We start from the raw sequence: 56,770 nt of genomic DNA, 5'->3' as shown, positions 1-56,770 counted from the left end.
CGCGGGCCCACTCGATGTCCGTGGGGCCGCCCAGCACCCGTGCGGCCTGCTGCGCCAACCCGGCTACCTGGCAGGCCTGTTCGGGGTTCAGCGCACCGTGCCGGCCGGAGGTGTTCACCGGCTCGCCGCCGGCCGCGGGCACCGCCCACTCGTCGGGCGAGACCTCGCCGGACACCAGCCGTTCGCCGAGTCCCGGCACGGCGGAGACCAGGACCTCGTCGCGGTTCCCGGTGACCGGGTTCACGGTGAACGCCACCCCCGCGCTGTCGGCCGGCACCAGCGCCTGCACGAGCACCGCGAGCGGGGCGTCGCCCTCGGCGCCGCTGGCGGCGCGGTACTCGCGCACCACATCGGTGAACGCGGACCCCCAGCAGGACTTCAGGGCCTCGCCGAGCGCCGCCGCGCCGCGCACGTCGAGCACCGTCGTGTACTGGCCGGCGTGCGAGGCGCGGGCACCGTCCTCGTCGATGCCCGAGGAGCGCACGGCCAGCGCCCCGGGCAGCCGCCCCGCGACCGTCTCTACGGCGGCCGCCAACTCGCCCGCGAGCGGCCGGGCCCGGACGGCCTCGCCGGTGGCGGCGTCGAGGCCGGCCGTGTGCGCGGCCATGGCGCGGGCGGTGAAGACCCAGCCGTCGGGCACGCTGAAGCCGGCCTGCCGCATCCGGGCCAGTACGGCCGCCTTGGCGCCGACCTCCGCCGGGTCGAGGGCGGCGGGGTCGTCCAGCGACACCACCAGCGGCGATACCGCGTTCTCCTTGCTCATGGGGTGCTCCTCATCACGTACGTACAGGGACTTGGGGGTGGGCGGCGGCCTCGACGAGCGCTCGCGCGGTGGCGGCAGGCTGCTCGACGACGTACAGATGGCCGCCCTCGACCAGATGGCTGGAACGGGCGCGCAGCACCGTCGCGAGCCGGGCCACGGCGGCGGGCGGGAACAGGGCGTCCCGTGTGCCGCCGAGCACATGGACGGCGGCGTCGACGGGGTCGGCCCGCCAGCCGCCGTGCGCCAGCGCGGCGAGGTCGCGGCGCAGGTCGGGCAGGAGGAACCGGATCGCGAAGTCCGCGCCCCGGCCCAGGTCGGGCAGCATGCCGCGGGCCGTGGCCGCGGCCAGCAGCGCCGGGTCGTCGAGCGCCAGCAGATCGGCCGTCGGCGCGCCGGGCCGCGGCGGCGCGGACAGCACCAGCCGCACCCGGTCCGCCGTGCCCGCGGGCCACAGCCGGGCCATACGGTGCACCACCGCGGCGCCCAGGCTGTGCCCGAGCAGCAGCGTCGGACCTCCCGCGGCGCCCGCGAGGTCGTCGGCGAGCAGCCGCAGGTAGTGCCGGGCCAGCCCGTCCAGTCCGCGCAGTCCGTCCAGCGCGGCCAGCCCGGCACCGGCCGGGGAGCCGGCCGGCGGCTGGGCGGCCGTGATGCGCCAGTCGTCCGGCAGCTGCCGGGCGAGGCGGACGAAGGAGCGGGCCGAACCGCCCGCGTACGGCACACAGACGAGGTGCGCCGCCGCGCCGTCCTGGAGTACGACGCGCTCGGGGCCGCCCCTCATGACACCGGCTCCTGTTCTTGGCGGCGCACCGCATGCCGGGCCGTCTTCCCGGTCGTGGTGGTGGGCAGCGCGTCCACCAGGCGCAGGGTGCGGGGCCGTTTGAAGACGGGCAGGCTGTGCCGCAGCGCCGCCCGGATCCGCTCGGCCAGCCCCTCGGCGCACCCGGCCCTCGGCACGACCTGTGCGGCGATCCGGGTCAGCCCGTCGGCGTCCTGCACCCCGACGACGGCGCACGCCTCGACGCCGTCCACGGCCGCGATGGCGTCCTCCACCTCGGTGGGCGCGATCTTCATGCCGCCCACATTGAGGACGTCGTCGCTGCGGCCGAGGTGGACCCAGCCCGCGTCCGCGTCCCGGACCATGGTGTCGCCGGTGTGCACCCAGCCGTCGCGGAAGGTACGGGCGGTCAGCTCGGGCCGGCCCCAGTAGCGGTCGGCGACGCTCGGGCCGCGCACCCGCAGCCGCCCCGGGCTGCCGTCGGGCAGCGGCCGGCCGGCCTCGTCGCAGACCTCCGCCTCGAAGCCGGGCACGCTCTCGCCGACGCTGCCCGGACGGACCCGGCCGGGCAGCGTCGCCGTGACGATGTGCAGGCACTCGGTGGCGCCCAGGCCGTTGACGACGGCCAGGCCGAAGCGGTCGGCCAGCGCCGTGCACAGGCGTGCACCCAGCGGCTCCCCGGCGGCGACGGCGAGCCGCACCCCGGAGAAGTCCAGGCTCTGCTCGGCCCGCGGCAGCGCGAGCAGCGCCGCGTACAGGGTGGGCACGGCGAACAGCAGCGTGGGGCGGGCGCGTCGGAGCAGCGCGGCCACCGCGTGCGGCTCGGCGCGGCCGGGCAGGAGTACGGCGCTCGCGCCGACGCTCAGCGGCAGCAGCAGCGAGTTGCCGAAGCCGTACCCGAACGGCAGCTTGGCCGTCGACAGCACCCGGTCGTGCCGGGTGACGCCCAGGTGCCGGACGATGCCCTCGGGGAACGCCAGCAGCCCGCGGTGCAGATGGACCACGCCCTTGGGGCGGCCGGTGCTGCCGGAGGTGTACTGCAGCACGGCCACGTCCTCGTCCGCGCGCGGCACCACGCCGGTCAGCGGCGCCGCCCGCCGCGCCTCCTCGGGCAGACACCGCACGGCCCCGGGACCCGGGCGCCTGCACCACAGCGGCACGCCGTCCGGTCCGCCGGCGAGCTCGGCCGCGAGCGGGCCCGCGCCGTCCTCGACGACGACGGCGCTCGCGCCGCAGTCCGCGACGACATACCGCTGCTCGGCGACGGTCAGCAGCGGCGCGACGGGCACGGGCACGGCGCCGACGCGCAGCGCCGCCAGGACGTACGCGACGAAGTCGGGGGTGTCGTGCAGCGCTAGCGCGATCCGCTGACCGGGCGCGATCCCTGCCGCCGTGAACACGCGGGCCACCCGGCAGACCAGGGCGTGCAGCTGACGGTAGGTGAGCTGCTCGTCGCCGCAGAGCAGACACAGGGCGTCGGCGCCGGCGCCGCTCAGGTGCCGGTCCAGGTACCACCAGCCGGCGTTGCGCTCGACGCTTCCCACAGCGTCCGTGTCGTCCACAGCGTCGGCGGCGGAGCCCATCACGTCACCTCCCCGCCGAGCAGCACGGCGCTCGCGGTGCCGCCCGCGTCCACGGCCAGGCACAGGGCGAGCGGGGTGCCGGGTTCGGGCGCGCCGGGCGGCACCTCGCCCCGGCGCAGCGCCTCGACGGCGAGGGCGACGGCGAGGGTGCCGTCGGCGCCGCCGGTGACACCGGTCGACGCGGCCGCGTCGTACACCGGCACCGAGTCACCCAACAGGCAGGTGATCGCGGTGAGTTGGGCTCGCCGCACCGCCGGTGCGCCGCCGGACGCGGTGACCGCGAACCGCACCTCGGCGGGCGACCGGTCGGCTTCGGCGAGGGCGCCGCGGATCGCCCGGTCCGCGGCGCTCGTCAGCGCGGCTTGGTCGTCGCCGGGTCCGGCCGTGGTCCGCGCCGTGCCGAGCACCCGCGCCAAGGGGGCGCCGGTGGCGTGCCGCGCGTTCTGCAGGACGACGACCGCGGCGGCCTCCCCCTCCGGTACGGCGGTGCCGTCGTCGTCGCCGAGGACGGCCGGACACAGGGTGTCCACGCCCGCCGCGACGACGGTGTCACAGGTCGCGTCCGTCACCTGCCGGGCCCCGACGACGACGGAGTCCAGGCCCGCGGTGGTGCCCGACGACAGGGTGAGATTGGGGCCGCGCGCCCCGAGATGGATGGACAGCTGCGCGGCCGGCGCGTTGTAGCCGGTCTGCGGCCCCCACACCGGGTTGACGCCCCCGGTGCCGCCCGCCGCGTCATGGATCGCGAGGTACTCGCCGCGGCCCGCGTGCAGCGTGCCGAGGACGACGCCGGTGCGCTCCGTGTCCGCGACCGGGCCGGCGCCGCAGCCGTTCAGGGCGTGCAGCAGCAGCCGGCTCTCGCGGCTCAGGGCGCGGGCGGTGCGTGCGCCGACCGTGTCCGTCAGATCGAGGTCGCCGGTGACGTGCCCGGCGAACACCCGGGCCTGGGCGGGCTGTTCGCCCCGTGCGACGGGCAGTGGGGCGGCGACGAGCGGCACCTGGGCGGAGCGGAAGAACGCCGCGCCGCCCAGGACCGCGTCGAGCAGGTCGGCGGTCGAGGCGCCGCAGGCGGTCACCGCGCCGACGGCGGTGACGACCACGTCGGTCGAGGGCAGTGACTGGTTCGGCATGGGCGCCTCCATCCCCTGGGCGTGACGCCAGGTGTCATCAACTGGGCTGTGGATTACGGCAGTTCAGCCGCCGTACCGGGTCAGGACCACGGCCGACGTGTTGCCGCCGAACCCGAAGGCGTTGCTGAGCGCGGCCCGCACCGGCAGATCGCGGGACGGACCGCGCACCACGTCGAGCGGGGCGCAGGCGTCGTCGGGGTGCTCCAGCGTCGGGTTGCCCGGCACCCGGCCCCGCCCGACGGCCAGGACGCAGGCGATCGCCTCCAGCGCGCTCGCCCCGCCCTGCGCGTGGCCGAGCATCCCCTTCAGCGAGGACAGCGCGGGCCGGGCGCCGTACGGGGTGAAGAACTCGGCGACCGCCGCCGCCTCCAGCGCGTCGTTGGCGGGTGTGCCGGTGCCGTGCGCGCTGACGTGGTCGATCTCGTCCGGGCGCAGGCCCGCCCCGCGCAGGCTCTCGGCCATGCAGTGCAGCAGGCCCGCGCTCTTGGGGTGCGGGGCGGTCATGTGGTGGGCGTCGGCGGCGACCGCCCAGCCGGCCAGCTCCGCGAGCACCTGGGCGCCGCGCCTCCGGGCGTGCTCCAGGGACTCCAGGACGAGCACCCCGGCCCCCTCGGAGGGCAGCATGCCGCGCCGGTCCCGGTCGAAGGGGCGCACCCGGTCCGGGGTGAGGGCGCGCAGCGTCGTGAACAACTGGAAGACGGCCTCGGACAGTTCGTCGACACCGCCCGCGACCATGACGTCGGCCCGGCCCGCACGGATCTCGTCGGCGGCCAGCGCGAGGGCGGTGTTGCCGGCGGCGCAGCCCGCCGCGACCGCCTGGCGCGGACCGCGCAGCCCGAACGTGCGGGCCGGGTCGTCGGCCAGCAGCCCCGGGGTGTCCCACGGTCCGCCCCGGGTCAGCGGGCGGCCCTGGCGGCGCAACTCCTCCAGGTGCGGACGGGTGCCCATGACGGTGCCGACCACGATCCCGGCGCGCTCCCGGGCCACGGCGCCCTGCCCGAGACCGGCCTGGCGCAGCGCCGCCCGCGCCGAGTGGCGTACGTACCGCACACTGCGCGGCACGTCGGGGTCCGGGTCGCTCAGGCCCGGCGCGGCCACCTCGGCCGCCAGACGGGTGGGGTAGCCGTCGGTGGCGAAGCGGGTGACCAGGGCGGTGGCGACGGCGCCGGTGGTGACGTTCGTCCAGAACTCCTCCACGTCGCAGCCCAGCGGTGAGGCGAGCCCCAGGCCCGTCACCACCACCCGGCGGCTGTCCAGGACGGCACGGTCCTCACGCAGCACGCTCGCCCACCAGCCGTACGAAGGCGTCGACGGTGTCGTTCTCGGCGGCCTCCTCATTGCTCAGCCGGCAGTCGAAGGCGGCCTCCAGATGCGCGACGACCTCCAGCTTCTGCAGCGAGTCGCCGCCGAGGTCGTCGTAGAAATGGGCGGAGCCGGTCACCTGGTCGCCGGGCAGCGACAGGACGGTGGCGAAGATCTCGGTGATCGCGGTGCGGACGTCGGTGCTGTGCACAGTGCTCATGAGGTACGGCCTTCCTTCAGTGTTCGTCGGCGAGAGAAGCGGGCGTGGCGGCGGTCAACAGGTCCTTCCAGCGGCCCAGTTGGGCCAGGGACAGGCCGCCGGACCAGTGCAGCGCCTTCGACGCGGCGGCCCAGTAGCCGGCGGCGACGAGCGCCGCGGCCAGCGCGGCCGGGGTGGCGACGCAGGCGGCGAGGGCCAGGGCGAGGAAGGCGAAGGTGTACTGGTGCATGACCTCGCGGGCCGCCTCCCGGTCGGCCGGCGCCGCGGCCCGGGACGCGGCCGTGATCACCAGGCGCGACACGACGACCAGCGGCAGCACGGACAGCGCGACGAGCGGCAGCGCACCGCCGGCCACGCATCCGGCGACCAGCAGGAACGGGGCGCCGACCAGGGCGTACACGGCGGCCGGCCGCCACAGCCGCACCAGCGCCAGCCACAGGCTGGAGTAGCCGATCTCCTGGTCGCCCGCCACATCGGTGATGTCCTTGATGCCGGACAGGCCGAGGCTGAACGCCGCCTGTACGGCGACCGCCGGCAGCACCGGCGTGAGCAGCGTGTCCACGGTGCCGTGCACGGCCCAGCCGGTGACCAGCGGGGTGGTCACGGGCGCGGTCAGCGCGAGCAGCGCGAGCACCCGGCGGCGCTTGAACGCCGGGCCGATCGAGTAGCCGAGCGCCACCCCGATGTCGACCAGCAGGATCGCGGGCAGCGCGAAGCCCGGGTGGGTCCACGTCAGCGCGGCACCGATCGCGACGAACACCAGCCATGAGACGACGGCCGCCGAGGTCAGCCGGCCCCAGCCCAACTCCTCGCACAGCGCGGTGCGTTCGGGCCGGTTGACGGCGTCCTCCGTCCGGTCGGCGATCCGGTTGACCGCCTCGGTGCCCACGCAGTACGCGAGCCACAGCGGCACACCCAGCAGCGCCCACGCCACGTCGAGCCGGTCGTTCGCGGCGAGCCCCACGGCCCAGCCGACCCAGTAGTACGCGGTGAACCGGATGCTGCAACTGCGCGCGAGCAGCAGCAGGAAACGGCCGGCGGACGGCCGTGCGGGCGCCCCCATCACGCCGCCTTCCTCTCCACGACGACGTCGAGCCGGGCCGGGCCGCGCAGCCCCATCCCCGGCTTGTACGCGATGCTGTCGTCGGCCAGGGACAGGCTGTCGATCCGTGCGGTGAGCCCGTACAGCGCCTCCTTGGCCATCATCGTGGCCAGCGGAGCGCCCAGGCAGTAGTGGATGCCGCGGCCGAACGACAGATGCGCGGGTCCTGCGCGGTCGATGTCGAAGGCGTCCGGGTCGGTGAAGGCGCGCTCGTCGCGGTTGGCGGAGGCGACCAGCAGGATCACCGCGTCGCCCCGCTCGATGCGCTGCCCGTGCAGCTCGATGTCCTCCAGGGCGATCCGGCCGACCTGGTGGGCCGCGGGCTCCAGGCGCAGGATCTCGGTGAGCGTGGCATCCGCGGCCGACCGGTCGGCCGCGAGCCGGGTGAAGGCGTGCGGGTGGCGGGCGAAGACGATGCCGGCGTTGCCGATCAGGTTCGAGAAGGTCTCCTGCGCGGCGACCACCAGGAGCACGCAGGTCGCGGCGATCTCCTGCGTGGTCAGGGCGCTGCCCTCGTCGCGGGCCCGGACGAGCTGGGACACGAGGTCGTCGCCGCCGTCGCTCTCGGCCCGCCGCCGCGCCAGGTCCAGGAAGTAGTCCGTGCACTGGGCGACGGCCTCGCGGCGGGCGCGGGCCGCCTCCGGCGGCAGCTCGACGTCCAGGTCGAGCATCCCGGCGATCTCGGTCGACCACACGGTGAACCGGGCCTGGTCGGCCGCGGGGATGCCCAGCATGCGGCCGAGCACCCGGATCGGCAGCGGGGTGCCGAGCCGCTCCATCAGGTCGAAGCGCTCGGGAAGGTCACCGAGCAGCTCGTCCACGATCCCGGCGACCGCTGACCGCAGCCGCTCGATCGTGGCGGGCGTGAAGGCCTGCGCCACCAGGGAGCGCAGCCGGGTGTGCTCCGGCGGGTCGGTCAGCATGAACAGCTTGGCGTCGAAGTCGTCGAGCCCGAGCCCGAGGAACGGCGGCGGTTCGTCCCCGGCCTCGCCCATCACCTGCTGGAAGAACTTCGAGTTGGCGAAGTCCTTGCCCATGCGGCGGTCGCGCAGCAGCGCCTCGCAGTCCGCGTGACGGCTGACCAGAAAGGCGCCGAGCGGTCCGCGCAGCACGGGGTGCTCGTCCCGCAGGAAGCGATAGGCCGGATAGGGGTCCGCCTGCAGCGCCGGGTCGGACATGTCGAGCGGAAACTCCCCGACCGCACCGCCCCGCGGCGCCGTCGCCTGCTGGCTGTCGCTCATGACAAGTAGTCCTTCCCGAAAGACATTTCGTGTTTCCTCGCGTTTCCGTGGCCGCGCCGGAAGCCGGTTGACCGGACTGTACGGAGCGGGCCGGCCGTCGCACGATCCGCGACGGAGGAGTCGTCGATGCCACCTTCGGCCCGCGGCGATGTGTCCGTCGGAGCGGGCACATGTGCCCCGCGCGGCCGTTCCTCACAGCGCCAGATAGCCGCCGTCGACCGGGATCGCGGTGCCGGTGACGTACGAACCGGCGTCCGAGGCGAGCAGCAGCAGCGCACCGTTCAGCTCGTCGAGCTGCCCCGCGCGCCGCATCGGGGTGCGGCGTTCCACCCAGGCGCGGCCCTTGTCGGTGCCGAGCATCGACTCGGTCATCTCCGACCAGAACCACCCCGGGCACACGGCGTTCACCCGCACCCCCCGCGCACCCCACTCGGCGGCCAGCTCCCGCGTCAGATTGACCACGCCGCCCTTGCTCGCCGCGTACGCGGCCTGGGGAAGGCTGCCGCTGGCCACGATCCCGTAGATGGAGGCGATGTTGACGATGGAGCCGCGGCCGCGTTCCAGCATCCCGGTGCCCACCGCGGTGCTCAGCGCGAACACCGCGGTCAGGTTGACCGACAGGATCGACTGGAAGGACTCCACCGTCTGCTGCTCGGCCGGCACCGTCTCCGAGAGGCCGGCGTTGTTGATCAGTACGTCGACGGGCCCCAGCTCCTGTGTCACCGTGCGCACCAGCCGCTCCCGGTCCTCGGCGAGCGTCACATCGCAGGGCACGGCCAGCGAACCGGGCAGTTCGTCGGCGAGTTCCTTCAGCGGCGCCTCGCGCCGGGCGGCCAGGGCGACCCGCGCCCCCGCCGCCGTCAGCAACTGCGCCACATGCTTGCCGATGCCGCTGGAGGCGCCGGTGACCACGGCCACCTTGCCGTCCAGCCGGAACAGGTCGAGCGGGTCGGACATCGAGCGGGCGAGCGGAGCGGGCGTCGCCGCGGTGGTCGGGACAGCCATGTCAGAACACCTCCACGGTCGCGGCGGACCAGGTGACCCCGGCGCCGGCGCTGAGCAGGACGAGTGGGCCACCGGAACGCACGTCGTCCCGGTCGAGCAGATCGGCGAGACGGGCCGGCGAGCCCTCGCCGTACGCGACGCCGTGGTCGCCGGGGGCGTCACACCGCATCGTCGCCTCCCGAGGCGAGGGCGCTGCCGAGACGGACCCGCATCCGGGCCACGGCCGCGCCGTCCTGCTCGAAGGACACCTCGGTCCACTGACCCTCGCTGACCGGGTTCGGCATCAGGCGGGTGACCACGGCGATCGGCGAGTCCAGCTCGGCGAAGCGCAGATACTCGGCGCTGACGTAGTCCAGGTGGAACGAGGACGGGGACAGGCCCTGGTGGTCGGCGGCCAGCAGCAGCGACGCCTGACGGGCGGCCTCCATCATCACCGGGCCCGGCACATGGTCCTGGGCGTGGTCGAACATGCTCGGGTGGGCCGCCGGTACCCGCAGCTCCGTGACCAGGGCGCCGTCCTCGGTGCGGGCGTCCTGCACGACGACGTTCTCGGCGCGTTCGCGGCCCACCAGCCACACCGGCGGAAGAGCTCCGGCACCGGTGGCCGGCAGCGTGTCCGACATGGGCGGCGGGGTGGTGCGGTGGCTGTGGCGCAGCTTCTCGTACACATCGTTGGGGCGCTGCGCGGTGTCGACGGTGATCACGCCGGTCTCCCGGCCGTCGACCAGGACGCGCACCCGGTGCACCACGCGGGAGGTGGCGCCCTCGTACTTCTTCTCCAGGAGCACACCGCCGAGCAGGGTCAGGTCGAGTGCGCCGGAGCGGCGCAGCGGCTCCGGGTCGGTGATCTCCAGGGACGCGGTGGCGGTGATGGACTTGGTGTCCGGGCCCGCGTCGTGCTGCAGATGCATCGCGCACAGCAGCATCTGGCGTACGGCCTCGAACACGGCGAGCGGGTCGTGCATCGCGACGCGTGTCGTGTGGTCGCTGTAGTAGAAGTGCCGCGGCGGCAGCTGGGCGGCGGCGTGGAACGTGAGCTCGTCGACGGACCGGAAGTCGGTGAGGAACACCTCGGCGAGCGCGGAACGGTGCACCAGGCGCCGTGCGAGGGTGCGCTGGGTGGTCAGGTCGGTCTCGGGGGCGGCGGGGCGCAGCGGCAGAACGGTCATGGCGGGAACTCCAGTCGGGGTGGCGGGGCGGGTGGGGGAGGCGGGTCAGACCAGGGCGGGGGCCGGGGAGGTGGCGTCGAGCAGGTGGGAGACCTGGCGGGCGGCCTGTTCGGCGTCGTGGAAGTGCACGGCCTGCCAGCCGGCCTCCATGGCGCCGACGACGTTCTTCTCCAGGTCGTCGACGAGGACGCACTGGTGGGGGGCGAGCCCGGCGCGGGCGGCGGCCAGCCGGAATATCTCCGGGTCGGGCTTGCGGCAGTCGACCTCGAAGGAGCAGATGATGTCGTCGAAGTGGCTGTCGTCGATCATGAAGCGGCGGTGCCTGACCCACGACGGCGGCAGGTTGGAGAGCATCCCGACGAACGCGCCGCGGGCGCGGAAGGCGTCGAGGGCCTCGACCCAGACGGCGTTGGCGGGCCGGCCCGCGAACCAGCGGTCGCCGAAGTTCTCCAGGTCCGCGACGATGCCGAAGGTGCCGCCGAGGACGTCCTCCAGCTCGTTCGACCAGGTCGCCTCGTCGATCAGCGGGATGTCGATGGCGCCCATGGAGTCGGTGCCGTACTTCTCACCGACGATCCGCATGGACTCCTTGAGCGACCACAGCGGGACACCGACACGGTCGGCGAATTCATTGAAGGTGACGCTGACCGGCGGGGTGAGCACCCCGCCGAAGTCGGTCCAGACGGCCAGCGGGGCGGACGGGTTGGCGGTGGCGGTCATGACGGTCTCCTCGCGAACATGGCTGGGATGAAGGGACGTACGGGACAAGGGAGTCGGGGCTCACAGGCGGTACAGGAGCCCGCCGTAGTACCAGCCGGAGCCGACCGCGGTGGACAGCACCAGATCGCCGGAGTTGAGGACACCGCTCTCGGTGAACTCCGACAGCGCGATCGGGATGGAGGCGCAGCCGGTGTTGCCGCGGGTGGCGAAGTTGGTGAGGAACTTGGCGGGGTCCAGGTCGAGTCCGTCGCGTACGCCGGCGTGGATGGCGTTGTTGCCGGGGTGCGGCACCAGCCAGTCGATGTCGGAGGTCTTCAGCTCGTTGCGGCTCAGGACGTTGTCGGCGACGCGCAGGCTGGAACGGACGGCCAGGTCGATCAGTTCGGGCTTCGGGCGCAGGAAGCCCTCCGGCGGGCGGGCGGCGACGGTGTCGGCCTCGGTGGAGTCGCAGTCCAGGACCGAGTCGAGCAGCCCGCTCGGGTCGTCGGGGTCGCCCTTCTCCAGGACGACCGCGCCGGCCGCGTCGCCGAAGACGAGCTGGCCGCGGGTGCCGGGCCGGGCACGGCGCGTGAACCGGTCCGCGGCGACCACCACGGCACGCTGCCAGCCCGGATGCGCGCTCAGCATCGACGCGGCGGTCTGCACGCCGTGCACGAAGCCGGTGCAGGCGCCGCACACGTCGAACGCGAGGGCCTTGTCGGCGCCCAGCTGGTGGGCGACGCCCGGGGCTATCTCCGGGATCCACTGCCGGTCGGTCCAGTTCGCGAGGATCACCAGGTCCGCCTCGCCGGCCTCGCGGCCCGCGTTCGCCAGGGCGGCCTCGGCGGCGCGCACCGCCATGAACTCCAGCGTCTCGTCCTCGTCGGCGACGTGCAGACTGCGCACGCCCAGCTCGGCGGCGGCCTCCGGGCCGTAGGTGCGGCCACTGATGGTGACCTCGGTGTCGTGGCGGCGCTGGTGCCGGGGGAAGTAGTGGCCGAGGCCGGCGAACTTCAGGCCGGAACCGGTCCAGGTACGGCCTTCGGTACGGGTGCGCATGGTCGTGCTCCTTGGAAGATGAGGGGGTGGAAGCAGAGGGGTGGAAGAAGAGCGGGCGATGTGCGGTGCGGGGCGGTGGTGTTCAGCGGTAGCGGCCGTCGGGGTCGAGGGCGCGCAGCAGCGTCAACTCCTCCTCGGTGACCGGCTTTTCGGCGCTCACCCCCGCGACGTCGGGCTGCCAGGAGGTGCGCTCGGCGACGGCCTGCGCGGCGCGCCGCTCCAGGGCCTCGGCGGTGTCCGCCAGCGGGGCGTCGTCGTCGGGGCCGAGCCAGGTGGCCAGCCGGAACCCGCCCTCGGGGGCCAGCCGCGTGAAGCGGCCGAAGTCGGAGACGACCTCGCGCACCCGGCCGCCGGGACTGGTGCGGTAGCCGACCCGCTCGACATAGCGGCGACGCGAGGACGGGGCGATGACGACGCAGTCGGTGCTGGAGGCGATGTCGTTGGCGCCGCCGGAGCCGGTCAGCCAGCGGCCGTCGGCGCCCCGCGAGGTGTTGATGGTGCCGGTCGGGTCGATCTCCGCCGCCGCCAGCACCCCCAGGGCGCGCGGGTTGGCGGCGACCATCCCGCCGAGGATCTCGGGGATACCGGCGAGCATCTCGCTGCGCGGCGCGTGCAGCAGGCTGAACAGGTACACGTCGCCGGGTTCCGGTGTGAAGCCGTACATGCCCAGCTCCGCGACGACCTTGACGTCGTGGCCGCCCGAGCGCAGCAGCTCGGCGGCGAGCCATGCCGCCATGTGCGAGGTGCCGATTCCGGCGAGCAGCGTGTCGTAGCCATGGCGGCGGACCTGGTCGGCGACGGCGCGCGCGCCGAGCACGATCAGCCGCTCCTGCCGGGTGGCGGGCACCGGCACGGGCTGCGGCACGGGCCGCGGTGCCGGGGGCGCTGCCGACTCCTTTCCCACGGTGTGCACGGAGGCCTGTTCACGGGCCGACCGTTCGGCGGCCGCCACGTCGAGCCAGAGCCGGGTCTCCTCCTCGTAGCCGTCGTCGGGACCGGTGCCCGGCTCGGTGAGCGCGCGACGGCGCCGCGCGCCGAGCTTGCGGACGTAGTCCTCGTGGCTGGGGCAGCCGGCGACCCACTCCCGGTACCAGTCCCGGCCGCGCTCCTCGCCGTGGCAGGAGGCGACGATCTCCTCCAGGAAGTCGTAGTCGTCGAGGTAGCCGGCCACCCCGGCCAGGCCGTCGGTGCGCAGCGACTGCGGGTGCGCGCCCAGCGGTGCCTCGGTGAGGCCGAGCACCCGCTGGCCCGGGATGACGACCCGGTCGGCGATCTTCGCCAGCTCCGCGCGGGAGACGATGCGTTCGACGGAGGCGATCACCCCGCGGCGGGCCGCGTACGCCGACCAGGCGCCCTCGCCGAGCGGCGGGACCAGGGCGATGTTGCCGTCCTCGTCGGCCACCGCGCCGTGCACCAGCGCCACGTCCGGGCGCAGCGGTTCGAGCAGCAGCACCTCGCGCTCGGGGTCGGCCGGGTCGGGCACCCGGTGCAGCACGCCCGGCTTGTCCTCGGCGAGATCCGTGCCGGCGAGCGAGGCGGTGACCGCGTACGGGGCGCCCTGCGCGCCGGCGATCAGCCGCTGCACATAGGCGAGCAGTGACCAGGCCTCGAAGGTGAACGGCTCACCGTCGTGCAGAGAGGCGTAGAGCGGATTGGGGCGCGGTGACGGATAGGTGTCCCCGGCGAAACCCGCGATGACCTTGTCGGCGACCCCGGACAGCGCCAGGGCGTGCGCCGAGGAGTGCACCGCGGTCGTCGACACCGTCAGATGACCGTCGGCGCCGAACACCCGGCACAGCGCGTACGTCAGGGCGTTGGGCCGCGACGGGGTGCCCGCCAGGTGGACGTGGTCACCGGGGCGGACCAGGGCCCGCACCAGCTCGTCGACGTCCGCGGCGATCAGCGGGCGGCTCATGACGGCGCTCCCACCGCGACGACGGCGGTCTGGCTGCCGAAGGCGAACGACATCGACACGGCGAGGTCGATCTCGGCGGGCCGGGCGCCCTCGAAGACATGGTCGTGGTCGCACTCGGGGTCGGGCTGGGTGAAGTTGATGGTCGGGGCGATGGTCCGGTGGTGGACCATCAGGCTGGTGGCCGCCACGTTGATGACGCCGGCCAGGCCGAACGTGTGGCCGTAGATCGGCTTGTTGGAGCTGAGCGGCGGCAGCTGCCCCACCGTCCGCTCCGGGTACAGGGCGCGCAGCGCGCGGGACTCGGCGATGTCGTTGTAGCGGGTGGCGGTGCCGTGGGCGCAGAAGTAGTCGACGTCATCGGCGGAGCGGCCGGCCTCGTTGAGCGCGTCCTCGATGACGGAGGCGGTCACCTTGCCGGTCAGATCCATGGTGGTGGGGTGCGCGGCCTCGTTGAGCGAGGCGGCCGAGAGGATCTCGGAGTAGACGCGGGCGCCGCGGGCCTTCGCGACCGACTCGCGCTCCAGGCACAGCACGACCGATCCCTCGCCGAGCGCGAAGCCCTCCCGGCAGTTGCTGTACGGGCGTACGGCGCGGCTCGGGTCGTCGCGCTCGGAGGAGAGGACGCCGTGGCCCATCGCCCGGTAGCAGGAGGCGACTTCGGGCACGATCGGGAACTCGTGGCCGCCGACCAGCATCGCGTCGGCCGCGCCGGAGCGCAGCTCGCGCAGCGCCAGCTGGATGGCCTGGTGGCCGCCGACACAGGCGTTGGAGACGGTGGTGACCAGGCCCTGGGCGCCGTTGTAGATCGCGGACAGGGTGGCCGGGCAGCCCGGCAGACCGCGGAACATGGCGCCCTTGTCGCCGAACGCGTCCGGGTCGGCTCCGGTCAGCACGTCGCGCCACCAGGAGAAGGGGCCGCGCGAGGACGACATGACGATGCCGAGCCGGCGCGGGTCGAGATCGCCGGGCACGAGCCCCGCGTCCCGGCGGGCCTCGGCCACCGCGGACATCGTGATGAGGATCTCGCGGGAGTACTTGGCCGCGTGCGCGTCGGTGAGCTCCGGCAGGAACGGGTGGTGGTCGAAGCCGGAGATCTCCGCCGCCGCGTACACCGGCAGGCCGGCCTGCTCGCCGTCGAACCGGGTCAGCCGGCCGACCTGGGAGCGGCCACCGGAGATATTGGACCAGAACTGGTCGACCGTCAGGGTATTGGGAAGGACCACGCCTATTCCGGTGACCACGACGCGTTCATTGTCCGAGGCCTGGAATGGCGAATCCGAATCCGCGGAGTGTATCCGCCTGAATTCACTGTTCGTCATGCAGAAAACATTAGGCGGGAGTTGGCTCGATTCCATGGGCCGCCGGGTACCGACTAACCCGGTACCCGGTACCGCCGGTACCGGGTCGCATTCCCGCACAGCAAAAAAACCGCCCCGCTCGCGAAAGGCGAGCGGGGCGGCGGGAGCCGGCGGGAGCCGACGGGATCCGGTGAGATCCGGAAGGTGCTGAGGGCGCCGGGGTCAGCCGGCCGGTGCGTAGCGGCGCAGTTCGCGGCGGGCCAGCGAGGCGCGGTGGACCTCGTCGGGGCCGTCGGCCAGGCGCAGGGTGCGCGCGTGGGCCCACAGCTCGGCCAGCGGGAAGTCCTGTGAGACACCGCCGCCGCCGTGCGCCTGGATGGCCTTGTCGATGACCCACTCGGCCATCGCCGGCACCGCGATCTTGATCGCCTGGATCTCGGTGTGGGCGCCCTTGTTGCCCACGGTGTCCATCAGATACGCGGTCTTCAGCACCAGCAGCCGCGCCTGCTCGATGCGCACCCGTGCCTCGGCGATCCACTCGCGCACCACGCCCTGCTCGGCCAGCGGCCGCCCGAACGCGACCCGTTCGCTGACCCGCTCGCACATCAGGTCGAAGGCGCGCTCGGCCATGCCGATCAGCCGCATGCAGTGGTGGATGCGGCCCGGTCCGAGCCGGGCCTGGGCGATCGCGAAGCCCTCGCCCTCGCCCTTGACGATGTGCGAGGCCGGCACCCGGACGTCGTCGAAGGCGACGACGCCGTGGCCGCCGTGCGGGCCGTCGGTGTAGCCGAAGACATGGACCCCGCGCTCGACCGTGACACCCGGGGTGTCGCGCGGTACGAGGATCATGGACTGCTGGCGGTGGCGCGGCCCGTCCGGGTCGGTCTTGCCCATCACGATGAGCAGTTCGCACTCGGGGGCGAGCGCGCCGGACGACCACCACTTGCGGCCGTTGATCACGTACTCGTCGCCGTCGCGCTCGATCCGCGTGGCGATGTTGGCCGCGTCGGACGACGCGACGTCCGGCTCGGTCATACAGAACGCCGACCGTATCGAGCCGTCCAGCAGCGGCTTGAGCCAGCGTTCCTGCTGCTCGGGCGTGCCGAACAGGGCGAGGACCTCCATGTTGCCGGTGTCGGGCGCGGCGCAGTTGACCGCCTCCGGCGCGATGAACGGGCTGCGGCCGGTGATCTCCGCCAGCGGCGCGTACTGCAGGTTCGTCAGCCCCGCCCCGAACCGGTCGTCGGGCAGGAACAGATTCCACAGCCCCTGCCGCCTGGCCTCGTCCTTGAGCTGTTCGAGGACCGGTGGCCGCCCCCACGGGTGCCCCTCGGCGTGCTGGGCGTGGAAGACCGGCTCGGCCGGGATCACATGCTCGTCGAGGAAGGCGCGCAGCTTCGTGCGCAGCTCTTCGGTGCGTGCGTCGTACGCGAAGTCCATGTGTGTGTCCGTTTCGGGCGAGACAGGGGAGGTCGGGGGAGGGGCGGGGGGCCGGGGGCAGACCACGTGTCTGACTGTGTGTCAGACCGCCGTGTCCAGGGCCTCGTGGCCGCGGGTCACCAGGAGCGGGACCGCCGCGGCCAGGTCGGCGCTCTCCTCGCCGACGGTCAGTCCGCGCACGGTGCGGCAGTGGATGCCCTCCAGGATCGCGGCGAGCTTGTAGAAGCCGAACGCCGTGTACCAGCCGAGGTGTTCGAGGCCGTCGGGGTGGTGCGCCGCGTAACGCTCCACGAGCGTCTCGCGCCCCGGCCAGCCCGGCAGCACCCCGGGGGAGGCGACGGGCGCCCGGTCCACCCCGGCGAAGCCGTCCCAGTACATGCAGAGCATGCCGAGGTCGGCCAGCGGGTCGCCGAGCGTGGCCATCTCCCAGTCGAGCACCGCGGTGACGCGGCCCGGGTCGGCGCGGTCCAGCAGTACGTTGTCGAGCTTGTAGTCGCCGTGCACCAGGCCGGTGCGCGCGGAGGCCGGACAGCTCGCCGCGAGACGGTCGTTGAGGGCGTCGGCGCCGGCGACGTCGCGGGTGCGCGAGTCCTCCCACTGCCGGCGCCAGCGGCGCACCTGCCGGGCCATGAACCCCTCGGGGCGGCCGAAGTCCCCGAGGCCCCCCCGCGTCGGATCGACGGCGTGCAGACGGGCCAGGGTGTCGACGAGCGCATGGGTGGCGCGCCGGGCCGACGTGGGACCGAGCGGTGCGAGTTCCGCGTCGCTGCGGTAGGTGGTGCCGTCGGTGAACCCCATGACGTAGAAGGGGGCACCGAGAACGTCCGGGTCGTTGCAGAGTCCGTACACGGGCGGCACCGGGACGTCGCTGCCCGCGAGGGCGGACAGCACCCGGTACTCGCGGGCCATGTCGTGGGCGGTGGCGAGCACATGGCCGAGCGGCGGACGGCGCAGCACCAGGGTGCGCGAGCCCCACACGATCCGGTAGGTCAGATTGGAGCGCCCGCCGGTCAGCGGCCGCACCTCGGTGAGCGGGCCGGCGCCGGGCAGCCGGCGGTCCAGCCAGTCCGAGAGCCGGTCGGTGTCCACACCGGGGGGTGCCTCGGGCAGCGTCGTGGTCATCTCGTCAGCTCTCCCACAGCTCGGCCAGGATTCCGGCACGGCTAACTCCTTCGGCTACGGCATGCGTCGGTGCCGGGCGTCGCGGGGGGAGGACGGCGCCCGGCACCGAGGCAGGGAGGGGAAATCAGCTGTCGGCGGTGAGCTTGCCGGCGGCGCCCCAGCTGTCGGCCGGGACCTCGGTGAACCACACCTGGACCGTCTCCGCCGGAATGTTGTACGACTCGACGAACGAGTCGGTGATGCGGGTGACGAGGTCCCGCTTCAGCTCGATGTCGCGGGGGCCCTGCAGCACGGTGACAACCGGCATTTCATCCTCCAGGTGGAATGTGCTCGAATTGCATTTTGATGACGGGCTCCGCCTTTTCGCTGTTCGCTCGGCGGTGCGGCCTCGGCATGACCAGAACGTTAGGAGGTCGCCGGGAGCCGGGAAAAGGGAAATGTCACCGACGTGCCCCCGCGTGTTCCTTACGGAACACCGGTACGGCGCGCGGGACCGTATCCCGCCTACCTTGTGCCTCATCGAAGCCAACTGAAGCCAACCGAAGCCCACAGACGTCCACAGACGTCCACAGACGTCCATCGACGCCCGCGAAAGGCAGACCAGAGATGACCGACTCCGCCGACGCCCCGCAGCGCACCGCCATAGTGACGGGCGCCGCCCGAGGAATCGGCGCGGCCACCGCCGGGCGGCTCGCCGCCGACGGATACGCGGTGGCCGTGCTCGACCTGGACGCGGCGGCCGGCGCCGACACCGTCGCGGCGATCGAGAAGGCCGGCGGGCGGGCGCTCGCCGTCGGCGCCGACGTCAGCGACGAGGCGCAGGTCACGGCGGCCGTCGACGAGGTCGCCGAGCGGCTCGGCGCACCCACCGTGCTGGTCAACAACGCGGGCGTACTCCGCGACAACCTGCTGTTCAAGATGACCGCCGCCGACTGGGACACCGTCATGGGCGTGCATCTGCGCGGCGCGTTCCTGATGTCCCGCGCCGTGCAGAAGCACATGGTCGACGCCGGCTTCGGCCGCATCGTCAACCTGTCCTCGTCCTCCGCGCTCGGCAACCGCGGTCAGGCCAACTACGCCACCGCCAAGGCCGGTCTGCAGGGCCTGACCAAGACCCTCGCCATCGAGCTCGGCCGCTTCGGTGTGACCGTGAACGCGGTGGCGCCCGGCTTCATCGCCACCGACATGACCGCCGCGACCGCCGAACGCATGGGCATCACCTTCGAGCAGTTCCGGCAGGACTGCGCCGCGCAGATCCCCGTACGCCGGGTGGGCACGCCGCAGGACGTCGCCGACGCGGTGTCGTACCTGGCCGGCGCGGGCTCGGGTTTCGTCTCCGGGCAGGTCCTGTACGTCGCCGGCGGACCGCTCAACTGAGACAGGGAGCACCTGACATGACCGACGTACGCGTCTTCTCCTCCTCCGACGAGCTCCTCGCCGGTGTCGGCGAGGAGCTCGGCCCCACCGACTGGCTCACCGTCGACCAGGACCGCATCGACCTGTTCGCCCGCGCCACCGGCGACCACCAGTGGATCCACACCGACCCCGAGCGGGCCGCCGCGGGTCCCTTCGGCACCACCATCGCGCACGGCTATCTGACGCTGTCGCTGCTGCCCGTGCTCGTGCCGCGCGCCATGCGCGTCGAGGGCGCGACGATGGGCGTCAACTACGGCGTGAACAAGGTACGTTTCCCCGCCCCGGTGCCGTCCGGCTCACGGGTCCGTGCTCGCGTCCGCATCGCCGACGCCACGTACGTCGGCGACGCGATCCAGGTCACCACCGCGGTCACCGTGGAACGCGAGGGCACCGACAAGCCGGTCTGCGCCGCCGAGTCGGTGAGCCGCTACTTCTTCTGACCTCCGCCCACCATCTGTCTCCGCCCCGCCGGGATCCCCACCCGGCGGGGCGAACTGTTGTGCGCGAACGGCCTGTTGGCGCATGGACGACACATACGACGGGTACGCCGAGGGGCCGGATGCAACCCCGCACCCGGCCCCTCGTCGTACCCGTCGTACCCGTCGTACCCGTCGTACCCGTCGTACCCGTCGTACGTGTCGTACCCGTCGTACGTGTCGTACCCGTCGTACGTGTCGTACGTGTCGGACTCGTCGTACCCGCTACCCGGCACCCACCGGCACCGCCCGCCGCGCACACACCCGCCAGGCCAGAACCCCCTGCTCCAGCCGCACCCCGTACCCCACGAACTCCCGCCGGGCCTCGGGGAAGTCGGAGCGGACGTGCGCGCCCCGCGACTCCTCGCGGCGCAGCGCCGCCTCCACGATCGCGCGCGAGGCCAGCAGCAGATGACGTACGTCGAGATACGCGGCGATCTGCGCGGCCGCGCCCGGGCCCGGGGTCACGCCGACATGGCGTAGCCGCTGCTCCAGGACGCCCAGGTGGCCGAGCATCTGGGTCAGCCCCTCGGCGTCCCGCACCGGCCCTGCCTTCAGATACATGCCGGTGCGCAGCTCCCGCAGGATCGCCTCGGCAGAGTCGGGCCCGCGGCCCGCGAACCGGAACCCGCCGGTGGGGCGCGGACCGCCCACCGTGGGCGCGGTGGCGTGCTCGGCGGCGGCGTGGCGGCCGGCGATGCGGCCCGAGGCGGCCGCCGCGGCCGGACCGTCGGCGCCCTCGCGGGCGGCGCCGTGGATTCCGCCGGCGCTGTCGCCCGCCGCGTACAGGCCGGGCACGCCGGTCGCGCCCCGGGCGTCGGTGCGCAGGCCGCCGAGCAGCGCCCGTGCGCGCGGGCGCACCGGCAGCGCGGTGTCCCGCGCAGGGTCGAACCCGGCCTGCACCAGACGTGCACAGGCCGCGGGCCGCAGCTCGGCCAGGTCGCGGGCGGCGCCGCCCGGTTCGAGGCGGACGGAGCCGTCGTCGAAGCCGCGGCCCGCGAGGATCCGGGCGTGCACGGCGCGGGCGAGCTCGGCACGCGAGGCCCCTCGCCCGCCCTCGGCGACGCACTCGCCGAGGACGTCGACGAGGCGGCTGCCCGGCAGGGTCAGCAGTTCCGTGACGGGGCTGCCGTCCCGGGCGATCACATCGGTGACCAGGCCCGCCGGGTCGAAGTCGACGAACTCCATGCCGATCGCCTCCGCACCGGCCGAGAGGCCGAGCGCGAGACCGTCGCACACCGCCTCCGCCGACGCGGACGGCGCGTACATCGCGGCGCCGCCCCCGTCGGCGAGGACGACGGCGTCCGCGTCGAACTCGACGGTCTCCAGCGTCCGTGTGTTCAGCGCGGCAAGCCCCCGCACCCGGCCCTCGGCGTCGAGCAGCACCTCGGTGGCGCGCAGCCCCGGCAGCGTGCGGACCGCTCCGCTCGCCGTGGGCATCGTGAGCCGGTCCGCGAGCGCGGCCCGCAGCCGGCCGCTCAGCCATTCCTCCAGCGCGTCCGGGTCCCGGGGCGCGGCGCCTGCCCGCGGCGTCCGCGCGGCAGACCCGAACTGGGCGGCGAGCCGGCCGGCGCTGCGGCACACCCGCTTCACCAGGGCCGGATCGCCCGCGTGCTCGCCGGCCGCGAGGATCTCCTCGCCCCGGCCCGCGAACTCATCGAGGACTTCGGCCAGTTGGGCGGCGTCGACGCTGTCGGACCCGGCCGGCAGCGGTTCCTTGGCGACCACGGTGACATCGGCACCGGCGGCCGCGGCCGACAGGGCGGCGGCGAGGCCCGCGACACCGGCCCCCACGACGACGACGGTGCTCATGAGATCTCCAGGGCGTCTTCGATGCGGCGCGTGCAGTCCAGCAGGGTCTGCCGCGTCTGGTCGTAGGTGGGCGTGGCGCAGATGACATGGCCGAGGAAGTCGTCCTCGTGGGTGATGTCCCGGGTGACCCGGTCGCCGAGCCGCTTGGTGAACGACACCTCGCGCAGATACGGGTCGTGCTCGTCGAGGAGCCGGGACACCCTCGGGTACGGCGCCGCCGACAGCACCCCGTCGCGCGGCGCGCGGACACGGCGGATGCCCGCCACCGCACGCTGGTCGAACACGCCGAACGCGGGCGTGCCCTCGCAGGCGTACTGGAGCCACTGCTCCCACGGGTCGAGGTCGGGGAAGGCGAGCGAGGCCAGCTGCCAGCCGCCGAGCCGGTCCGGGCGCAGCGCGGGCGCGAGCACACTCGTCGACCCGTCGGGCAGCCGCAGCACATCGGCGTGGAAGACGCTGCCGTCGAAACCGCACACCTCGGCCGCCGTGAACCCGGTGTGCAGCAGCCGCGCCTCGGCCTGCGCGTCCAGCGGCGCCGGCACGATCTGCTGCCGCACCAGCCGGCCGGACCCGTCGAGGAGTTCCTGCTCGGTGACCCAGGCGAAGCCGGCCACGTGGTCGACGCCGTAGAAGCGGGCACCGGCGGGGAACTCCTCGGCGATCACCGTGGTCCCGGGCCGCGGCGCCGGCCGGGAGAGCGCACCGCGCATGGTGCCGGCCGCGCCCGCCCGCACCCCGGCGCCGCCTCCGGTCACCACCGGGCGCAGCCGCGCCTCGGCGGGCGCCACGGCGTCCCGGAAGGCCTGCGCCTCCGGCTCGTCGCGGACCTCGCGGGCGGCCGGGGCGCGCAGGAACGCGGGCCGCGCGGGCAGTTCCGCCTCGGCGCGCCGGTACGTGGACCCGCACACCGCCGCGGTGGCCCGCACCGGGTCGGCGGCGGGCAGTTCGAGACGGTCCGCGATCATCGTGGCGAGGGCGACGCCCGTGTCGCAGTGCGGCAGGACGCCGGTGATGTTCAGACCGCGGCGGCGGGCGAACGCGAGCACCGAGGCCAGCGTCGTCGCGCTGGGCTCCAGGTCGCTCTCCACGCAGTGCCGTACGGCGCCGCGGTCCTCGTGGCCGAGCTGCTCCTTGCACAGGATCAGCTCGGCGTCGTGGAGTTCACGGGCGTGCGTCTGCAGCCGGCGCAGTTCGCCGGCGCGGGTGCGGGCGTCGCCGATGACGAGAAAGGCCGCGGTGGTCATGTCCGCTCCCCGGCGGCCGTCGGGACGGTGGGCGAGGGTTCGGGGCGGGCCACCAGCTGCCACACGAGGCGGCGCAGGCGGTGCCGGGCCCTGCGCGCCGCCATCAGATGCCTCCGCCGGTGGCGATCAGACCGCCGTCCACGGTGACCGTCTGACCGGTCACCCACGACGCGTCCTCGGAGGCCAGATAGGCGACGGCCGCCGCGATGTCCTCGGGCGTGCCGAGCCGGCCGAGCGCGTAGTCGGCGGCTATCTCCGTCTCCCGCTCCTCGTACAGCTTGGCGGCGAACCGGGTCCGTACGACCGCCGGCGCCACCGCGTTGACCCGGATCCGCGGGCCGATCTCCTGGGCGAGCTGCTGGGTGAGGTGGATGACGGCGGCCTTGCTCGCGCCGTACGCGCCGATGCCCGTGGCGGGCCGCTGCCCGGCCACGGCCGTCATGTTCACCACGGACCCGCCGTGCTCGCCCATCCAGGCGCGCCGCGCCTGGCGCAGCCAGCCGAGCCCGGCGATCACATTGACGTCGAACAGCTTGCGCAGCGCGCTGTCGGGCTGGTCGAGGACATCGCCGAACACCGGGTTGATCCCGGTGTTGTTGACCAGGACGTCGAGCCGGCCGAACGCCTCGACCGCCGCGTGCACGGCCGCCGCCTGGTGCTCGGGATCGTCGGTCTTCCCGGCGACGGCGATGGCGTGCCGCTCGCCGCCGAGCAGGGCGACCGCCTCGGCCAGCGGCTCGGGCGAGCGGGCGGTCAGACACACCTGGGCGCCTTCGGCGACGAGCCGCTCGGCCACAGCGAGTCCGATGCCCCGGCTCGCCCCGGTGACGAGGGCGACGCGGCCCCGGAAGCGGGGGGCGGGAACTGGTGCGCTCACGGTGCTGGTACCTCCATGGTTCACGGGACGGATCGGGCGCGACGCGGAAAGCGAACAACGCGAACAACGCGGCCAAGGGAAGACAAGGGAAGACAGGGGAACAGGGGCCGTCCGTGCGGGGGATGGTGACGGACGGCCCCTGTCGCTGAAAATGCTAGGCAGCGGTCATGGGCGAAGAAATTCCTCTTCGGTGCCGCTCGATGCCTCTTATGGGACATGCGGCCCGCGCCGGTGTGCGGGTCAGCCGACGCGGGTCAGCCGACGCGGGCCAGCGGGGCGCGGGAGATCAGCAGATCCTTTCTGCTGGCCACGCCGATTTTCTGCAGAACACTGCTCACATGGTTTTTGACGGTCTGCCGGGCGAGATGGAGCTCGCCCGCTATCTCGTCATTCGAGTAACGGCCGAGCAGCAGCCCGAGCACCTGTTGCTCGCGGGCGGTGAGCCCCGGAATGCGGGATGTGGTGTTGTCGCGGGCGGCACCCGGGCCGTGTTCGCGCAGATACCACACCGGCCGCCCGGCCGCGAGGGTGTCCACGGCCTGCAACAGCCGCTCGGGACTGGCCGTGCGGTGCACGAAACCATCGGCGCCGCTGGCCAGGGCGGCGGCCACCACCGCGGGGTCGTCGGCCCCCGTGAAGATCAGCACCGTGGGCGGGTCCGGCAGCCGTTTGGCCTGGCGGCACAGGGCGAGTCCGGCGCCGCGGCGCTCCAGATCCACATCGCTGATCACCACGTCGGCACGCAGCCGGCGCAGCAGTTCCAGCGCCGCCCGCTGGTCGCCGGCCTGCTCGGCCACATCCACGGCATCGGAGTGCCGGATCAGCGAGGCCACCGCCTGCCGGGACACCGGGAACGGGTCGGCCACCACGGCGGTGCGGTGCCGGGACAGGCCCGGGCCCCGGTCAGCTTCTGCCATTGCCCAGTTCTTTCTCATTGCTCGCTTCGTACCTCCGGACGAGAAAGGGAAAAGGGGTCGCCGCCTCCTTCCTGCGGGGGGTGGTCAGAACGTAGCGACCCGGCGGGCCGACGGCCACGAAAAGTGTTCCGGCCGGTCTCTCCCATTCCCCTTAGGACCGTGCCGATTTCCGTCCGGGATATACGGATGCCGCTACCGGGGGGCGTCGCAGGAAACACGCCGATGTCACCAAAGGCGGCGGCCGTTCTCCCTGCGGGGAACAGCACTGTCCGCCCCCGCGAAGAGCTGCTTAGCGTGGCCGGACCGCTGTGCGTCCTGACGCCGAGGAGGAGTTCCCGATGACGACCGTTCCGCAGGCCGGCCCGCCGGTGCCCGTGCGGACCGCTGAGACGGCCCCCGCCGACACCGAGGAGCTGGAGTCCCTGGTCGCCCGGACCAGCGCGTCCATGCACGAGCGCCTGGACGAACTCGCCGGCGTCCGCCGGCTCGTGACGGACGGCGCGGACGCCGCCGCCACCGAACGCCAGCATGCCCGCGGCAAGCTCACCGTCCGTGAACGCCTCGAACTCCTCCTGGACAAGGGATCGTTCACCGAGGTGGAGGGCATGCGACGGCACCGCGCCACGGGCTTCGGACTGGAGGCGAAGCGGCCGTACGGCGACGGCGTCGTCACCGGCTGGGGCACCGTCGACGGCCGGCAGGTCTTCGTCTACGGCCACGACTTCCGCGTCTTCGGCGGCGCCCTCGGCGAGGCCCACGCCCAGAAGATCCACAAGATCATGGACATGGCCGAGGCGGCAGGCGCCCCGCTCGTCGCACTCAGCGACGGCGCGGGCGCCCGCATCCAGGAAGGCGTCACCGCGCTCGCCGGCTACGGCGGCATCTTCACCCGCAACGTCCGCATGTCCGGCGTCGTCCCGCAGATCAGCGTGATCCTCGGGCCGTGCGCGGGCGGCGCCGCCTACTCGCCGGCGCTGACCGACTTCGTGTTCATGGTCCGCGGCACCGCGCAGATGTACATCACCGGGCCCGACGTCGTACAGGCGGTCACCGGCGAGAAGGTCAGCCACGACGAACTCGGCGGCGCCGACGTCCACTCGGCGCGCTCGGGTGTCTCCACCTTCCTCCACGACGACGAGGAGTCCTGCCTGGCCGACGTACGCCATCTGCTGTCGCTGCTGCCCGCCAACAACCGGGAACTGCCCCCGCAGGAGCCGACCGACGACCCCGCGGACCGCGCCAACGACGTCCTGGTCAACCTGGTGCCCGCCGACCCGCACCAGGCCTACGACATGCGCCGCGTCATCGAGGAGATCGTCGACGACGGCGACTGGTTCGAGCTGCACGAACGCTGGGCGCCCAATCTGCTCGTCGGCCTCGCCCGCCTCGGCGGCCAGACCGTGGGCATCGTCGCCAACCAGCCGATGGCCGGCGCCGGCGCCCTCGACATCGCCGCCTCCGAGAAGGGCGCGCGGTTCGTGCAGTTCTGCGACTCCTTCAACATCCCCCTGGTCACCCTCGTCGACGTGCCCGGCTTCCTGCCCGGCACCGACCAGGAGCACGACGGCATCATCCGCCGCGGCGCCAAACTCCTGTACGCGTACTGCGACGCCAGCGTCCCCCGCGTCCAGGTCATCCTGCGCAAGGCGTACGGCGGCGCGTACATCGTGATGGACTCCCGCTCCATCGGCTGCGACCTGTCCTACGCCTGGCCCACCAACGAGATCGCCGTCATGGGCGCCGAAGGCGCCGCGGGCGTGGTCTTCCGCAAGGAGATCGCCGCGTCCGACAACCCCGAGCACACCCGTGCCCGGCTGGTCGCCGCGTACAAGGACCAGCTGATGCACCCCTACTACGCGGCCGAACGCGGCCTCGTCGACGACGTCATCGACCCGCGCGACACCCGGCAGGCCCTCATCCGCGGCCTGCGCATGCTGCGCGCCAAGCACGCCCGGCTGCCCGAGCGCAAGCACGGGAACCAGCCCGTATGAACGGCCCCGAAGAACAGAGACACGTCGTCCGCGTCGTCCGCGGCAGCGCCGACGCCGACGAACTCGCCGCCGTCGTGGCGGTGCTGCACGCCCTCGCCGCCCGCGACTCGGCTGCCCGCGACTCGGCCGCCGCCGACGGCCCGCCCGCCCCGCGGCCCCGCGCCGCCTGGAGCCACCACAGCAGACGCCCCACCGCGCGCACCTGGCGTGCCGGCCCGCCGGGTGCGCGTGCCTGACCGAGGAGACAGGGATGAGCGCATCGCGACTTGAGCACACCCGGGGCCACGCCCGCCCCGTGGCCGACGCCCACCGCACTCCGGTCGGCGTCGACCGTGACGTGCTGCGCCGCCACGCGGACCAACTCGCCGAACTGGCGGGAATGCTCCGTGAACTCGATGTCCCCGACACCGTGGTGCACCGGGGCGGCGCCGAACCGGTCGCCGCCCAGATCGTCCACCGCGCCCTGCACCACACCGTGCTCGCCCAGGTCACCGTCTCCGCGGCGGCGGGCGGCGACCAGCCCGCGCTGCTGGCGCGCCTTAACGCCGAACTGCTGCTGCGCGAGGGCGACGTACGCCTGCTGTTCCCCTCCCGGCTGCTCGGCGACGAGGACGCCATGGAGCGGCTGCGCGAACTGGCCGGCCAGGGCGCCCAGATCCGGCTGTCCCCCTCCGAGCTGCCCACCACGGCGGTGTACGACAGCACGGTCGCCCTGGTGCCCGCGGCCCGCTCCGCCCATGTCTCCGTGGTCCGCGACAGCGGCCACGCGCAGACGCTGAGCACCCTGCACACCGCCGTGTGGAACCAGGCCGCCGACCTGTCCGCCTACAGCTCCGACCGGCTGCTGTGGGCCGAGGAGGGCACCGCCGCCCGCGTGCTGCTCGCCCTCGGCCGCGGCCACACCGACGCCCGGGCCGCCCGCGAACTGGGTCTGTCCGTGCGCACCTACCGGCGCCATGTCGCCGACCTGATGTCCCGCCTGAGCGCCTCCTCCCGCTTCCAGGCCGGGGTACGCGCGGCCCAGGCGGGCCTCATCGACCCGCCGTGACCTGCGCGTGGCCGACGGCGTCAGCGCGCCAGCGACCGGTCGACGAGGGCGGCCGCGGCCCCGGTGTAGGCCGCCGGGTCCAGCAGGTGCGCGAGGCGCTCCGCGGTGAACCCGGCGGCCGTGATCCGCTCGTCGGCCGACAGGACCGACACCAGCGGCCGGCCGCTCTCGCGCGCCCGCGTCGCCGCCTCGGTGAGGACCGCGCGTGCCGTCGCCTTGCCCAGCGCACCGGCCAGATGCGCGGTGAGGCGTTCGGTGACCAGGGCGCCGTCGGTCAGCTCCAGGTTGGCGCGCATCCGCCGCGGGTCGGGGCGCAGCCCCTCGGCGAGTTCGACGGCGCAGCGGGCGGCCCCGCCCACCAGCCGCAACGCCTCGCGCAGCGGCTGCCACTCGGCGTGCCAGGCGCCCGCCGACCGCTCGTCCTCCGACACGAGGGCCTGCGTCAGCCCGGCCGCGAGATGCGGGACCTGGAGCGCCGCGCTGCGGATCAGCGTCGCCAGGACCGGGTTGGCCTTGTGCGGCATCGCCGAGGACACACCCCGCCCGGCCGGGGTGGGCTCGGCCGCCTCGCCGGTCTCGGTACGGGCGAGCAGCTGTACGTCCACGGCGAACTTGCCGAGCGCGCCGGCCGCGAAGCCCAGCGCCGCCCCGAGGTCGGCGACCGGTGTGCGCAGCGCGTGCCACGGCAGGCCGGGCACCGCGAGCCCGGTCTCGTCCGCGAACGCCTCCACCAGCTCCCGCACATACCCCTCGACGTCACTCATCCGCGCGTCGACGGCGGCGTACTCCAGATAGCCGGCCAGCGTGCCGGCGGCGCCGCCGAGTGCGACCGGCAACCCGTGTTCCACGACCCGCGCGAGCCGGGCACGGGCGTCGAGCACCAGATGGCGCCACCCGGCCGCCTTCAGGCCGAACGTCGTCGGCACCGCCTGCAGCGCCAGCGTCCGCCCGGCGAGGGGGGTGTCCCGGTGCTCGGCGGCCAGCCGCCCCAACGCCCCCGCACAGGCGTCCAGTTCGTCCAGTACGAGCAGCAGCGCGCGCCGCGCCACCAGCATCGCCCCGGTGTCGAACACGTCCTGGCTGGTCGAGCCGCGGTGCACATACTCGGCGGCGGACGCATCCCGCCGCGCCACCAGCGCGGTGAACGCCGACACCAGCGCCACCACCGGGTTCGCGGTCTCCCGCGCGGCCAGCGCGATCGCCCGCACATCCAGCAGCTCCGCGCGGGCGAGCCCCGTGATGGTGCGCGCCGCCTCCGTCGGCACCGTGCCGAGGCGGGCCTGTGCCCGGGCCAGCGCGGCCTCCGCGTCGAGCATCGCCTGCAGCCACGCCACGTCCCCGACGGCCGCCTCCACCGCGCCACCCGCCCGCACCGGCGACAGCAGCCCGAGGTCTGCCGCCGCGAACACCCCGGAGTCCATGGTCACGTTCATGCCGCCGCCTCCATCGGCACCTCGTCCACGGAGCCCACCGCGTCCGCCCGGCCGACGGCCAGCGCCGCCCGCGCGATGGCGTCGGAGTCGCCCAGCGTCACCGAGTCGACGCCGGGCCGGATGCCGGCGGCCGTCACCCAGTGCACCGCCTCTGTCGGCACCCCGTACGCGAACCGCCGCGGATGTGCCGCGCCGCGCGCGTCCAGCACCCGGTAGGGGCGGGGTGTCACCGCGAGCCCGCCGGTCTCGTACGCGCCCGACGGCGACGGCACCTGGTGCAGCCGCGCCTGCCCGGTGGCCAACAGCCGGTGCAGCAGCGGGTCGGCGGTACGGCGCAGATCCGGCTCCGGCAGCCGCGCCTCGATGAGCGTCCGGGCCCGCACCGCGGGCCCCGGCACCGCGTCCGACCAGGCCACGAACGCCGGTTCACCACCCTGCGTGTCCAGCTCCACGCGCAACCCCGGGCCGAGCACCTCCAGAACGCCCGCCTCGATCAGCGCCCGCATCTCCTCGATACGGGACGCGGGCGGGCCGATCGACAGGAACGCGTTGAGCGGGGTGTACCAGCCGTCCAGGTCGTCGCGGTGCGAGGCGCCGTCCAGACCGCGGTGGTCGACCGCGAGTCGTATCTCGTTGCGCAGATCGCGCAGCACGTCCAGCGCCGCCTTGACCGGCCCGTCGACATTGCCCTGCCGCGCCGCGCGCAGATCCGCCGCCAGATACGCCAGCAGCCAGGACCGGAACGCGTCCCGGTCGGCGAGGGAACACCCGGCGTACGGGCGGGCGACGCGCTCCCAGTCCCACCGGTCGCCCTCGGCGACGCCGTACCGGTCCAGGACCTCGGCCTCCTGCCGCGGGCCCTGCGCCGCCAGATACGCGTCGACGGCGGCGGCCCGCTCACCGGCCCGGCCGCGCTCGGCCAGCAGCGCACCGTAGTAGACGCTCTCCACCTCCTTCGCGATCAGCGGCCACAGCTGCCGCCGGAAGTCCAGGCCGGCCCCGCCCGCCTCCTTGCGCAGCCGCTCGGCGACCTGCTCGGTCAGCACCCGCGGCACATGCCGGCCGTACGCCCCCTTCTGGTTCTCGCCGCGCGCCGCGTACGGCACGCCCCGCCGCGAACCCGCGTACAGCCGCGGCTCCTCGCCCGAGGGGTGGTACACCAGCGTGCCCGCCGCGGTGCGGGCGAAGCGTCCGCCACGGCCGCACGTCAGCAGCGCCATGTGGTCGAAGAAATTCAGGCCCAGACCGCGCAGCACCACCGCCTGCCCGGCCCCGACGCCGGACAGGTCGACGTCCGCCGGGTTCGCGGGCCGCACATAGCGCAGCCCGTGCCGGGCCGCCTTCCGCGCCGTCTCGCTCTCCCGCCGCGACGGACGCAGCGGCACATGCCCCTGCGCGCTGACCACCGCGTCCAGACCGTCCAGGACGGTGCCGTCCTCCAGCTGTACGCGCTGCGCGCCGCCCGGCAGCGCGGCATCGTCCAGGGCCACCGCCCGGCAGCCGTGCACCCGCACCGTGACGTGCCGTGGCGCGCCGGCGACGACGCGGGCGAACACCTCCTGCAGATAGCGCCCGTACAGCGCCCGCGTCGGATAGCTGTCAGGGCCCAGCCGTGCCGCCTCGCCCCGCACCCGCTCCTCGCCGGCGTCCGCGCTCTTCGGGCCCCGGCCGAACGCGACGGCCCACTCATAAAGGCTCGGGCCCGGCTGGATGGGCCCGGCGACATCGACGCTGTCGTCGGTGTACACCGTCACCTGGGACGCCACCGTGTTCATCAGCAGCTGCCGCGACTGGCCGGTGCGCCACACCCGGCCGGCGCCCGGCGGATGCGGGTCGACGACGTGCACGGTCACCGCCGTGTGCCGGGGCGCGGCACGCTCGTTGGCGCAGAGCCGTTCGAGCACGGACAGTCCGCGCGGCCCGGCACCGATGATGCACAGCTGGACCTCGCTGGCGGCGAGCGCCATGGAAACCTCCGGGAGAAAAAGGGGGGAAGGGGGGCTCGGCCCGGTCAGCCGCGCACGGCCGAACGGGTCAGCGAGGCAACGGCGTTGGCGACGATCCGGCGGCCGACCGCACCACGCGCCGTCATGATCGACTCGGGGTGGAACTGCACCGCGGCCAGCGGTCGGCTGCGGTGCTCGACGGCCATGACCACTCCGTCCTCGGTCAGGGCGGTGACGCGCAGGTCCGGCGGCAGCTGGTCGGGGCGCGCGTACAGCGAGTGGTAGCGGCCCACCTCGAACGTGTCGGGCAGCCCGTCGAGCAGCCGCCCGCCGCCGTCGACGGCGCTGACCCGCGACGGCTTGCCGTGCACCGGCGTCGTCAGCGTGCCCAGCGTGCCGCCGCAGTGCTCCACCAGGCCCTGCAGGCCCAGACACACGCCGAACACCGGGATGCCCAGACGCCCGGTGAGGTCGAGGGTGTCCGACAGGCCGAAGTCGGCGGGGCGGCCGGGGCCGGGGGAGAGCACCACCAGGTCGGGGCGTTCCCGCTCGATGACCGGCAGATGGCGGCCGGCCCGGTAGGTGGTGACCTGCGCGCCGGTCTGGCGCAGATAGTCGGCCAGGCAGTGCGCGAAGGAGTCGCGGTGGTCGACGAGCAGCACCCGAAGACCCGCCCCGACCCCCTCCGGTACCTCGTCGACGGCCGAACTCCCGGAGAAATCCGAGGAGTTGAGGTCATCGGACTCCAGCGCCCGCAGCAGGGCACGCGCCTTCAGCTCGGTCTCCCGCTCCTCCAGGGCCGGGTCGGAGTCATGCAGCAGGGTCGCCCCGGCGCGCACGGTCGCCACCCCGTCGCGCAGCTGGATGGTGCGCAGCGTCAGCACCGTCTCCAGCGTCCCGTCGAGCCCGACACGGCCCACCGCGCCGCCGTACCAGCGGCGCGGGGAGCGCTCCACGTCCTCGATGAACTGCACCGCCGCCAGCTTGGGCGCGCCGGTCACGGTGACCGCCCACAGGTGCGCGAGGAACGCGTCCAGCGCGTCCCGGTCCTCGCGCAGCCGGCCCTCCACCCGGTCCACGGTGTGGATGACCGCCGAGTAGCGCTCGATACGGCGCCGGTCGGTGACCCGGACCGTGCCCGGCACACACACCTTCGCCTTGTCGTTGCGGTCGACGTCGGTGCACATGGTCAGCTCCGACTCCTCCTTCACGGAGGCCAGCAGCTCCTTGACGCGTGCGGCGTCCTCGAAGGCGTCGCGGCCGCGCGGCGCGGTGCCGCTGATCGGCGAGGTGCGCACCATCAGCCCCCGCCCCAGGGGAAGGTCCTCGCGGGCCACGTCGACGAACATCTCCGGCGACGCCCCCACCAGGTACTCGCCCTCGCCGAGATGGGCGAGCAGGCTGTGCGGCGCCGGGTTCTGCGCGCGCAGCCGCCGGAACAGGGCGGACGGCGACTGCGGCGCGGGCCGCCGGAACACCTGCCCGGGCACCGCCTCGAACAGCTCGCCCTGCTCGAAGTACGGCATCGCGCGCCGTACGACACCGGCGTACTCGCCCGGCGCGTGATCACGCTCCTCGGCCGGCCGGCCCGGCCGGTAGGGCACCGCGGCGGTGCCGCGCGGCAGCCCGCAGGTGTCCCGGCCGCCGAAGGTGAACTCGTAGGCGTGGCGCACCGCGACATCGCGCCGCAGATCCAGGTCGACGATCTCGTCGGGCAGCTGCAGCACCAGGTCGCGGTCGCCCGCGGCCCGCGGTGTGCGCAGGTCCACCGGGTCGAGGTGGAAGATCAGGTCGTAGCCGAACGCGCCGTACAGGCCCAGCAGATCCCCGTCGGGCCCGGCGAGCGCACCGACCAGGGCGCGCAGCGCGCCGAACACCCCGGCCCGCCGCGTCCGCTCCTCCTCGGCGAACTCGCCGTCCGCGACGGCGGCCACCCCGCTGACGCGCCCGTCGCCGGCCTCCCGCAGCAGCAGCGTGCCCGCCACGGCACCGCGCACCGCTGGCAGCAGCACCCGGCCGCGGTCGTTGAGGGCGGTGACGGTCAGCACGTCACCGCGCACATCGATCTCCAGCGGCGGGTCGACATAGCCGATCACCCGGTCGTGGCCGCGGAAGAGCAGCAGGCCGCGCCGCTCGTCCAGGGCGCTCTCCAGCGCGGCGCGCACGCTCGCGGCGGAGCCGGCCGGCTCGACGGTGCGCCGCACCGCCACACCGGCCGGGGTGGTCCAGTGGGCGCCCGGGGCAAGGGCGAGGGCGGGGGACGCGGCCTCCAGGAGGGACATGCGAACTCTCTTTCCGACAGGTGAGTGGGGTATGCGGCGGCCCGCCGCGCCGTGCGAGCCGCCGGGGGGCGCAGGTCAGGCGCGGAGGGCGTGCGGGAAGCGGAAGAAGCCGTACGGGTCGTAGGCCCGCTTGACCCGCCGCAGCCGCGGCAGATTGGTGCCGTAGTACGCGTCGGCCCAGTCGGCCAGGCCCGGATCCGGATAGTTCACATAGGTACGGCCGTTGGAGTACGGGTCCATCGCCGCGAACGCCCCGTCCGACCAGGCGAGCGCCGCCGCCAGGTCCTCGCTCTCCGGTTCGGGCCGGCCGAGGCCCACCGAGAACACCGCGAACAACTCGGCGTCACGGTGCACATACGCCGTCTCGCCCGGCGCCATGTCGTTGGCGTTGCCGCCCAGCGACAGCACCCCCAGGTAGCGGTACTGGCCCGCGCGACGGTCCCGCTCGAAGGTGGCCAGCATCCCCGCGATGCCGCCCTCGGGAATGGACCGGGCGAACATCCGGCTGCGGTGCTTGATCCATGTGGTGCGCGGCAGCAGCGCCTCCGGGTTGCTGCCGGTGACATGGCACTGGTCCAGCGAGTCGTTCTCGCAGCCGAACAGCCGCATCATCGCCTTGTCGTAGGCCCGGTCGGCGACCACCTCGGTGGCCGGGCGGCTGCCGATCGAACCGTACAGGTCGGCCAGCAGAGTCTCCAGTTCGTCCCGCTCGCCGAAGGACACACCGGAGACCAGCACCACCGGCTCCGCACCCGGCGCCGCGTCCTTCAGCAGCACCCCGGCCCGCGGCGCCAGATGCGCCGGCGCGGTGCGCGCCCACTCCTGCCACGCGGTCAGCACCCGCTCGGCCTGCTGCCACGGCCACGTCAGATCGAAGGTGACCACGTGCGGCTCGTGCGTGGGGGCGAGTTCGAAGTCGGTGACGACGCCGAAGTTGCCGCCGCCCCCGCCGCGCAGCGCCCACAGCAGATCGGGGTTCTCCCGCTGCGAGGCGGTCACTACGCTGCCGTCGGCAAGCACGACCTGCGCCGACACCAGCCGGTCGGACGTCGGGCCGTACTTGCGGAACTGCCAGCCCATGCCGCCGCCGGTGACGAAACCGCCCGGACACACCGTCGGACAGAACCCGGCGGGCACACTCATGCCGAGCGGGGCGAGCGCCCCGAGCACATCGACGGCCTGCGCGCCCGGCCCGACCCGCACCGTCGACCCCGTCACCCGCACCCGGTTCAGCCGGGACAGGTCGATGACGACGCCCTCGGACGTCGACCAGCCGGCGAAGCTGTGCCCGCCGCTGCGCACCGCGCTGTCCAGGCCGTAGTGGTGGGCGAAGGCGAGCGCGGCCGACACATCGCCCGGGGTCTCGCAGTACACCACGCCCTGCGGGGCGATGTGGTCGAACTGCGCCGACGCCAGCTGCCGGGCGCGTGCGTACGCCGCGTCGTCGGGCAGTACGACGTCACCGCGCACGGCGTTGCGCAGCCGCTCCCACTTCCCGTCCGCGCCGGCGGCGGTGCGCCGCCGGGCCTGGGCCTGGGCGCCGACGGCGCCGACCCCGGCGATACCGACGGCCGCCGCCGCGGCCGTGGCCCCGGAGCCGAGCAGACGCCTCCTGTTGATCATATGGTTCTCCCCTTGTGTGGTGGTTGGTCACGGCCCTGGGTGAAGGCCTCAGGCCGGCGCACCGGCCTGACGCAGCGCGACGCGGCGCAGCTTCCCGGTGGTGCTGTAGGGCAGTTCGGCCACGAACTCGATCTGCCGCGGGTACTTGTAGGGAGCGATCTGCCGCTTGGTGAAGTCCTGCAGCTCGCGGGCGAGTTCGGGGCTCGGACGGACACCGGGCGCGGGCAGCACGAACGCCTTGACGACGGTGCCGCGCTCGGCGTCCGGCGCGCCCGCCACCCCGCACTCGGCGACCGCCGGATGACGCAGCAGCGCCTGCTCCACCTCGGGCGCGGCGATGTTGTAGCCGGCCGAGACGATCATGTCGTCGGCGCGCGCCTGGTACCAGAAGTAGCCGTCGGCGTCGCGGACATAGACGTCGCCGGTGAGGTTCCAGCCGTCCTGCACCTGGCGGCGCTGGCGCGGATCGGCGAGATAGCGGCAGCCGGTCGGCCCCTGCACGGCGAGCCGGCCCGGCACCCCGTCGGGCAGCTCCCGGCCGGTGTCGTCGACGATCCTGGCCCGGTAGCCGGGTACCGCCCGCCCGGTCGAGCCGGGCCGGATGTCGTCGCCGGCCGCCGCGATGAACACATGCAGCATCTCCGTGGAGCCGATGCCGTCGATGATCTCCAGTCCGGTCGCGTCGCGGAAGTCGCGCCAGGTCCGCTCGCCGAGCGCCTCACCCGCCGACACGCACAGGCGCAGCCCGCCCAGGTCGTACGACCCGATCTCGGGCAGCACGGCACGGTAGGCGGTCGGCGCGGTGAACAGTACGGTCACCCCGAGCCGCCGGACGGCGCCGAAGAGGGCGCGCGGGCCCGCCTCCTGAAGCAGCACGGCCCGTGCCCTGGCCCGCAGCGGGAAGATCAGCAGCCCGCCGAGTCCGAACGTGAACGCGAGCGGCGGACTGCCCGCGAACACGTCGTCGGGGCGGGGGTGCAGCACATGCCGTGCGAAGGTGTCCGCGATGGCGAGCACATCACGGTGGAAGTGGGCCGTCGCCTTGGGTTCGCCGCTGGTGCCCGAGGTGAACGCGATCAGTGCCACGTCGTCGGCGGCGGTCCGGGCGGCCGGGGCCCAGGCGGCACCCGCGGCCCTGCGGCCGAGTTCGCCGCCGTCATCGGCCCGGTAGGTCAGCACCGGCCGCCCGGTGCCGGCCGCCGTCAGCTCGTCGGCGTACCCCTCCTCGCACAGGGACAGCCGGATCCGGGCCCGCTCGGCGAGATCGGCGAGTTCGCCCGCGCGCAGCATCGGCACGGTGCTGACCGCGATGCCGCCCACCCGCAGCACGGCCAGCCAACAGGCCGCCAGCCAGGGCGAGTTGGGGCCGCGCAGCAGTACTCGGTTGCCGGGCACGAGCCCCATGTCGCGGACCAGGACGGTGCCGATACGGGCCGCGAGGTCGAGGGTCTCGGCGTAGCTCCAGGTGGTGCCCGAGGCGTCGGTCAGACAGGGCCGCCCGCCGGCGCCGTCGGCGACGGCCCGGTCCAGCAGCTCGGCCGCGGAGTTGAGCCGGTCCGGATAGCGCAGCTCGGGAAGGTCGAAACGGAAGACGGGCCACTCACCCGGCGGCGGCAGGCTGTCCCGGGCGAACGTGTCGGGATACGCGGTGGGTGAGAGAGGTGAGAGAGGTGGCTGCGGTGACAGAGACGGCAGAGACGGCAGAGACGGTAGAGGTATCGAAGGGGAGTGTTGCTGCATGGACTCCTCCGGCGGCCGCCCCCGGGCGTGGGCCCGGGCGGCCGGTGGGGACGGGGCTCTCAGCGGCCCGGGGACGTTCCGGGCGTCGCCACACACGTCATGCGGGCGACGCAGACCAGGCGGTCCTGGTCGTCGGTGACGCGGATCTCGTACGTCGCGTGGCTGCGGCCCAGCCGTACGGCGGTGGCGACACCGGTGACCCGGCCGCCCGTCGCGGGCCGCAGATGCGTGGCGCTGATCTCGGTGCCGGCCGCCGCGCCCGGCGCGAAGTGCAGACAGCCGCCGACGGAGGCGAGGGTCTCGGCGAGCACACAGGACGCGCCGCCGTGCAGCACCCCGAACGGCTGCCGGTTGCCGTCGACCGGCATGCTGCCCTCGACGCGCTCGGGCGTCGCGGACGTCAGCTCGATGCCGAGCCGCCGCTCCAGTTCGGACACCGGCACGTGCGCCGGCGCCAGGGCCGGCTCAGCCATGGACGCCCTCCGCGAGCAGCCGGATCAGCTCCGGGCGGCGGACCTTGGCCGTCGCGGTGTGCGGCAGCGCCGCGTAGGGCAGATGACGCATCGGCGCGAGCGCGGGCAGATCCGCCGTCGCCCGCTCCCAGCGCTCCCGCGGCAGCGGCTCGTCGTCGCGGGTGCACACCACCGGCACCGCCACCCCGTCGTCACCGGCGATGATCACGACCTCGCGCAGCTCGGGCAGCCGCTCCATCAGCCGGTCCTCCAGCTCCAGGCTGGAGCCGACGGACGCGATGTGGTCGATCTCCCGGTCCAGCAGGTGCAGCCGGCCCAGCGCGTCCCGGTGCCCCAGGTCGCCCATCCGCCACCAGCCGTGGTTCAGCTGGCCTCGGAACCGCTCGTCCTCCCCGAGATACGTGACGGCGCGGGTGCGGCTGCGGACCTCGACATGCCCCTCCACACCCCGCTTGACCGGGCGCCCGGCCGCATCGGTGATCCGCATCCGGATCACCCCCGGCAGCGGCCACCCCACGCTGCGCCCGGCGGCCCTGGCCGCGGAGCGCAGGGTGACCGACTGGCCGGCCACTGGGCCGGTCTCGGTCTGCCCGTACAGCTGGATGAAGCGGGGCTTGCGGCGCCGCGAGGCACCCAGCAGTGTCTGCACGGTCCGCGGATGCATCGCGTCGAACGTCGCCGCGAAGATCCGTACGTTGCCCAGCGGCGCACCCGGCGCGCCGGCGAGCACCTCCCAGTCCACGAACGTGTTGGGCTGTGTCTCGACGATGCCTGGCCGGTACTCGGCGAACAGCGCCCCCGCCGTGGCCGGGTCCTCGTCGACCATCACCAGCAGCGGATTGCCGTGCGCCACCGCCAGCTCGACGGCCGTGTAGAAACGGGCGTGCACAAAACTCATGCACAGCGCCACGGACTCGGTGGCGTAGATCCGCGAGGCGACCAGCTTCTGCAGCCGCACCCGGTGCCACAGCGCGTCCGGGGTCTGCACCACCAGCTTCGGCAGCCCGGTGGTGCCCGAGGTGTGCGAGATGAACGCTGGCTCGCGGCGGCCGGGCACCGTCGGCGCGGGCACCGGCGCCGCCGCGTGCCGCGTCAGCAGCTCGGTGCCGGGCAGCTCCTCGCCGGCGCTCAGCAGCACCCGCCGGGCCGCGGACAGGTCGATGCCGGAGTCCCGCAGCTTGTCCGCGTCGCTCAGCAGCCACGGCCTGCCGAGCCGCTCCAGCAGCCGGCTGACCGTCTCGCCGTCCAGCCGCGGCGACAGCAGCGCGGGCACCGCGCCGATCCGCTGTACGGCCGCCGCGAGCAGCGCGATGTCGAAGTTGTTGGTCTTGTGGACCGCGACCCGGTCCCCGGCCCGCACGCCCGCCGACTTCAGCCGCGCCGACAGCGTGCGCACATGCAGGGCCACCTGGCGGAGCGTCAGTCTGGTCCCGTCCTCGGGCGCCAGCTGCAGCGGGGTGTCCAGCACCACCGGCGCATGCGGATGACGTGCCGCCGCCCGCTCGAACATCAAGCCTATGTAGAAGGCATACCTGCTGGTCACGGAAGTGCCGCTCCTTTCGCCTCGCCGGCCCTGACGGCGCTCCACTCTGGTCGCGGACCCCTCCCCCACCCGGCGCCGTGACACCTTGCTGACACCTGCGCGCGCGGGCACGGCAGGTTGCTGTCCCCGTGTCCGGCCGCCCGCCGCCCATCGACCTACGGTGCTGGCACCCGGACCCAAGGAGAGCGCTGGTGGCACAGCTGGCAGACAACGACATCCCGGCGCCCGAGCCGCCCGGACACGACGCACTCGTGCAGGAGATCGAGGCCGCACAGCGGGGCGCCGCACAGCGCCCGGGGCGGCCCGAGGCGGCACCACCGGCACCGCCGGCACCGCACGACGAGGAGGAACTACAGGCCCGCTTCGACGCGGTGATCGCCGCCGACCAGAAGATCGAGCCGCGCGACTGGATGCCCGACGCCTACCGGGCGACCCTGCTGCGCCAGCTCGCCCAGCACGCCAACTCCGAGATCGTCGGCATGCAGCCGGAGGCCAACTGGATCAGCCGCGCCCCCACCCTCAAACGCAAGGCGATCCTGCTGGCCAAGGTCCAGGACGAGGCCGGCCACGGCCTGTATCTGTACGCCGCCGCCGAGACCCTCGGCGTGGACCGCTCCCAGTTCCTCGACGACCTCGACGCGGGCCGCCAGAAATACTTGTCGTTCATCAACTACCCGACGCTGACCTGGGCCGACACCGGCGCGCTCGCCTGGCTCACCGACGGCGCGGCCATCGTCAACCAGGTGCCGCTGTGCCGCTCCTCGTACGGTCCCTACGCCCGCGCCATGGTCCGCGTGTGCAAGGAGGAGTCCTTCCACCACCGGCAGGGCTTCGACGCGCTGTGGGCGCTGACCCACGGCACCGACGCCCAGCGCGCCATGGCCCAGGACGCCATCGACCGCTGGTGGTACCCGGCCCTCGCCATGTTCGGGCCGCCCACCCGTGACTCCGTGCACACCGAGGCGTCGATGCGCTGGCGCATCAAGAGGTTCACCAACGACGAACTGCGCCAACGGTTCGTCGACATCTGCGTGCCCCAGGCCGAGGCACTCGGCGTACGGCTGCCCGACCCGGACCTGCGCTGGAACGAGGAACGCGGCCACTACGACTTCACCGAACCCGACTACGACGAACTGCGCCGGGTCATCAAGGGCGACGGACCTGCGGGCCGGCAGCGCGTCGCCCACCGCCGCCGCGCCCACCAGGCCGGCGCCTGGGTCCGCGAGGCGTCCGCCGCGCATGCCGCCAAACGCCGCGCCCGCGCCGCCGCCGACACCGCCGAAACCGGCGCCGACATCGGCGTCGACATCGGCGTCGACACCGAGGAGAGTGCCGCATGAGCACCGCAGACGCCGCCCAGTGGCCGCTGTGGGAGGTCTTCGTCAGGGCCCGCCGGGGCCTCGCCCACGTGCACGCCGGCAGCCTGCACGCCCCCGACGAGGTGATGGCGCTGCGCAACGCCCGCGACCTGTACACGCGGCGCGGCGAAGGCATCTCGCTGTGGGTGGTGCCCGCCACCCAGATCACCGCCTCCAGCCCCGACGAACGCGACCCGTTCTTCGACCCGGCCGCCGACAAGACCTACCGCCACCCCACCTTCTTCGCCCTGCCCGAAGGAGTGGAACACCTGTGACCACCGCCGTGCACACCGCGCCCGACTACCTGCTGCGGCTCGGCGACGACGCCCTCGTCGCCGCCCAGCGCCTGTGCTGGTGGGCCACCCGCGCCCCCCAGCTCGAAGAGGACGTCGCGCTGGCCAACATCGCACTCGACCTGCTCGGCCAGGCCCGCGCCCTGCTCGGCCACGCCGGACGCGTCGAGGGCCGCGGCCGCGACGAGGACACCCTCGCGTTCCTGCGCGACGACCGCGCCTTCACCAACGTCCAACTCGTCGAACTCGCCGACACCGACTTCGCCGACGCCGTCACCCGGCTGCTCTTCTTCGGCGTCTACCAGGACCTGCTCTACCGGCGGCTCACCGCGAGCACCGACCCCGTCCTCGCCGCGATCGCCGTCAAGTCCGCCAAGGAGACCGCCTACCACGTCGACCACGCCGCCGCCTGGACGGTGCGGCTCGGCGACGGCACCGAGGAGTCCCACCGGCGGATGCGGCGCGCCACCCGCGACCTGTGGCCCTACACCCACGAACTGTTCGTCTCCGACGAGGTGTTCGCCCGCGCCGCCACCGACGGCACCGGTGTCGACCCGGCCGGCCTGCGCGCCCCCTGGCGCGAGCGGATCACGACCGTCCTCACCGAGGCCACCCTGCCCGTCCCCGAGGACGGCTGGGCGCCCGGCGGCGGACGCCACGGCCTGCACACCGAGGCGTTCGGGCCGCTCGTCCTGGAGATGCAGGGCCTGCACCGCGCCCACCCGGGGGCCCGATGGTGACCGCCGAGCGGATACGCGCCGCCGTCGCCGCCGTACCCGACCCGGAGATCCGCGTGGTGACCATCGCCGAACTCGGCATCCTGCGCGAGGTGTCGGTCGACGGCGACGGCAGCACGGCCGTCACCATCACCCCCACCTACGTCGGCTGCCCCGCCATGGACACCATCCGCGCGGACATCCGCGCCGCCGCCCGCCGCGCCGGCGCGCCCGACGTACGCGTCGACACGGTGTGGAGTCCCGCCTGGACCACCCGCTGGATCGGCGAGGAGGCCCGCGCCAAACTGGCCGCGGCCGGCATCGCACCACCCGGCGACCTGCCCGAATCGTCCGGCGACCTGCCCGAACCGGTCGGCGCCGCCCCCGCCGGCACCCGCCTGCTGCCGCTGGCCGTGACCGGCACACCGCCCGCCCCCGCCTGCCCGCGCTGCGGTGGCAGGGCCGAGCGACTGGCCCGCTTCGGCTCCACCGCCTGCAAGTCCCTGTGGCGCTGCGAGAGCTGCGGCGAACCGTTCGACCACTTCAAGGAGCACTGATGACGGCCCAGTCGACGGCCCCGGGGAAGGCGCCCGGGGGCCGGGCGACCGCCTCCGGCGCCACCTCGCGCACCCGCTTCCACCCCCTGACCGTCACCGCCGTGGAACCGGCCGCCGCCGACGGCAGCGCCATCGCCATAACCCTCACCGTGCCCGACGCCCTGCGCGCCGCCTTCGTGTTCCGGCCCGGCCAGTACCTCACGGTGCGCTCCGCCGCCCTCGGCGACGACATCCGCCGCTCCTACTCGCTGTGCTCCACCCCGCACGACCTCGCCGAGCGCGGCGAGCTGCGGATCGGCGTACGCGCCGTCGACGGCGGCACCTTCTCCCCGTACGTCACCCAGCGCCTCGCCGCCGGCGACACCCTGCACGCCCTCACCCCGCAGGGCCGCTTCACCACCGCCCCCGACCCCGCGCGCACCCGCCGCTACGCGGCCGTCGCCGCCGGATCCGGCATCACACCGGTCCTCGCGCTCGCCCGGGCGGTGCTCGCCACCGAGCCGCACTCCACCTTCACCCTCGTCTACGGCAACCGCACCGCGGCCTCCGCCATGTTCACCGAGGACCTCGCCGACCTGAAGGACCGCCACGGACACCGGCTGCAGCCCGTGCACGTCTTCTCCCGCGAGAGCCAGCAGGTCGGGCCCGCCTCCGGCCGGCTCACCCCGGCCGCGCTGCACCGGCTGCTGCCCGGTCTGCTCGCCGTGGCGGCGGTCGACGAATGGTTCGTGTGCGGCCCGCCCGGCCTCGTCGACACCGGCGAGGAGGCGCTCACCGCGCTCGGTGTCGCCCCGGACCGCATCCGCACCGAACCGTTCCTGTCCGCCGCCCCCGCTCGCACCCCGCCGCCCGCCCCCGCCGCGGCGGGCGCGAGCGGCCACCGCATCACCGTCCGCCTCGACGGCCGCGACACCACCGTCACCGCCCCGGCCGGCACCACCGTGCTGGACGCCGCGCTCACCGCCCGGCCCGAACTGCCCTTCTCCTGCCGCACCGGCGTCTGCGCCACCTGCCGCGCCCGCGTCGTCACCGGCCGCGCCGACATGGCGAGGAACCGCACGCTCACCGACGCCGAACGCGCCGACCATTACGTACTGACCTGCCAGTCCGTCCCCGCCAGCGAGGAGCTGACCGTCGACTTCGACGTCGTCTGAGAGCGCCGGAGCGACCACCACGCGCCCGACACCAACGAGGTGCCCGACAGCATGACACTCGACCAGATCCCCGGCACACCGTCCCAGCGGCACGCCACCACAGCCGCCCCCGGCGCCGGCATATCCCGGCCCCTGGTGCTGCTGCTCGCCGTGGCCTGCGGACTCATCGTCGCCAACAACTACTACGCCCAGCCCCTGCTGCCCGACTTCACCCGCGCCCTGCACATCTCCACCTCCACCGCCGGCCTGACCGTCACCCTCAACCAACTCGGCTACGCCGTCGGCCTGGTGCTCCTCGTCCCGCTCGGTGACCTGCTCGCCCGCCGGACCCTGGTCACCGTCCTGCTGAGCATCGACACCCTCGCCCTGCTCGCCGCCGCGCTCGCCCCGGGCGCGTTCACCCTGATCGCGATGCTCACCGTCGCCGGCATCTCCGGCTGTGCCATCAACATCCTCATCCCCGCGGCCGCCACCCTGGCCCGCGACGACCAGCGCGGCGGCGTCGTCGGCACCCTGATGACCGGACTCCTCCTCGGCATCCTGCTCGCCCGCACCGTCGCCGGCGCCATCGACGAGGCCATCGGCTGGCGCTGGGTCTACGGCATCGCCGCCCTCGCCATCGCCGTCCTCACCCTCGCCCTGCGGCTCAACCTGCCCGACCTGCCCGCGGGCCGCGGCGCCGGCTACCCGAAGCTCCTCGCCTCCGTCGCCACCCTGGTCAGGAACGAACCGTTCCTGCGCCGCCGCATGGCCATCGGCGCCATCGGCTTCTGCTGCTTCCAACTGCTGTGGACCGCCCTGCCGTTCATGCTCAGCGGCGCTCCCTACCACTACTCCGCCGCCGTCATCGGCCTGTTCGGGCTGCTCGGCGCGGCCGGCGCCGGCTGCGCCCAGCCCGCCGGCCGCCTGGAGGACCGCGGCGCGGCCCACGCCGCCACCGGCGTCCTGCTCCTGGTCATCGGCGCCGCCTGGGCCCTGTCCGCCGGCGGCACCGGCAGCCTCGCCCTGCTGATCGCCGGCATCCTCGTCCTCGACATCGGCGTCCAGGGCGTCCACGTCCTCAACCAGGCCCGTATGTACGGCTATCCGGCGCACATCCGCTCCCGCGTCACCAGCGCCTACATGACCGCCTACTTCCTCGGCGGCTCCCTCGGCGGCGCGCTCGGTGTCGCCCTCTACACCGCCGCGGGATGGGCCGGGGTGTGCGCCACCGGCGGAACACTCACCATCCTCGCCCTGCTGTTGTGGCTGACCGACCGCCACCGCAGCCCCACCGGACAGGAGACGCCCCCCGCCTGAACCACCCCACCCTCCACCCCACCCTCCATCCCGCACCACCAGCACCATCACAGGAAGTGAACCCATGCGTATCTTCGTTGCCGGAGCCACCGGCGCCATCGGCCGTCGGCTCGTCCCGCTCCTGATCGAAGCCGGGCACGATGTCATCGGCGCCACCCGCACCCCGGGCGGCCTGGACACCCTGCGCGCCCTGGGCGCCGACGCCCGGCAACTGGACGTCTTCGACGCCGAAGCCGTCACCGCCGCCGTCGCCGAGGCCGCCCCCGACGTGGTGATGCACCAGCTCACCTCGCTCGCCGCGGGCAACCCCGCCGACAACGCCCGCATCCGCGTCGAGGGCACCCGCAACCTCGTCGACGCCGCCAAGCGCGCCGGCGTCACCCGCATCGTCGCCCAGTCCATCTCCTGGGCCTACGCACCGGGCACCGAACCCGCCCGCGAACACCACCCGCTCGACCTCGACGCCCCCGCGCCCCGCGCCACCACCATCGGCGGCATCCGCGCCCTGGAGGACGCCGTCGCCGAACTGCCCCACCACGTCATCCTGCGCTACGGCACCCTGTACGGCCCCGGCACCTGGTTCGCCCCCGGCGGCCTCATGGCCGACAAGCTCGCTGCCGGCACCCTGCCCGCGAACGCCGGCGTCTCCTCGTTCGTCCACGTCGACGACGCGGCCCGCGCCGCCGTCGCCGCGCTCGCCTGGCCGGCCGGCCCCGTCAACATCGTCGACGACGAACCGGCCGCCGCCCGCGTGTGGGTCCCCGTCCTCGCGGACGCCCTGAAGGCACCGGTGCCCGAGCCCGTCGAGGGCGGCGCCGGTTGGGAGCGCGGCGCCGATGCCGCGCTCGCCCGGTCGCGCGGCTGGCAGCCGACCCACCGCAGCTGGCGCACCGGGTTCTCCGCACAGGGCTGAGACCGAAAGGACCGCACGCACCACGAAAGGCGCCCCGGGGACACTCCCCGGGGCGCCTTCGCGTGCTCTCAGCCGGCCAGCAACTCGGCTGTACGGAATGCCAGTTCCACCGACTGCGCATGGTTCAGACGCGGATCGCACGCCGTCTCGTACCGCTCGTGCAACTGCTCGTGGCCCACCCCCTCCAGGCCACCCACGCACTCCGTGACATGGTCGCCGGTCAGCTCCAGATGCACCCCGCCCGCATGCGTACCCAGCGCACGGTGCACCTCGAAGAAGCCGGCCACCTCATCGAGGACCGCGTCGAAACTGCGTGTCTTGTGACCGCTCGGCGCCGCGAACGTGTTGCCGTGCATCGGATCGCACAGCCACACCGGCGCCAGCCCCTCCGCCCGCGCCTTGTCGACCAGGCCCGGCAGCACATCGCGCACCCGCTCCGTGCCCATGCGCGAGATGAACGTCAGCCGGCCCGGCTCACGGTCCGGGTCGATGCGGTCCGCCAGCGCCAGCACCTCATCGGCACTGACCCCCGGACCCAGCTTCACCCCCACCGGATTACGCACGCGCGACGCGAACTCCACGTGCGCGCCGTCCAGTTGACGGGTCCGCTCACCGATCCACACCATGTGCCCCGACAGCGCGTACAGCCCGCCGTCGGCGCCCGGCCGCGCCAGCGCACCCTCGTAGTCGAGCAACAGCGCCTCATGGCTGGTGAACACCTCGCCCGACGCCACCGGCACACCCCGGCGCAGCAGCGGGGCGAACCGTCGCCGCGCCGGCGCCGAGGCGACGAACTCCCTGTTCCACGCCCGCACCTCATGCGAGGGCGCGAAACCCTCCACGGCCAGCGCCCGCAGCAGATTCAGCGTCGCCGCCGACACCCCGTACATCCGGTGCAGCCGCCCCGGATCCGGCCGCCGCGCCTCCTTCGTGAACGCGGGGCCGTTGACCGAATCCCCGCGATACGACGGCAGAGCGACACCCCCGCGCACCTCCACGGGCTGCGAACGGGGCTTGGAATACTGCCCCGCCAGCCGGCCCACCGTCACCACCGGCACCCCGGCACCCGCCGACAGCACATCGGCCATCTGCCGCAGCGTACGGACCTTCGCCCGCACCTGCCCCGACGAGATCTGATGGAACGCCTCGGCGCAGTCACCGCCCTGCAGCACCATTGCCTCGCCCCGCGCGGCCAGGGCGAGCCGCTCACGCAGGCGATCACACTCCGTGGCCAGCACCAGCGGCGGCAGCGCGGACAGCTCGGCGACCGTCGCCCGCAGCGCCGCCGCATCGGGCCACTGTGGCTGCTGCGCCGCCGGCAGCCCCTGCCAACTGTGTTCCGCACCGGGGGGCGCCACCCCGGACACGGCCGTCAACGCGACGGAATCGATCGGAAGTCGAGGACCGGGGAGGGGACCAGGGAGGGAGTCAGGGTGGGAATCAGGGAGAGAGTCAGGGAGGGAATCAGGGACACGGGAAGACCTCACGGCCAGCTCGGACAGACTCATATGAAGGCATCCGCGGTGGGCGACCTGCCACCGCATTCCTCTCTGTGTCGGCGGGTCGTTTGCACAACTGCGGCGGCCACACCGTGCGTGCCCGCCGCGACCGCGGCCCGAGGGGCACAGCGGAAGTACCAGCCACTGTGCGCGCCCCGTCCCCCCGCCCCCACCGCGGTGGCACCTAGCTGACGCACCGCCGCCAACCCCTGGCAGCTAGCTGCTCGGGGCCCTCCGATGTCTCCAAGGACACATCCCGGAGCCACCTCGGTAGCACCTTCCTTGAGTACCGCGCACCACGCTCCGTACCGTCGAAGACACCGGCCGGGACCGCGCGCATCCCGTCCGCCCGCCCACCCGTCGGTCGATCCCACCGGGCCCCGGACCACACCCCGGAGCCTCACGGGACGGCCAGACGCACGGCGGCGCGGACACCAACGCACACCACACGTGGACACCACAGGAGCGAGCCAGCCCATGCCCGGAACTCCCCCACTCCTGGCCGCGCTCCCGACGACATCAGCTTCGAGACCGCCGCCGCCCTCCGCGTCCTGTTGACCGGCGCCACCGCCGTGCCCGCCCCCACCGCAGCTACCACCCCCGACCCCCCCAACGGCCCCGCCCACAAGCGCCTCACGATTGGACCGTCATGGCAACCGCCGTCATCGACGCGCCGGCCGCCCCGCCGACGCCCCGCATGACCTCGCGTCAGCGCCTGGTGCTCACGCTTCTGCTCGGCTCCCAGTTCATGCTGGCCGTCGACTTCTCCATCCTGAACGTGGCCCTGCCGGACATCGGACACGGCCTCGGCTTCTCCCTGTCCAACCTGCAGTGGATCTCCACCGCGATGATGCTGCCGTCGGCCGGGTTCGCGCTGCTCTTCGGCCGCTTCGCCGACATGGCCGGCCGCCGCAAGATGCTGCTGATCGGCATGGCGCTGCTCGCCGCGGGCTCCCTCGTCGGCGGCCTCGCCACCACCCCCGCCATACTGCTCGTCGGCCGTGTCGCCCAGGGCCTGGCCTGCGCCCTCGCCACCCCCGCGGCACTGTCGCTGCTCACCACGTCGCTGCCCGAAGGGCCACTGCGTGACAAGGCCCTCGCCCTCAACGGCACCCTGCTGTCGGCCGGTTTCACCGTCGGCGCGATCTTCGGCGGTATCCTGACCGACCTGCTCAGCTGGCGCTGGGCCTTCTTCATCAACGTCCCCGTGGCCGTCGCCATCCTGTTCGCCGCCCCCGGCGTCATCAGCGAAAGCCGCGGCGAGCGCACCAAGCTCGACATCCCCGGCGCGATCACTGTCACCGGCGGCCTGCTCGCCCTCGTCTACGGCGTCACCGCCGGCGGCCAGGACGGCTGGGCGGCCCCCGTCACCCTGATCACCCTCGCCGCCGCCGTCGTCCTGCTCGGCGCCTTCTGGTTCATCGAGCTGCGCGCCAAGGCCCCGCTGGCCTCGGTCCGGGTGCTGACCCGGCAGACCGTCAAGTGGGGCAACTTCGGCGGCCTGATCACGTTCACCATGCAGAGCTCGGCGATCTTCCTGCTCACGCTCTACCTGCAGGACGTCTTCGGCTACACCCCGCTCCAGACCGGTCTGACGTTCTGCGGATTCGGTGCCGCCGCGTTCACGGGCGGCCTGCTCGCCCCGCGCCTGCTCGGCCGCTTCGGCAACCGCACCCTCCTCGGGGCGGGCCTGCTGGTCCAGGCCGTGGCCACCGGCGCACTGTTCCTCGTCGGCAACGGCGGCGGCTCCGCCCTCGCCCTTCTGCTGGCCGCCACCATGGCCAGCGGCGTCGGGCATGTCTCCGTCATCGTCGCCTACATGGTCACGGCCACGTCCGGGCTGTCCGACAGCGAACAGGGCCTGGCCAGCGGCCTCGCCTCGATGACCCAGCAGGTCGGCGCCACGCTGGGCATCCCGGTCCTCAGCTCCATCGCCACGGCGCGGACCGCCGCGACGGGCTCCGCCCTGGAAGGCATCCACCTGGCCCTGCTGGTCAACGCGTCGATCGTCCTGGTCGGCGCGGTCCTCTCCTACACCGGCCTGCGCACCCGCCGCTGACCCCGGAACACCGACACCCGCGTGGTGCGAAGGACACCGTCCTCCGCACCACGCGGTGCTATGACCGCCCGCCCCAACTCACCCTGGAGACAAGCATGTTGAGCAGACTGCGCTGGCTGACCGCGGGGGAGTCGCACGGCCCCGCACTGGTGGCGACACTGGAAGGACTCCCGGCCGGCGTCCCGGTGACGACGGCACTGGTGACGGACCAGCTGGCCCGGCGCCGGCTCGGCCATGGCCGCGGGGCGCGGATGAAGTTCGAGCGTGACCAGGTCACGTTCCTCGGCGGTGTCCGGCACGGCCTGACACTGGGCTCACCGGTCTCGATCATGGTGGGCAACACCGAGTGGCCGAAGTGGGAGCAGGTGATGGCGGCCGACCCGGTGGATCCGCACACGCTGAAGGGCCTGGCCCGCAACGCCCCGCTGACCCGGCCGCGCCCGGGCCACGCCGATCTGGCGGGCATGCAGAAGTACGGCTTCGACGAGGCGCGCCCCGTCCTGGAGCGCGCCTCCGCGCGGGAGACGGCGGCCCGGGTCGCCCTGGGCGCGGTCGCCCGCTCCTACCTGACGGAGACGGCCGGCATCGAGATCGTCTCGCACGTCGTCGAACTGGCCGCCGCCAAGGCCCCGTACGGCATCCGCCCGACCCCCGCCGACGAGGGGCGGCTGGACGCCGACCCGGTGCGCTGCCTGGACCCGGACGCGTCGAAGGCGATGGTCGCGCAGATCGACCAGGCCCACGAGAACGGCGACACGCTCGGCGGCGTGGTCGAGGTGCTCGCCTACGGCGTGCCGGTCGGACTGGGCTCGCACGTGCACTGGGACCGCCGCCTGGACGCCCGGCTGGCGGCCGCGCTCATGGGCATCCAGGCGATCAAGGGGGTGGAGGTCGGCGACGGCTTCGACCTCGCCCGCGTCCCCGGCTCCCGGGCCCACGACGAGATCCTCACCACCGGCGACGGCATCAGGCGTGCCTCCGGCCGCTCCGGCGGCACCGAGGGCGGCCTGACCACCGGCGAACCGCTGCGCGTACGCGCAGCGATGAAACCGATCGCCACCGTCCCCCGCGCCCTGGCCACCGTCGATGTGTCCACCGGCGAGCCGGCCACGGCACACCACCAGCGCTCGGACGTGTGCGCGGTGCCGGCGGCCGGCATCGTGGCCGAGGCCATGGTCGCGCTCGTCCTGGCGGACGCGGTGACGGAGAAGTTCGGCGGCGACAGCGTGCCCGAGACCCGGCGCAACGTCCGCTCGTACCTCGACCACCTGCACATCCGATAGCCCCCCACGCCCTGCGAGGGTGTTTCTGAGCCCCCCGCGCCGGGCGGGATGTCCCCACTCCGATCCTGGGGTTCGCCGGATCGCACCCCGTTGGGGGCCGAACCTAGCGTTCAGTCATGAGTTCGCCTCTGCGAAAGCCCCTTGCCATGGCACTCGGTGTCGCCATGCTGCTCACCGCCTGCGCGGCCACCACCCACGCCAAGCCCGCGGGGTCCTCTCCCGCGGCGCGGTTGCGCCAGGACGCCGAGGCGATCCACGCCCTCGGTATCAGCGGTGTGCAGGCCCGCGTGATCGCGCCTGACGGTCGGCAGTCGGTCGCCACCAGCGGCACCGCCGCCCTGGGCACCGGCCGCCCGGTCCCGTCCAACGGCTACTTCCGCATGGCCAGCACGTCCAAGACGCTGGTCGCCACCGTGGTCCTCCAACTGGAGGCAGAGGGCGGGCTGTCCCTGGACGACACGGTCGACCACTGGCTGCCAGGAGTGGTGCGCGGCAAGGGCAACGACGGCAGCCGGGTCACCATCCGCCAACTGCTCCAGCACACCAGCGGCATCCCCGACGGCCTGCCCGGATACACCACGCCCAAGGAGTACTACCAGCAGCGCCACAACGTCTACGGCCCCGGACAACTGGTTGCCCGTGCCATGGCCCACGCGCCGGACTTCCCGCCCGGCAAGGGCTGGGCGTACTCCAACACCGGCTACGTCGTGCTCGGCATGATCATCCAAAAGGCCACCGGTCAACCCGTCCACCAGCAGATCGGAGACCGCGTTCTGCGCCCACTCGGCCTCGACCACACCCGGTGGACGGGCACCTCGGCCACCCTGCCCCGGCCGCACGCCCAGGCCTACCAGCTCTTCGGCCCCGGCTCCCGGGTGGACGTCACCGACCAGATACCGGTGGACCACGAGAGCCTTTCGTGGGTCACGACCACTCGGGACGAGAACGTCTTCCTCCGCGCGCTGCTCGCGGGCCGCCTGCTACCGCCCCGGCAGCTGGCAGAGATGAAGCAGACGGTCCCCGTGAGCGCGGAGGTCCAACGGCTGTGGCCCGGCGGCCGATACGGGCTCGGCCTCGTCAAACGCCCCCTGAGCTGCGGAGGAACCTACTGGAGCCACGAGGGCGGGGACGGCGGCTACATCACTCTCAACGGCGTCACCGACGACGGCAGGCAAAGCGCCGTGGTCTCCATGTCCGAGGCACGCGGCGACGCCCCGGAGCACATACTGAGCCAGGAGAACGCGGCCGGCTCCCTGATCGACCATGCACTGTGTGACGCTCTGTAGCGGTAGCGTGCGACGTCGAGGACGGTCCGGTTCAGTCCGGCTTTCAGACGCCCTGCCGTCCCCCGCACACCTCGGTTCCGTCGACCGTGCGGGGTACGCGGCCGCCGCAGGCGACCATCTTCCACTCCAGCCGGAGGGTGTACGCCGTGCCGCCCGCGTGATAGTCGATCCACGCCCGGTCGACCAGGCCGCCTTGCGCACCGATGTCCAGGACGAAGACCAGCTCGGTGAAGCCGGTGCCCTCCCGGTCCTGTTCGGCGCAGTTCTGGGTGATCCGGCGGCCGGGACGGAAGGCTTCGTAGCGGCCCGGTGCCTTACGGTTCAGGAAGTGGTGCGGGCGGCCCAGCGCGGCGCCGATCTGGCCGGCGTCGACGGTCTCGCGCTGCAGCGCCGGGGTCACCGTCCGTAGCTGGGCCGAGACCTTCTCGGGGGCGACGGGAGCGCGGTAGCGGACGCCGTCGAGGGTGATGGGCTCCCCGTTGGTGGTGCAGAGCACGAAGCTGCCGAAGGTGACGGCCCAGGGGACCGACTTCGGCGCGTACACCGAGGTCACCCCGGCGGCGGTGTGCGACTGGAGCGGGCCCTCGCCGCTGATGTGCTCGGTACGGCTCTTCCCGCCCTGGCACCCGGCCAGCAGGGCGAGGGCCGCTGCGGCCGCCAGCAGGGTGGCGGCCGCAGCGGTAGGGAGCCGACGGGACCGGCGGGTCACAGTTCCTCTTGGATGCGGTTGTAGTACTGCTGCACCTTGGACGCGTAGTTCGGCTTGTCGGTGTTGCCGCACAGCGAGTCGTGGCCGGCGTCCATCTTGTAGCTGAGCGTGGAGCCCTTGGTGTAGTTGCGGGCCGTGCTCAGCTCGATGCCGATCACCGAACTGATCTTCACGCCACCGGAGTTGTTGTAGGCGCTGCCGGTGGTCTTGGTCCAGGTGCCGGCCGGCATGTCAAAGGTGCACTTGGCACGCGAGAGCCAGTACGGCGGATTGGAGTCGGTGTGTATGGTCTTCACCCCGCCGGTCTCCGAGACGGCCTTCAGCGTCCGGTTGATGATCACGCCACCGCAGTCGTACGCGTACTTGTAGTAACGGACTTCCGTGCGGTACGAGATCGTCGGGTATGAGTCGGGCGCCCACTCGAAGGAGAAGCCCTTGGTGTTGGCGACCGAGGAGCTGCCCGAGGCAGACCACTTGGTGCCTTCCGTGGACAACGCCGCGCCGTAGGTGATCTCGGAGCCGTTGCTGTGGGTCATCCAGCCCTGGCCGCGGGTCTTGCCGAAGCCCGGTGCGGCCGGATAACCCTCGCCGATAGTGGCCCAGGCGTCGCTCTGGCCGACCTTGGTGGTCCTGCAGGTGTCGGCCTGCGGCAGCACGCCGCGCTTCTTCTTCAGGGCCTGGTACTTCTTCAGGCCCTTGGGTGCCTTGCCCAGATGGACCGCGACCTGGGGCGTACGGGAGACAGCGGCTCGGGCGCCGAAGGCGCGGCCGGCGGCAAGCGGGTCGGCCCAGACGCGGCCGCCCGTGGAACGGGCGACGGACTGCTGCTCGGTCAGCCGCACGGACTGGGTGGTCCAGGCGTAGGTGTCGGTGACGGGGTCGTAGATCTCCAGGTCCAGTGAGACCAGACCGTTGGAGCCGACGTACCGGGCGGGCACGTCCGCCGGGTCGACCGCCACGGTGAAGGAGTTGCCGCTGGTGGTGACGGACGAGGCCGGCAGCGTCAGCATCGGGACCTGGTCGCCGTCGGCCAGGCCGGCGGTCTCGGTAGCGGGCAGGTCGGCCCGCAGCGTGAACTGGGCACGGTCGAGCGGAGTGCTGGTGTCCGCCTGGCCGGTGAAGGCCACCGGGGCCGTGGCCGCCGCCTCGGCGGCGGGCGCGTTCAGCAGGCCGGCGAGCAGGCCGCCACCGACCGCGAGCAGGGCGAGTTTCCTCGCGTTCATGTGGATTCCCCCCTGGTGCGGCAGCGCGCACAGGAATGCAGAAACTTCCGGAATTAGATCTTCCGGTTGTGTGGTCGCGGTGACCTTATCAGGGAGGTTCACAGGCCATGCACAGTTGGCAGCTGATGTGAATGCCGGAGCGGCAGGGAGGGTGAGAGCCTGCGAGCGGTGGTGTTCGAGCGGTACGCGGAGCACCGTGCCGCAGCGACTGGCACGGCCGGATGGGCCACGGCTCGGACATCAACCTGCCGCCCGTACTCGACGATGACCATCCACCGCTCGCGAGACTGCTACGTCTACCTCTACGTCTACGGCTACGGCTTCGGTGTCGGCGACGGATCGACCCGTGCCTGCCGCACCGCCTCCGCGACCGCCTCCGGGGCGTCGGCACCCAGCTTCCGGTACAAATGCCCGTCCGGACGGACCACAGCGACGACGGGACGAGTGCCGAGGGCGTCGACAAGAGGGCCGTGCGACTGGCTCGGCGCGTCCAGGACCTCGGCCAGGTCACCGACCGCCGCGCACACCGCGGCCTTGGTCCGGTGCCAGGTGTCAGGACGGCGCCGGCCGGCGTGCATCAGAACCGTCCAGCGATCACGCGACACCCCGGCCCACCGGCCGCCCAGCTGGTGTCGCTCGCCGAGCACGACCGGCACCCGGTCGCCCGGCCGGACTTCGCCGCGGCTGACGGGGACGGGGTTGTACGTCGCGTCCAACTGCCCGATCTTGGGTGCCAGACGTCGCTGCAGGACACCCACGCGGTCGGCACCACGCACGATGCCGTCACGCAGCGCGATCTGCGCGGGATGCCGTAGGAAACCCCACCGGGTCTGGAGCGAGGTGGAACGCGTGACGGCGTGGGCGGCGGCATGCCGTTCGACGTCGTAGCTGCGCAGCCCGGACTCCGCCAACTGCCCCCGCGCCACTGCCGCGAGCTTCCAGCCGAGGTTCACCGCGTCCTGCAGCCCGGTGTTCATCCCCTGCGCGCCGGCCGGGCTCATGATGTGCGCGGCATCCCCGACCAGAAAACAACGGCCGGACTGGAAATGCGCCGCAGTCCGAATGTTGACATGGAACGTCGTGCTGAAGCGCAGCTCGCCCAACTCGATACCGCCAGGACCCCGCTCGGCCACGATGCGCTGGAAGAACTCACGCTCGGGGGACTCGCCCTGGGTGCCCGGCGGCACACTCACCGCGATGCGCTGCACATGCGCCTCCAGCGGCCCCAGAGCCAGGCTCCCCTGCGGGGTGTAGCAGTAACTGACCAGGTCCGATGCGATGTTGCCGGACACCTCCGCGTCGGTGATGGCGAAGCACACGGAGAGCTGATCACCGTCGAACGGTATGTCGAGGAGCTTCCGAACCGTGCTGTGCGCCCCGTCCGCCCCCACCAGATAGGACGCCGTGATGTCCTCGGTACTGCCGTCCGACCCCACGAACCGCCCGACAGGCAGACGACCCGAGGTGTCGATCTCCGTGAGAGTGCATCCACGCTCGACCTTCCCGCCGAGTTCGTGAAGACGGCGCTCCAGAATGTCCTCGGTACGGGTCTGCGGAATTCCGACGGCGAAGGGATACGGAGTGGAATCGAGCCGATTGAGCCACGCAGTCCCCAACGGCATTTGATTGGAGGAGTAGGTGACACCTTGAATGTGCTGCCCCTCCTCCGCCAGGACATCGCTGACGCCTATGCGCTGCAACAGCTCCAGGAGCCGGGGCCAGATCACCGTGGCGCGTGAGTGCGCCGAGTGACCACGCGAGGAATCCAGGATCCGCACGGGAACGTCCTGCTGCAGCAGCTCGCACGCGAGGACGAGACCGACAGGGCCGGCACCGACGACGACCACGGGTTCATTCATAAAAGTCGCTCCTCTTTGCTGCTGCCGCAAGAACTGTCTTGTACGAGGTCAATTCAGACGGTAGTCGAACACATGAGGAAGACAGTGCGAGGTGTTCCGGTCGGACACACCGAGGCAACAAAAGAATTCTTCGATGCCTCTTTGGATGTATCTCTCGCTGTATCTCTCGTTACATTTCGGTTCTGGTGTAGAGGACTTCGCGCCCCTGCTCCGCGGCGCGGATGAGCGCTTCGCCCACGAAGTCCAGAAAGCGGGCGGAGTTCTCCAGACGGTTGGCGGCCGGCGTGCCACGGCCGAGGACGCCGACGCCCAGCCGCGCGGTCTCGATGAACTGGTCGTTGGCCCGAGCACTGCGGATCATCGACTGATACCAGAGATCGTCATCGACGACATACCGCTCACGACGCCGCTCGTCGCGCTCCCGGCGCACCAGGGCCAAGCCCTCGAGGAACGCGATGGCCTTGGAGACGGACGCCGGGCTGACCTGGAGCCGCTGGGCGAGCTCGGAGGCGGTGAGCCTGCCGTCGTCGGTGGTGTAGAGGCAGCCCAGTACCCGGGCCATCATCTTGGGCAGTCCCGACGTCATGAAAACGGTGGTGAGCGTCTCCTGGTACTCACGCACGGCCTCGGCATCGCGCCCGTAGGCCTGCGGAAGCGCCTGCGCCCCCTGGGACGCGACCTGCTTGCGCCGGTGTGTGCGCTGCTGGGTGGCACGCTGGGCCAGATCGGCGCGATACGCGGTGGGCCCGCCGTTGCGCATCACCTCACGCGTGATCGTGGAGGTCGGCCGCTCCAGCCGGCGCCCGATCTCGGCATACGCGAGCCCGTCCGCCAGTCCCACCGCGATCTGCTGCCGCTCCTGCTGCGTGAGCCTGCCTCCGGGCATCACGACCCCCTTCACGCCTCTCGGTTTTCCTTACTGCCCCATCATAGCGTTCATGTTCAGTTCATTGCAACGGCTGGAGGTGAGGTTGTTGCGTTTGACGGGAGGGTGTTGCAACGATTTCGCCCATGTGACCTGCATGAATGCCCTCCTATGGCAATTCTTCTGTTGCCCACTATTGGAAAGCAACGTAGCGTTTGCGTTGTCGGAAACACCGACCGCAAGCGTGAGTACACGTGAGTACAAGGGAGTGCATGATGCAGAAGTTCGAGTCGCCCGCCCCGGTCTCTGTGGTCCTGGCCGTCCCCGCGGGACGTGTGCAGTTCGTCGCGGCGGACCGTACGGACACCACGGTCGAGGTTCTGCCCGCGAACCCCTCGAAGAGCCGCGATGTCCAGGCCGCGAAGGAGACGCGGGTCGAGTTCGCCGACGGTGTCCTGCGGATCGAGGCCGCCGAAGCGAAGAACCAACTGTTCGGCCCCTCGGGCTCGGTGGAGGTGACGGTGAAGCTGCCGGCCGGCTCCCGTGTCGACGCGAAGACCGCCGCCTGCGAGCTTCGTGGTGTCGGCCGCCTCGGCGACATCGCCTTCGAGGGCGCTTACCACCACATCAAGCTGGACGAGGCGGGAAGTGTCCGTCTGACCGCGACCGACGGCGACATCGAGATCGGCCGCCTGGGCGGCCCCTCGCAGATCACCACCGCGAGGGGTGACATCCGGATCACCGAGGCGGTGCGCGGCACGGTCGAACTGCGCACCCAGTCCGGTGACATCACGGTCGGCGCCGCCGCGGGCGTCTCGGCAACCCTGGACGCCGGCACGAGTCACGGCCGGATCAGCAACGCCCTGAAGAACGACGGCACCACCGGCCTCGACATCCGCGCCACGACCTCCAGCGGCGACATCACCGCCCGCAGCCTGTGAGGTGTGCGGTGTGTGGCGGAGAGGGCAGGATTCGAACCTGCGTGGACCGCTAGGGTCCGACTCTGGGCTGCTGCCCTGGTCCCCGATCAGCCGCTCCGGGCACCTCTCCTCG

General features: G+C 73.2%; 51 protein-coding genes and 1 tRNA gene (1 of these 52 cut by a window edge). 16 read left to right on the top strand and 36 right to left on the bottom strand.

Annotation, left to right across the window (positions count from 1 at the left end):
• The 18 genes from IE277_RS49320 to dmpI form a co-directional block, all read right to left on the bottom strand.
• Positions 1–763, bottom strand: partial view of a PEP/pyruvate-binding domain-containing protein gene (locus IE277_RS49320; protein ID WP_189958254.1) — the 5' end (the start) only. The gene continues 1,685 nt to the left of window position 1, outside the view; 763 of the gene's 2,448 nt are visible here — the first part of the coding sequence; the start codon lies at positions 761–763; its stop codon lies off the left edge, out of view.
• Between the two features lie 13 nt (positions 764–776).
• A complete protein-coding gene (locus tag IE277_RS37755) occupies positions 777–1,541 on the bottom strand; it encodes a thioesterase II family protein (RefSeq protein WP_189958253.1) in 765 nt (254 codons plus the stop codon).
• Positions 1,538–3,121, bottom strand: coding sequence for a benzoate-CoA ligase family protein (locus IE277_RS37750; RefSeq protein ID WP_189958276.1), 1,584 nt, complete (start codon positions 3,119–3,121; stop codon positions 1,538–1,540). The genes IE277_RS37755 and IE277_RS37750 overlap by 4 nt, the downstream gene beginning before the upstream one ends.
• Complete coding sequence (locus tag IE277_RS37745; RefSeq protein WP_189958252.1) at positions 3,121–4,251, bottom strand: beta-ketoacyl synthase N-terminal-like domain-containing protein; 1,131 nt, start codon at positions 4,249–4,251, stop codon at positions 3,121–3,123. The genes IE277_RS37750 and IE277_RS37745 overlap by 1 nt, the downstream gene beginning before the upstream one ends.
• A 63-nt stretch (positions 4,252–4,314) precedes the next feature.
• Complete coding sequence (locus IE277_RS37740; protein ID WP_189958251.1) at positions 4,315–5,532, bottom strand: beta-ketoacyl-[acyl-carrier-protein] synthase family protein; 1,218 nt, start codon at positions 5,530–5,532, stop codon at positions 4,315–4,317.
• Positions 5,522–5,773 carry an acyl carrier protein gene (locus IE277_RS37735; protein ID WP_189958250.1) on the bottom strand — a complete coding sequence of 84 codons (252 nt, stop codon included), beginning with the start codon at positions 5,771–5,773 and terminating at the stop codon, positions 5,522–5,524. The genes IE277_RS37740 and IE277_RS37735 overlap by 11 nt, the downstream gene beginning before the upstream one ends.
• 16 nt (positions 5,774–5,789) lie before the next feature.
• A complete protein-coding gene (locus IE277_RS37730) occupies positions 5,790–6,836 on the bottom strand; it encodes a UbiA family prenyltransferase (RefSeq protein WP_189958249.1) in 1,047 nt (348 codons plus the stop codon).
• Positions 6,836–8,116, bottom strand: a complete 1,281-nt coding sequence (locus IE277_RS37725) for a cytochrome P450 (RefSeq protein WP_189958248.1) — start codon at positions 8,114–8,116, stop codon at positions 6,836–6,838. The genes IE277_RS37730 and IE277_RS37725 overlap by 1 nt, the downstream gene beginning before the upstream one ends.
• 192 nt (positions 8,117–8,308) lie before the next feature.
• Complete coding sequence (locus IE277_RS37720; protein WP_229882254.1) at positions 8,309–9,121, bottom strand: SDR family NAD(P)-dependent oxidoreductase; 813 nt, start codon at positions 9,119–9,121, stop codon at positions 8,309–8,311.
• Between the two features lies 1 nt (position 9,122).
• A complete protein-coding gene (locus IE277_RS37715; RefSeq protein ID WP_189958247.1) occupies positions 9,123–9,290 on the bottom strand; it encodes a hypothetical protein in 168 nt (55 codons plus the stop codon).
• Positions 9,280–10,290: an AfsA-related hotdog domain-containing protein gene (locus tag IE277_RS37710; protein ID WP_189958246.1), complete on the bottom strand. Its 1,011-nt coding sequence runs from the start codon at positions 10,288–10,290 to the stop codon at positions 9,280–9,282. Before IE277_RS37710 ends, IE277_RS37715 begins: the two co-directional genes overlap by 11 nt.
• A 45-nt stretch (positions 10,291–10,335) precedes the next feature.
• Positions 10,336–11,010, bottom strand: a complete 675-nt coding sequence (locus IE277_RS37705) for an HAD-IA family hydrolase (protein WP_189958245.1) — start codon at positions 11,008–11,010, stop codon at positions 10,336–10,338.
• 60 nt (positions 11,011–11,070) lie between these two features.
• Complete coding sequence (locus tag IE277_RS37700) at positions 11,071–12,048, bottom strand: ketoacyl-ACP synthase III (RefSeq protein ID WP_189958244.1); 978 nt, start codon at positions 12,046–12,048, stop codon at positions 11,071–11,073.
• Between the two features lie 82 nt (positions 12,049–12,130).
• Positions 12,131–13,963, bottom strand: a complete 1,833-nt coding sequence (locus IE277_RS47995; protein ID WP_229882253.1) for a CoA-transferase — start codon at positions 13,961–13,963, stop codon at positions 12,131–12,133.
• Entirely contained in the window at positions 13,960–15,204 is a 1,245-nt protein-coding gene (locus IE277_RS37690) for a beta-ketoacyl-[acyl-carrier-protein] synthase family protein (protein WP_229882252.1), read from the bottom strand. Before IE277_RS37690 ends, IE277_RS47995 begins: the two co-directional genes overlap by 4 nt.
• 279 nt (positions 15,205–15,483) lie before the next feature.
• On the bottom strand, positions 15,484–16,701 hold the full coding sequence (locus IE277_RS37685) for an acyl-CoA dehydrogenase family protein (protein WP_189958242.1): 1,218 nt from the start codon (positions 16,699–16,701) through the stop codon (positions 15,484–15,486).
• A gap of 81 nt (positions 16,702–16,782) precedes the next feature.
• A complete protein-coding gene (locus IE277_RS37680) occupies positions 16,783–17,823 on the bottom strand; it encodes a phosphotransferase family protein (protein ID WP_189958241.1) in 1,041 nt (346 codons plus the stop codon).
• Between the two features lie 124 nt (positions 17,824–17,947).
• Positions 17,948–18,130, bottom strand: coding sequence for a 4-oxalocrotonate tautomerase DmpI (gene dmpI / locus IE277_RS37675; protein ID WP_189958240.1), 183 nt, complete (start codon positions 18,128–18,130; stop codon positions 17,948–17,950).
• Positions 18,131–18,429: 299 nt separating this feature from the next.
• Between dmpI and fabG the strand changes: the two genes are divergently transcribed.
• Together fabG and IE277_RS37665 are read left to right on the top strand one after the other, a co-directional pair.
• Positions 18,430–19,200: a 3-oxoacyl-ACP reductase FabG gene (fabG, locus tag IE277_RS37670; RefSeq protein ID WP_189958239.1), complete on the top strand. Its 771-nt coding sequence runs from the start codon at positions 18,430–18,432 to the stop codon at positions 19,198–19,200.
• 17 nt (positions 19,201–19,217) lie between these two features.
• Positions 19,218–19,679 (top strand): MaoC family dehydratase, encoded by a 462-nt coding sequence (locus IE277_RS37665; protein WP_189958238.1) that lies wholly within the window; start codon positions 19,218–19,220, stop codon positions 19,677–19,679.
• Here IE277_RS37665 and IE277_RS37660 read toward each other — a convergent pair.
• From IE277_RS37660 to IE277_RS37640, 5 genes are all read right to left on the bottom strand, one after another.
• Positions 19,667–19,951 (bottom strand): hypothetical protein, encoded by a 285-nt coding sequence (locus IE277_RS37660; protein WP_189958237.1) that lies wholly within the window; start codon positions 19,949–19,951, stop codon positions 19,667–19,669. The two genes, IE277_RS37665 and IE277_RS37660, sit on opposite strands and share 13 nt — an antisense overlap.
• Positions 19,941–21,527, bottom strand: coding sequence for an FAD-dependent oxidoreductase (locus tag IE277_RS37655; protein ID WP_189958236.1), 1,587 nt, complete (start codon positions 21,525–21,527; stop codon positions 19,941–19,943). The genes IE277_RS37660 and IE277_RS37655 overlap by 11 nt, the downstream gene beginning before the upstream one ends.
• Positions 21,524–22,771: a hypothetical protein gene (locus tag IE277_RS37650; protein WP_189958235.1), complete on the bottom strand. Its 1,248-nt coding sequence runs from the start codon at positions 22,769–22,771 to the stop codon at positions 21,524–21,526. The genes IE277_RS37655 and IE277_RS37650 overlap by 4 nt, the downstream gene beginning before the upstream one ends.
• Positions 22,772–22,874: 103 nt before the next feature.
• Positions 22,875–23,648, bottom strand: a complete 774-nt coding sequence (locus IE277_RS37645; protein WP_189958234.1) for an SDR family oxidoreductase — start codon at positions 23,646–23,648, stop codon at positions 22,875–22,877.
• A gap of 254 nt (positions 23,649–23,902) precedes the next feature.
• Positions 23,903–24,565 (bottom strand): response regulator, encoded by a 663-nt coding sequence (locus IE277_RS37640; protein WP_189958233.1) that lies wholly within the window; start codon positions 24,563–24,565, stop codon positions 23,903–23,905.
• 446 nt (positions 24,566–25,011) lie between these two features.
• On the opposite strand from IE277_RS37640, the gene IE277_RS37635 reads away from it, so the two are divergent.
• From IE277_RS37635 to IE277_RS37625, 3 genes are read left to right on the top strand one after another with little or no spacing between them, the layout of a single operon-like run.
• Entirely contained in the window at positions 25,012–26,556 is a 1,545-nt protein-coding gene (locus IE277_RS37635) for an acyl-CoA carboxylase subunit beta (protein WP_189958274.1), read from the top strand.
• Entirely contained in the window at positions 26,553–26,792 is a 240-nt protein-coding gene (locus IE277_RS37630) for an acyl-CoA carboxylase epsilon subunit (protein WP_189958232.1), read from the top strand. Before IE277_RS37635 ends, IE277_RS37630 begins: the two co-directional genes overlap by 4 nt.
• Before the next feature lie 14 nt (positions 26,793–26,806).
• Positions 26,807–27,604, top strand: a complete 798-nt coding sequence (locus IE277_RS37625; protein WP_189958231.1) for a helix-turn-helix transcriptional regulator — start codon at positions 26,807–26,809, stop codon at positions 27,602–27,604.
• Positions 27,605–27,624: 20 nt separating this feature from the next.
• Here the strand turns inward: IE277_RS37625 and IE277_RS37620 are convergent, their stop codons facing one another.
• The 7 genes from IE277_RS37620 to IE277_RS37590 form a co-directional block, all read right to left on the bottom strand.
• Positions 27,625–29,037: a nitrosuccinate lyase gene (locus IE277_RS37620; RefSeq protein ID WP_189958230.1), complete on the bottom strand. Its 1,413-nt coding sequence runs from the start codon at positions 29,035–29,037 to the stop codon at positions 27,625–27,627.
• Positions 29,034–31,004 carry an FAD/NAD(P)-binding protein gene (locus IE277_RS37615; RefSeq protein ID WP_189958229.1) on the bottom strand — a complete coding sequence of 657 codons (1,971 nt, stop codon included), beginning with the start codon at positions 31,002–31,004 and terminating at the stop codon, positions 29,034–29,036. The genes IE277_RS37620 and IE277_RS37615 overlap by 4 nt, the downstream gene beginning before the upstream one ends.
• Positions 31,005–31,048: 44 nt before the next feature.
• A complete protein-coding gene (locus tag IE277_RS37610) occupies positions 31,049–33,265 on the bottom strand; it encodes an anthranilate synthase component I (protein ID WP_189958228.1) in 2,217 nt (738 codons plus the stop codon).
• A gap of 75 nt (positions 33,266–33,340) precedes the next feature.
• Positions 33,341–34,888: an FAD-binding oxidoreductase gene (locus IE277_RS37605; RefSeq protein ID WP_189958227.1), complete on the bottom strand. Its 1,548-nt coding sequence runs from the start codon at positions 34,886–34,888 to the stop codon at positions 33,341–33,343.
• 48 nt (positions 34,889–34,936) lie between these two features.
• Positions 34,937–36,628, bottom strand: coding sequence for an AMP-binding protein (locus IE277_RS37600; RefSeq protein WP_189958226.1), 1,692 nt, complete (start codon positions 36,626–36,628; stop codon positions 34,937–34,939).
• A 59-nt stretch (positions 36,629–36,687) separates the two neighbouring features.
• The gene (locus IE277_RS37595) at positions 36,688–37,101 is read right to left on the bottom strand and encodes a PaaI family thioesterase (protein WP_189958225.1); all 414 of its coding nucleotides are present in this window, start codon (positions 37,099–37,101) and stop codon (positions 36,688–36,690) included.
• On the bottom strand, positions 37,094–38,644 hold the full coding sequence (locus IE277_RS37590; protein WP_229882251.1) for a class I adenylate-forming enzyme family protein: 1,551 nt from the start codon (positions 38,642–38,644) through the stop codon (positions 37,094–37,096). Before IE277_RS37590 ends, IE277_RS37595 begins: the two co-directional genes overlap by 8 nt.
• A 371-nt stretch (positions 38,645–39,015) precedes the next feature.
• Here IE277_RS37590 and paaA point away from each other — a divergent pair, with 371 nt between their 5' ends.
• The 7 genes from paaA (at position 39,016) to IE277_RS37555 (ending at position 44,934) form a co-directional block, all read left to right on the top strand.
• Positions 39,016–39,984 (top strand): 1,2-phenylacetyl-CoA epoxidase subunit PaaA, encoded by a 969-nt coding sequence (paaA, locus tag IE277_RS37585; RefSeq protein ID WP_229882256.1) that lies wholly within the window; start codon positions 39,016–39,018, stop codon positions 39,982–39,984.
• Positions 39,981–40,277 (top strand): 1,2-phenylacetyl-CoA epoxidase subunit PaaB, encoded by a 297-nt coding sequence (gene paaB, locus IE277_RS37580; RefSeq protein ID WP_189958224.1) that lies wholly within the window; start codon positions 39,981–39,983, stop codon positions 40,275–40,277. Before paaA ends, paaB begins: the two co-directional genes overlap by 4 nt.
• Entirely contained in the window at positions 40,274–41,035 is a 762-nt protein-coding gene (paaC, locus tag IE277_RS37575; RefSeq protein ID WP_229882250.1) for a 1,2-phenylacetyl-CoA epoxidase subunit PaaC, read from the top strand. The genes paaB and paaC overlap by 4 nt, the downstream gene beginning before the upstream one ends.
• Complete coding sequence (paaD, locus tag IE277_RS37570; protein WP_189958223.1) at positions 41,029–41,568, top strand: 1,2-phenylacetyl-CoA epoxidase subunit PaaD; 540 nt, start codon at positions 41,029–41,031, stop codon at positions 41,566–41,568. Before paaC ends, paaD begins: the two co-directional genes overlap by 7 nt.
• On the top strand, positions 41,568–42,722 hold the full coding sequence (locus IE277_RS37565) for a 2Fe-2S iron-sulfur cluster-binding protein (RefSeq protein WP_189958222.1): 1,155 nt from the start codon (positions 41,568–41,570) through the stop codon (positions 42,720–42,722). The genes paaD and IE277_RS37565 overlap by 1 nt, the downstream gene beginning before the upstream one ends.
• Before the next feature lie 51 nt (positions 42,723–42,773).
• Complete coding sequence (locus IE277_RS37560) at positions 42,774–44,021, top strand: MFS transporter (protein ID WP_189958221.1); 1,248 nt, start codon at positions 42,774–42,776, stop codon at positions 44,019–44,021.
• Between the two features lie 64 nt (positions 44,022–44,085).
• The gene (locus IE277_RS37555) at positions 44,086–44,934 is read left to right on the top strand and encodes an NAD-dependent epimerase/dehydratase family protein (RefSeq protein WP_189958220.1); all 849 of its coding nucleotides are present in this window, start codon (positions 44,086–44,088) and stop codon (positions 44,932–44,934) included.
• A 68-nt stretch (positions 44,935–45,002) separates the two neighbouring features.
• Here IE277_RS37555 and IE277_RS37550 read toward each other — a convergent pair whose 3' ends face one another.
• Positions 45,003–46,292 carry a 3-deoxy-7-phosphoheptulonate synthase class II gene (locus IE277_RS37550; protein WP_229882249.1) on the bottom strand — a complete coding sequence of 430 codons (1,290 nt, stop codon included), beginning with the start codon at positions 46,290–46,292 and terminating at the stop codon, positions 45,003–45,005.
• A 790-nt stretch (positions 46,293–47,082) separates the two neighbouring features.
• On the opposite strand from IE277_RS37550, the gene IE277_RS37545 reads away from it, so the two are divergent.
• The 3 genes from IE277_RS37545 to IE277_RS37535 all read left to right on the top strand — a co-directional run bounded on the left by IE277_RS37545 (position 47,083) and on the right by IE277_RS37535 (position 51,061).
• The gene (locus IE277_RS37545) at positions 47,083–48,492 is read left to right on the top strand and encodes an MFS transporter (RefSeq protein ID WP_229882248.1); all 1,410 of its coding nucleotides are present in this window, start codon (positions 47,083–47,085) and stop codon (positions 48,490–48,492) included.
• Between the two features lie 98 nt (positions 48,493–48,590).
• Complete coding sequence (aroC, locus tag IE277_RS37540) at positions 48,591–49,775, top strand: chorismate synthase (RefSeq protein WP_189958269.1); 1,185 nt, start codon at positions 48,591–48,593, stop codon at positions 49,773–49,775.
• Positions 49,776–49,891: 116 nt separating this feature from the next.
• Entirely contained in the window at positions 49,892–51,061 is a 1,170-nt protein-coding gene (locus IE277_RS37535) for a serine hydrolase domain-containing protein (protein WP_189958218.1), read from the top strand.
• Between the two features lie 43 nt (positions 51,062–51,104).
• On the opposite strand, the gene IE277_RS37530 is transcribed toward IE277_RS37535, so the two are convergent.
• From IE277_RS37530 to IE277_RS37515, 4 genes are all read right to left on the bottom strand, one after another.
• Positions 51,105–51,770, bottom strand: a complete 666-nt coding sequence (locus IE277_RS37530) for a hypothetical protein (RefSeq protein WP_189958217.1) — start codon at positions 51,768–51,770, stop codon at positions 51,105–51,107.
• Positions 51,767–52,993, bottom strand: a complete 1,227-nt coding sequence (locus tag IE277_RS37525) for a hypothetical protein (protein ID WP_229882247.1) — start codon at positions 52,991–52,993, stop codon at positions 51,767–51,769. The genes IE277_RS37530 and IE277_RS37525 overlap by 4 nt, the downstream gene beginning before the upstream one ends.
• Positions 52,994–53,307: 314 nt before the next feature.
• Complete coding sequence (locus tag IE277_RS37520; RefSeq protein WP_189958216.1) at positions 53,308–54,852, bottom strand: FAD-dependent monooxygenase; 1,545 nt, start codon at positions 54,850–54,852, stop codon at positions 53,308–53,310.
• A gap of 169 nt (positions 54,853–55,021) precedes the next feature.
• On the bottom strand, positions 55,022–55,738 hold the full coding sequence (locus IE277_RS37515; protein ID WP_189958215.1) for a helix-turn-helix domain-containing protein: 717 nt from the start codon (positions 55,736–55,738) through the stop codon (positions 55,022–55,024).
• Between the two features lie 254 nt (positions 55,739–55,992).
• On the opposite strand from IE277_RS37515, the gene IE277_RS37510 reads away from it, so the two are divergent.
• Positions 55,993–56,658, top strand: a complete 666-nt coding sequence (locus IE277_RS37510) for a DUF4097 family beta strand repeat-containing protein (protein WP_189958267.1) — start codon at positions 55,993–55,995, stop codon at positions 56,656–56,658.
• Between the two features lie 13 nt (positions 56,659–56,671).
• Here IE277_RS37510 and IE277_RS37505 read toward each other — a convergent pair.
• Positions 56,672–56,767: transfer RNA gene (locus tag IE277_RS37505), tRNA-OTHER, on the bottom strand.
• Positions 56,768–56,770 lie beyond the last annotated feature (3 nt).

It is taken from the genome of Streptomyces alanosinicus (assembly GCF_014650595.1).
Lineage (GTDB): Bacteria > Actinomycetota > Actinomycetes > Streptomycetales > Streptomycetaceae > Streptomyces > Streptomyces alanosinicus.
This window is presented reverse-complemented; position numbering and strand designations above follow the sequence as displayed.

Excerpts from the sequence above, each read along its gene's own strand:
- IE277_RS37755 (WP_189958253.1), bottom strand. The coding sequence starts at position 1,541 with ATGAGGGGCGGCCCCGAGCGCGTCGTACTCCAGGACGGCGCGGCGGCG.
- IE277_RS37750 (WP_189958276.1), bottom strand. The coding sequence starts at position 3,121 with ATGGGCTCCGCCGCCGACGCTGTGGACGACACGGACGCTGTGGGAAGC.
- IE277_RS37745 (WP_189958252.1), bottom strand. The coding sequence starts at position 4,251 with ATGCCGAACCAGTCACTGCCCTCGACCGACGTGGTCGTCACCGCCGTC.
- IE277_RS37735 (WP_189958250.1), bottom strand. The coding sequence starts at position 5,773 with ATGAGCACTGTGCACAGCACCGACGTCCGCACCGCGATCACCGAGATC.
- IE277_RS37730 (WP_189958249.1), bottom strand. The coding sequence starts at position 6,836 with ATGGGGGCGCCCGCACGGCCGTCCGCCGGCCGTTTCCTGCTGCTGCTC.
- IE277_RS37725 (WP_189958248.1), bottom strand. The coding sequence starts at position 8,116 with ATGAGCGACAGCCAGCAGGCGACGGCGCCGCGGGGCGGTGCGGTCGGG.
- IE277_RS37720 (WP_229882254.1), bottom strand. The coding sequence starts at position 9,121 with ATGGCTGTCCCGACCACCGCGGCGACGCCCGCTCCGCTCGCCCGCTCG.
- IE277_RS37715 (WP_189958247.1), bottom strand. The coding sequence starts at position 9,290 with ATGCGGTGTGACGCCCCCGGCGACCACGGCGTCGCGTACGGCGAGGGC.
- IE277_RS37710 (WP_189958246.1), bottom strand. The coding sequence starts at position 10,290 with ATGACCGTTCTGCCGCTGCGCCCCGCCGCCCCCGAGACCGACCTGACC.
- IE277_RS37705 (WP_189958245.1), bottom strand. The coding sequence starts at position 11,010 with ATGACCGCCACCGCCAACCCGTCCGCCCCGCTGGCCGTCTGGACCGAC.
- IE277_RS37700 (WP_189958244.1), bottom strand. The coding sequence starts at position 12,048 with ATGCGCACCCGTACCGAAGGCCGTACCTGGACCGGTTCCGGCCTGAAG.
- IE277_RS47995 (WP_229882253.1), bottom strand. The coding sequence starts at position 13,963 with ATGAGCCGCCCGCTGATCGCCGCGGACGTCGACGAGCTGGTGCGGGCC.
- IE277_RS37685 (WP_189958242.1), bottom strand. The coding sequence starts at position 16,701 with ATGGACTTCGCGTACGACGCACGCACCGAAGAGCTGCGCACGAAGCTG.
- IE277_RS37680 (WP_189958241.1), bottom strand. The coding sequence starts at position 17,823 with ATGACCACGACGCTGCCCGAGGCACCCCCCGGTGTGGACACCGACCGG.
- dmpI (WP_189958240.1), bottom strand. The coding sequence starts at position 18,130 with ATGCCGGTTGTCACCGTGCTGCAGGGCCCCCGCGACATCGAGCTGAAG.
- fabG (WP_189958239.1), top strand. The coding sequence starts at position 18,430 with ATGACCGACTCCGCCGACGCCCCGCAGCGCACCGCCATAGTGACGGGC.
- IE277_RS37665 (WP_189958238.1), top strand. The coding sequence starts at position 19,218 with ATGACCGACGTACGCGTCTTCTCCTCCTCCGACGAGCTCCTCGCCGGT.
- IE277_RS37655 (WP_189958236.1), bottom strand. The coding sequence starts at position 21,527 with ATGAGCACCGTCGTCGTCGTGGGGGCCGGTGTCGCGGGCCTCGCCGCC.
- IE277_RS37650 (WP_189958235.1), bottom strand. The coding sequence starts at position 22,771 with ATGACCACCGCGGCCTTTCTCGTCATCGGCGACGCCCGCACCCGCGCC.
- IE277_RS37640 (WP_189958233.1), bottom strand. The coding sequence starts at position 24,565 with ATGGCAGAAGCTGACCGGGGCCCGGGCCTGTCCCGGCACCGCACCGCC.
- IE277_RS37635 (WP_189958274.1), top strand. The coding sequence starts at position 25,012 with ATGCACGAGCGCCTGGACGAACTCGCCGGCGTCCGCCGGCTCGTGACG.
- IE277_RS37630 (WP_189958232.1), top strand. The coding sequence starts at position 26,553 with ATGAACGGCCCCGAAGAACAGAGACACGTCGTCCGCGTCGTCCGCGGC.
- IE277_RS37625 (WP_189958231.1), top strand. The coding sequence starts at position 26,807 with ATGAGCGCATCGCGACTTGAGCACACCCGGGGCCACGCCCGCCCCGTG.
- IE277_RS37620 (WP_189958230.1), bottom strand. The coding sequence starts at position 29,037 with ATGAACGTGACCATGGACTCCGGGGTGTTCGCGGCGGCAGACCTCGGG.
- IE277_RS37615 (WP_189958229.1), bottom strand. The coding sequence starts at position 31,004 with ATGGCGCTCGCCGCCAGCGAGGTCCAGCTGTGCATCATCGGTGCCGGG.
- IE277_RS37610 (WP_189958228.1), bottom strand. The coding sequence starts at position 33,265 with ATGTCCCTCCTGGAGGCCGCGTCCCCCGCCCTCGCCCTTGCCCCGGGC.
- IE277_RS37605 (WP_189958227.1), bottom strand. The coding sequence starts at position 34,888 with ATGATCAACAGGAGGCGTCTGCTCGGCTCCGGGGCCACGGCCGCGGCG.
- IE277_RS37600 (WP_189958226.1), bottom strand. The coding sequence starts at position 36,628 with ATGCAGCAACACTCCCCTTCGATACCTCTACCGTCTCTGCCGTCTCTG.
- IE277_RS37595 (WP_189958225.1), bottom strand. The coding sequence starts at position 37,101 with ATGGCTGAGCCGGCCCTGGCGCCGGCGCACGTGCCGGTGTCCGAACTG.
- paaB (WP_189958224.1), top strand. The coding sequence starts at position 39,981 with ATGAGCACCGCAGACGCCGCCCAGTGGCCGCTGTGGGAGGTCTTCGTC.
- paaD (WP_189958223.1), top strand. The coding sequence starts at position 41,029 with ATGGTGACCGCCGAGCGGATACGCGCCGCCGTCGCCGCCGTACCCGAC.
- IE277_RS37565 (WP_189958222.1), top strand. The coding sequence starts at position 41,568 with ATGACGGCCCAGTCGACGGCCCCGGGGAAGGCGCCCGGGGGCCGGGCG.
- IE277_RS37560 (WP_189958221.1), top strand. The coding sequence starts at position 42,774 with ATGACACTCGACCAGATCCCCGGCACACCGTCCCAGCGGCACGCCACC.
- IE277_RS37555 (WP_189958220.1), top strand. The coding sequence starts at position 44,086 with ATGCGTATCTTCGTTGCCGGAGCCACCGGCGCCATCGGCCGTCGGCTC.
- IE277_RS37545 (WP_229882248.1), top strand. The coding sequence starts at position 47,083 with ATGGCAACCGCCGTCATCGACGCGCCGGCCGCCCCGCCGACGCCCCGC.
- IE277_RS37535 (WP_189958218.1), top strand. The coding sequence starts at position 49,892 with ATGAGTTCGCCTCTGCGAAAGCCCCTTGCCATGGCACTCGGTGTCGCC.
- IE277_RS37525 (WP_229882247.1), bottom strand. The coding sequence starts at position 52,993 with ATGAACGCGAGGAAACTCGCCCTGCTCGCGGTCGGTGGCGGCCTGCTC.
- IE277_RS37520 (WP_189958216.1), bottom strand. The coding sequence starts at position 54,852 with ATGAATGAACCCGTGGTCGTCGTCGGTGCCGGCCCTGTCGGTCTCGTC.
- IE277_RS37515 (WP_189958215.1), bottom strand. The coding sequence starts at position 55,738 with ATGCCCGGAGGCAGGCTCACGCAGCAGGAGCGGCAGCAGATCGCGGTG.
- IE277_RS37510 (WP_189958267.1), top strand. The coding sequence starts at position 55,993 with ATGCAGAAGTTCGAGTCGCCCGCCCCGGTCTCTGTGGTCCTGGCCGTC.